Raw genomic sequence first — 56,983 nt, 5'->3', positions numbered from 1 at the left:
CTGCGGCACGACGTTCACCTGGGGCACCAAGGCGTTCGGCCCGTGGGTGGGCTGGATGGGCGGGTGGGGCGTCGCCGTCGCCGGCATGGTCGTGCTCGCGAACCTCGCGCAGATCGCCGGCATCTACTTCTGGGCGCTGATCGACGGGATCGTGCGCAGCCCCGAGGACGCCCTGCTCTCGGACAACGTTCCGCTCGTCACGGCGACCGGCGTCGTGTTCATCGCGGCGATGACCTGGGTGAGCTGGCGCGGGGTCGAGATCGGCGAGCGGATCCAGAACATCCTGCTCGGCATCCAGTACCTCGCCCTGGCGATCTTCGTCGTCGCCGCGCTGTGGCACTTCTTCGCGGGCACCGCCCCCGACCCGACCCCGTTCGACTGGTCCTGGTTCAACCCGTTCGCATTCACCGAGTGGGGCGGCTTCGTCGAGTCGATCCTGCTCGCCCTCTTCATCTACTGGGGCTGGGACACCTGCCTCGCGCTCAACGAGGAGACCAAGGACCCCAAGCGCATCCCCGGCCGGGCGGCGCTGCTGACCACCGTCATCCTGCTGATCACCTACGTCGGGGTCACCGTCGCGGCGATGATGTATGCAGGGCTCGGCAGTGACGGAACGGGCCTGGGCAACGAGGCGAACGCCGACGACTTCTTCCTCGCCATCAAGGACGGGCTTCTCGGCCCACTCGGCTGGGTGCTGGTGGTCGCGGTCATGATCTCGGCGATCTCGTCGACGCAGACGACGATCCTGCCGACCGCCCGCGGCACGCTGGCGATGGCGGCGTACAAGGCGCTGCCCCGACGGTTCGCCTCGGTGCACCCGCGCTACAAGACGCCGTCGTTCTCCACCCTCGTCATGGGCATCGTCGCGTCCGTCTACTACGTCGGGATGACGCTGATCAGCGACAACATCCTGCAGGACTCCATCCTCTCGCTCGGGCTCGCCATCGCGTTCTACTACGCGATCACCGGGTACGCCTGCGTCTGGTACTTCCGCCGTGAGCTGTTCACGTCGGCGCGGAACTTCTTCTACCGGTTCCTGTTCCCGCTGCTGGGCGCGCTCATGCTCACGTACGCGTTCGTGCAGTCGGCGATCGACATGTACGACGTCGACTACGGCTACACCGTCCTCCTCGGCATCGGCGGCACCTTCGTCCTGGGCATCGGCGCCCTCGCATTCGGCGTGCTGCTCATGCTCCTGTGGTTCGCGTTCCCGCGCTCGAAGCCGTTCTTCCGCGGCGAGAGCCTCAACCGCGACACCGAGGTGCTCGTGCCCGAGGACCCCGCCGACTACTCCCGGTCGATCGACGGCGGCCTCGCCTGAGCATCGGTGCGGCCCCGCGGTGCTGCGGGGCGTCGACCGGATAGGACGTCGTCACCGGCCGAGGTGCGCTCCGCAGCCCACCTCGTACGCCTCCCGCAGCCACGACGCGACGGTCTCGTCGAACTCGCTCTCGTCGGCGAGGTGGAACTGGTGCACGAACAGGCGGCGGCCGTACGGCGAGACACCGAGGATCCGCGGGTCGGGTGGCAGTTCGCGCATGAGGTCGAAGTAGCCGCGCACGCCTTGGCGCACCGGCCGCGCGCCGGCGAACCCTCGCCGTGGTCCGCGGAAGGTGATCGTCGTCTTCGCGACGGAATGCGTGACCGGGCCGAACGACGTGATGAGCTCGTCGATGCGGTGCCACAGACGCACGGCGTCGGGATCGGCGTCCCGCAGGTGGTCCGCCACCGTCCATTCGCGTTCGTCCGTCATGGCACCAGTGTCGCGTGGCGGACCGACATCCGCAGCCTCACGCGCATGCGGAAAGGCCCGGGTGCAAGGCACCCGGGCCTTCGATGGCCTGGTTCAGACCAGCGCGGCGTCCAGCGGTGCGAGCTCGAGATCGTGCGCGGTCGCGACGCCCGCGTTCACGATGCGCCCGCCCACCGTGTTGAGCCCCGCAGCGAGGGCAGGATCCGATCGGAGCGCCTGCTGCCAGCCGTGCCGGACGATCTGACGGATGTAGGGGAGCGTGGCGTTCGTGAGCGCCGAGGTCGACGTGTTCGGCACGGCCCCGGGCATATTCGCGACGCAGTAGAAGATACTCCCGTGGACTGGGAACGTCGGGTCGGCGTGCGTCGTCGGGTGCGTGTCCTCGAAGCAGCCGCCCTGGTCGACCGCGATGTCGACGAGCACCGAGCCGGGACGCATGCGCGCCACCATGTCGTTCGTGACGAGCTTCGGGGCTTTCGCGCCGGGAATCAGCACAGATCCGATGACGAGGTCCGACGAGACGACCGCGCGGTCGAGATCGAGCGGGTTGGACGCTGCCGTCTTCACGCGACCCTGGAAGTGGTCGTCGAGGTATCGGAGCCGCTGCACGTTGGTGTCGAAGACGGTGACGTCGGCACCCATGCCGACAGCGATCACTGCGGCGTTCGCGCCGGCGACACCGCCGCCGATCACGGTCACCGTCGCCGGTCGCGTGCCCGGCACGCCCGACATCAGCAGGCCCAGTCCACCCGCGGACCGCATCAGAGTGGCGGCGCCGACGGTCGGCGCGAGCCGGCCCGCGACCTCGCTCATGGGCGCGAGAAGCGGGAGCCCACCGCCCGGAAGCTGCACGGTCTCGTAGGCGATCGCCGTCACGCCGTCCGCCACCAGGCGCTCGGTCAGGGGGCGGTCGGCCGCCAGATGCAGGTACGTGAAGAGCACGAGGCCGTCGCGGAAGTAGCCGTACTCGCTCGCGATGGGTTCCTTCACCTTCAGGAGCAGCTCGGCGCGCGCCCACACCTCCGCAGCATCGTCGAGCAGCACCGCCCCGGCGGCCTCGTACTCGGCATCCGGCATCGACGAACCCTCGCCCGCGCCGCGCTGCACGAACACCTCATGGCCGGACGCCACGAGATCGTGCACTCCTGCAGGAGTGAGGGCGACCCGGTACTCGTTGTTCTTCACCTCGGTGGGGACGCTGATCCGCATCGTGTGATCCTTTCCGCTCCGCCATTGGAGCGCTCGGGCTCCTTGTGGGAGCGCCTCTAGAAGGCGGGGCGGATGACCCCGACATCCTGCCCGCCGCCGGTGACGGCGAGCGGAAGCTTCGACAGCGCGTCGGCGACGTCGGACGACGCGAGCGCGCCGTGGCGCTCCAGCAGTCGAAGTGCCACGGCGGTGGCGGCGCGGCCGCTGCCGTCGAGCATCTTGAGCGCCACCGTGGTGCCGTCGGGAGCGACCATGACCATGACTCCCTCAGCGCCGCCCTTGGCGAAGACGCCGAGTCGTTCGATGACGATCGTGTCAGCTCGGCCGGGACCGTCGATGGTCCACGGGTCGGCCCGCACCGCATCGACCAGCGCGCCGGCGCTGCGGTGCAGCGCGAAGGGCGAGGTCGTCGACGAATTGCCGATGCGATGGATCGCGCGTGCCAGCCCGAAGAGCGTCATGGCGTAGACGGGAGCGCCGCAGCCGTCGACAGCAGTGGCGGCGGTCTTCTCGCCGATGAGCCGCTCGATCGTCTCTCGGATGAGGATCTGCACCGGATGCTCGGGTGCGAGGTAGCCCTCCGTGTCCCAGCCGTTCACGACGCTCGTGAGGAGCATCGTCGCGTGCTTGCCCGAGCAGTTCATGCGGATGCGCGCGGGCTGGCCGAGTTCGCGCACCATCTCGTCGCGAGTCGTGGTGTCGCTCGGCCAGGCGGCCGGACACCCGAGGTCCTCCTCGCCGAGCTGGGCGAGCGCGAGGATGTCGCGGACGACCGCGATGTGGCGGTCGGTGCCGGCATGGCTCGCGGTCGCCAGCCCGAGCCGCTCGCCTTCGAGGGGCGCGCCGGCGGAGAGGCAAGCCAGCGCCTGGAGCGGCTTGAGACTGGAACGGGGGAGGATCAGCGACGACGGATCGCCCAGCTTCTGGGCGATCGTGCCGTCGGCGGCGAGCACGAGGGCGATGCCGGCGTGCCGCGACTCGACGAATCCGCTGCGTTCGACAACGGCGAGTTCGACGGCGTCGGCTGCGGCGAAGGTCTGCGGCACCCAGCCAGCCTACCGCCGGAGCGGGCGTCGCCTCGCATGACAGACTGTGCTCATGTGGGGCGAGCATCGATACTCCGTCCGGACGACATGGACGGGTGACCGCGGCACGGGCACCTCCGGGTACCGGGACTACGACCGGGCCGTGACGCTCGAGATCGACGGCAAGCCCGCGCTGCTGGCGTCGTCGGACAAGCCGTTCCGCGGAGATCCGTCGCGGTGGAATCCCGAGGACCTGCTGCTCTCAGCCCTCAGCGAGTGCCACCTGCTGTCGTACCTCCACGCGTGCGTGCAGGCGGGAGTCGTGGTCGTCGGCTACGAGGACGACGCCTCCGGGCTGATGGTCGAGGACGGGCGAGGCGGCGGTGCCTTCCGCGAGGTCGTGCTCCGGCCGCGCGTGACCGTCGCGGAAGCGTCGATGGCGGATGCCGCGACCGCCGCGCATGCGCAGGCGCGGGAGTGGTGCTTCATCGCGAACTCGGTGAATTTCCCGGTTCACCACGAGCCGACGATCGTCGTCGCCCCTGCCTGATTCCGCCGGCCCCGGCATCCACCTCAGCTCCGTGAGGGGACAGGGCACCGTGGCGGCGTCAGCGGCGCTCGTGGGGGAGGACTTGCTTGATGCGGTCGATCGGGTTCTGCGCGGGCACCTCGTTGTAGGCGTTCGCGAGCTCCTGTCCCGACAGCGCGTGGATCGCGGCCATGATCTCGTCGGTGGCGAGCCGGCGCGCCTTGCCCGATGACGCCGGACCGTGGTGCGCGAGATCAAGGGGCTCGCCGAACTTGACGGTGACACGGTGCGTGAGCGAGGGCATCTTCGCGCCGACGGGCATCACGTCGTCGGTGCCGATGAGACCCACGGGAACGACCGGCGCACCGGTCTGCAGCGCGAGGAACGCGACGCCCGTGCGGCCTTTGTACAGGCGGCCGTCGAGCGAGCGCGTGCCCTCGGGGTAGAGCGCGACAGTGCTTCCCTCCTCGAGCAGCGTGCGCTGCTGATCGAGGGCGTCGAGCGCTGCCTGTCCGGCGCCGCGCTGGACCGGGATGGCGCCGATCGCGGTGAAGAACCAGCGCGATGCCGGGCTGTCGAAGTAGCTCGCCTTGGCGAGGAAGTGAACGGGTCGAGGAGCCGCCACCGGGATCGCGATCGAGTCGATGAACGACAGGTGGTTGCTCGCGAAGATGACCGGCCCGGACTTCGGGACGTTGGCCTTGCCCTCCACGCGCGGGCGATAGATCACACGGGCGAGGGGCCGGATGATCTGGCGTCCCAACGCGTACGTGAAGCCCATGCGCCGAGCGGGCGCGGCCGGCGGGTCGGGAGTTTCGACGGTCTCGTCGGCGGTGTCGTCGGCGCCGGGCACGAGGTCGGAAGTCACCCGTCGAGGGTACTCCCGATTGCATTCCGGTATCGGCATAGCCCTTTCCCAGCGCGAACAGAGCAAAGATGCGAAAAGATGGAGGCTTCCCTTCCACGTCTCGAGGTTGTTCCGTGCGCATTCGCCCGCTCGCCGCCCTGTCCGTCGCCGCGATGTCGGCACTCCTGCTGGCCGGCTGCTCCGGCTCGGCCGAGCCCGACGCCAGCCCCACGCCGTCCTCCAGCGCCGCGTCGGATTGCGGCCTCGATCCGCAGCCTGGTGCCGATTCCGACGCGATCACCGTGTCGGGGGCTGCTCCCGAGCTCACCGCGGAGGTGCCCGCCGATCTCGAGTTCGCCGATCTGCAGCGCACGATCGCCGCGGACGCCGACGGTGACGACCTCGCGATCGGGCAGCTCGTCTCCGGGCAGTACCTCGTCATCGACCCCACCACCGGCGAGGTCCTGCTCGATTCGGCGACGACCACCCCGGACGATTCGGGTCTCATCCCGATCATCGTCGACGGCAGCAGCATCTTCGGCAGCAGCGTGCTCTGCACGCCGCTCGGTTCGGCCACGGCCTTCACCATTCCCGGCTCGATGCTGGGCGAGGGCGCTGCCAATGCCGTCGTCGTCGCGCAGTCGGTGGGCGAGCTGCCGACCGTCGCCACCGGCGCGGATCAGGACCCGGTGGCGGGGATGCCGGAGGTCGAACTCGACGATGACGGGGCGCCCGCCATCACCATTCCCGACCAGGACCCGCCGACCGAGGTGGAGATCGCGGAGCTCAAGCTCGGCGACGGCGCGACCGTCGAGTCGGGCGACACCGTGTTCGTGCAGTACAGCGGTGTGAAGTGGTCCGACGGCTCGGAGTTCGACTCCAGCTGGAGCCGGGGAGCCCCCTCGCAGTTCCAGACGACCGGCGTCGTCCAGGGCTTCCAGCAGGCGCTGGAGGGCCAGACGGTGGGCTCGCAGGTGCTCGTGGTGATCCCGCCCGCGTTCGGCTACGGCGAGGGCGAGATCAACGACGAGGACCTCACGGGCGAGACCCTCGTCTTCGTGGTCGACATCCTGGGCGTGCAGCGCGCCGCTGCCGCCGAGTAGCACGCGGCCGCAGCCGGCCCGCCGCTAGGCTGGCCGGATGCGGCGCGTCCTGATCCTCGGCTCGACCGGCTCCATCGGCACGCAGGCGCTCGACGTCGTGCGGGCCAACCCGCGGCGGTTCGAAGTGGTGGGGCTCGCGGCGGGCTCGGATCGCGCCGCCCTCGACGCGCAGGCCGCCGAGTTCGGCGTCGAGAGCACGGCGCTCGGCGCCGTCGAGGCCGAGCAGCTCGTCCGCGACGTCGAGGCCGACGTCGTGCTCAACGGCATCACCGGCTCCGTCGGCCTCGGTCCGACGCTCGCGGCCCTCGAGACGGGCCGCACGCTGGCGCTCGCGAACAAGGAGTCCCTGATCGTCGGGGGCGATCTGGTCACCGCGCTCGCGCGTCCGGGACAGATCGTGCCCGTGGACTCCGAGCATTCGGCGATCGCGCAGGCGCTCCGCTCGGGAGAGCGCAGCGAGGTCCGCCGGCTCGTGCTGACGGCATCCGGCGGCCCGTTCCGTGGGCGCAGCCGGGAGTCCCTTGAAAGGGTCACACCGGCCGAGGCGCTCGCGCATCCCACGTGGGATATGGGGCGAGTGGTCACCACCAACTCGGCGACGCTCGTCAACAAGGGCCTCGAGGTGATCGAGGCGCATCTGCTCTTCGGCGTGCCCTACGCCGAGATCGATGTCGTCGTGCACCCCCAGTCGATCGTCCACTCGATGGTCGAGTTCGTCGACGGGTCGACCATCGCGCAGGCATCGCCGCCCGACATGCGCCTTCCGATCTCGCTCGGGCTCGACTGGCCTAACCGCATCGCCGGCGTCGGGCGCCCGCTCGACTGGACGACGGCGACGTCCTGGACGTTCGAGCCGCTCGACGATGCAGCGTTCCCCGCGGTGCGGCTCGCCAAGCAGGTCGGCCGCGCAGCAGGCACCTACCCGGCGGTGTTCAACGCCGCGAACGAGCAGGCGGTGGACGCGTTCCACGAGCGCCGTCTGAGCTTCCTCGGGATCATCGACGTCATCGACCGCGTGGTCGATGCGCACGACGCGCCCGACCCGCTGACGCGCGCGGCGCTGGCCGACGCCGAGGACTGGGCGCGCCGCGCCGCCGACAAGGCGATCGCCGCGGCATCCTGATCCCACTCGCCGTCCTCTCGCGCAGCGCTGAATGGTTTCACTTGCGCTGAACGTACGCTGAAACCGCCGAAGGGCGTACATTCAGCGCAAGTGAACTGACCCCGCAGCGCACGAGGTGCCACAGCGGTGAGCGGGGCGCGGGCGAGCGACGTGGGCGAGCGCCGCGGGCGAGGGGCGCGGGCGAGGGGCGCGGGTGAGGGGCGCGGGCCAGAGCCGGCGAAGGCTCGGGGTGCTCAGGCCTCGGGATACACGGGCCGCAGCGGGTCGGATGCCGGAGTCTCGTGCTCCGGATACGGCACCGGCCAGTGCGGCTCGGGCACGGGCCAGCCAGCCTCGCGCAGGGCGCGACGGGCGAGCTCGCGCGCCGAGTACGGCGTGCGGACACCGCGGATGTCGCGATAGTCCTGGTGCCCGGGACCGGCCCAGAGGATGGCGTCGCCGTCGCCGACGAGCGCGACGGCCTCGATGATCGCGCGCTCGGGCGGGGAGAACTCGTGGATCTCGGCATCCGGCTGCGCCCGGCGCGCGCCCTCGACGAGGGTGGCCCGGATCGAGTCGGGATCCTCGTGGCGCGGGTGGTGGTCGGTGATGACGAGGATGTCGCTGCCCTCGACGCCGGTGCGGCCCATGTCGTGCCGCTTCGTGGCGTCGCGGTCGCCGTCGGCGCCGAACAGCATGACGACCTTGCCCGGTGTCACCCTGCGGACCGCGGACAGCGTCTTCTCGAAGGCGTCGGGGGAGTGACCGAAGTCCACGTAGACGGCCGGTCCCGTCTCGCCCGAGACGAGCTCGGTGCGCCCGGGGAGGTAGGCGTCGATGCGGCCGCCGTCGAGCGCGTCGACCAGGCGCTCCCACGTGTAGCCGCCCTCGAGGATCATGACGATCGCGAGGCCGGCGTTGGCCGCCATGTGCCGCCCGATCACGGGTACGAGGGTCGTCAGCGTGCGCCCGTCCCGGGCGGTGAGGCGGAACTCGGTACCGACCTGACGTTCGTCGAGGATGTCGACGACCCAGTCCGCGGCGGCTGCGGCATCCGCGTCCGAGGCGAGCGCGGGCGTGCCGACCGTGACGGTCGGCACCTCGCTGCGCGCCACGACCTCGGCGCCGGGCTCGGAGTCGATGCAGACGACGGCGCGGCGCGCGCGGTCGGGACGGAACAGCGGCAGCTTCGCCTCGAAGTACTCGCGCATGTCGGCGTAGTCGTCGAGGTGGTCGTGCGTGAGGTTGGTGAAGCCGGCGACGTCGAACACGATGCCGTCGACGCGGCGCCGGCTGAGCGCCTGCGCGCTCACCTCGACGGCGACGGCTTCGACGCCGCGTTCGCGCATCAGGGCGAGGAGCGCGTGCATCTCGTACGCCTCGGGCGTCGTCAGCCGCGACACGACGACCTGTCCGGCGATGTGCCGCTCGGCGGTGGATGACAGCCCCGTCGTCACGCCCAGCTGGCCGAGGATGCCCTCGAGCAGGTGCGACACGCTGGTCTTGCCGTTGGTGCCTGTGGTTCCGAAGAGCGTCGGGAGGTCATCGTCGCGACCGGTGCTGTACACCCACGCCGACAGCTCGCCGAGCAGCGCGCGCGGGTTCTCGACCAGCACGACGGGCAGCCCGCTCGCGGCGGCGACGTCGGCCCCGGCGGCATCCGTCACCACGGCGACGGCGCCCTTCTCGGCTGCCGTCGCGGCGAATTCGGCGCCGTGGCGGTTGACGCCCTGCACCGCGACGAACACGTCGCCCGGCCGCAGATCGGCGGTCGCGAGGGTGATGCCCGTGAGCGTGGCGCCGGCGACGTCGCCGCGGACGTCGACGGCGAAGCGCGCCGCGAGGTCCGCGAGGGAGTGGGTCGGCGGCGCGTCGGGGCGGAGTACCGGGGGCAGGTTCGAAGGCGCGTCGGTCGGCATGGCGCATCCATCTTCGCATGGCGCCCGTGCCCCCGCCCGCGAGCCTGTGCAAGGGCGCCGGCAGGCCCTGCAGCGGGCTCGTCACCGTGGCCGGACGCGCCCGGCACCCCGGTCGCCGAGCGGGATGTTCGCGCTCGGCGACCGGGGCACGGAGAGCGGCTCAGGCCCTGCGGCGTCCGCGCACGAGCACGACCGCGAGTGCGGCGATCCCCGCGACGAGTCCGCCCGCGGCGAGCCACCGTGCGACCGGGTCGGCGGACGTGCCGGATGCCGCCTCCTCGGTGTCGGCGGCCGCCTCGGCGCTCTCGTGGGTCGCGTGGTCCGCACCCTCGGCACCGGTCGCATGCCCGGCATCGGCGTCGTCCGCGGCGTCGCCCACCTCGACGAGCGGCGCGGGCGCGTCGAGGTCATGCGGATCCTCGCCGTCCTCGGCGATCTGCGTCCACGCCGTCTCTCCCTCCGCGCACGTCTGGGTGACGGGGAAGGCGAGAGTGGTGTCCGCGGTCGCCTCGGTGAAGAGCGCATCCATCGAGACGGTCGCCTTCAGCCCGTCCTCGACGGGGGTGTCGGGGGTGTAGACGACGCGCGTCGGCACGCCGTCGGCGCCGAGCTCGCGCGTGATGGTCCAGCCGCCCTGCACGACGGGTGTCGCGTTGCCGACGCCCTCGGGGATGTCGACGGCGAGGGCGGTCGTGGGCGAGCCGTCACAGCCGTGCGAGAACGAGAAGGTGAGGGGCTCGGTCCCGCCGGCTGAGGCGGTCTCAGGTGTCACGTGCACGTGGGCGGACGCGGCGAGCGGCGCGGCGAGGACGAGGGCCAGACCGGCGGTGGCGCCGATCACGAGGCGGCGGGTGGGGGACATGTTCGTGAGCGTGTTCATGGTGTGTGCTTTCGTCTGTCGTCGGGGGTGATCGGCGCGAACGGCCGACCGGCGGTACGCGGCGGGAGCGCGTACGCGAGAGGACCCGGCGCACGCATCGGGCGCGGCCGGCGACGGGCGCGGCGCTCGGTGCGCCGCTCAGACGAAGGCGGGCGGTCCGCGCCGGGAGGTGTCCGAGAGGACGACGCGCAGCGCGGCGCCGGACGGACGCGTCTGCGGCGTGACGAGCCGGGGCATCGGCGCACGCGGGGCGATGCCGCGGACGCGGGTGAACACCGAGCGGATGCCGCGGCCCAGGGCGCGCAGCATCCGCTCTGCGCTCTGCAGCGCGGCGACGGTCGCGAACGCGGCGAGCACATGGGCGGCGAGCATGGGGGCGTCGGGGAGCACGACGGTGCTGAGAGTGCCGCCCAGGTGCGTGACGTGGTGCCCGTGCAGTGCCGCAGGGTCGGCGTCGGCGGTCAGAGCGAACGCCACGTGGAACAGGGACTGGCTCGCAAGGACGGTGGCGCCCATCCGCCACGCGGAGAGGCGGCGCCCGATGAGGCCCACCGCGAAGGGCGACGAGAGGATGCCGACGGCGACGACCAGGGCGGGGGAGGGAGCCCCGCCGCCGGCGAGCGTGTGAGCCGTGGCGGCGACGACGGTCGCGACCCATGCCGCGGCGGTGCCGCGCAGCGCGCGCACGTGGCGTGGGGTCACGGCTCCTCCTCACGTCGAGCCTACGGGAGGGGCGAGGCATCGCCCGAACGCACCGTCACACCCAACTCAAAGCATCACGCGGGTACCGTGAGCGTGTGGAGATCCTCGCGTTCGTCATCGGTGTCGTGCTCATGGTCGTGGGCCTCGCCGTCTCGATCGCGCTGCACGAGCTCGGCCACCTGTGGCCCGCCAAGAAGTTCGGCGTGCGCGTCGGCCAGTACATGATCGGGTTCGGGCCGACGCTGTGGTCCCGGCGCATGCGCGGGACCGAGTACGGCGTCAAGGCGTTCCCGGTCGGCGGCTACATCTCGATGGCCGGCATGTATCCGCCGTCGCCCGGCGAGCGGGCGCGCGCTGCCGAGGCATCCGCAGCCACCCAGGCCTCGGGCTCCGGGTCACGATCCGGGCGTGCCGGCGGCGGGTTCTTCGCCACGATGGTCCAGGACGCGCGCGACGCCAACGACGAGACGCTGCACGGCGACGACGACGTGCACGTGTTCTACCGGCTGTCCATCTGGAAGCGCATCGTCGTGATGCTGGGCGGCCCGGTCATGAACCTCCTGTTCGCCATGGTGCTGTTCGCGATCCTCCTGACCGGCATCGGCCTGCAGACCGCCACGACGACGGTCGCCCGCCTGTCCGAGTGCGTCCCGACCACGAGCTCGACCGAGTGCGCCGAGTCCGCGCCTGCGGCCCCCGCCGAGGCGGCAGGCATCGAAGCCGGCGACACGATCGTCTCGATCGACGGGCAGCCGGTCGCCGACTTCGACGAGGCGACTGCCATCATCCGCTCGTCGCCCGGCGAGCAGCTGACGTTCGTGGTCGAGCGCGACGGCTCCGAGCAGAGCATCCAGGTCACGCCGGCGACGATCGAGACCGAGGTGACCGCCGCAGACGGCACGACGACGACCGAGGAGGTCGGCTTCGTCGGCATCGGCCCGTCGGTCGAGTACGTCACACAGCCGATCTGGGCGGGACCACAGATGGCCGTGCAGAACGTCGGCGCCGTCGCCGGCATCATCTGGCAGCTGCCGGCGAAGGTGTGGGACACGGCCGTCGACCTCGTCACCGGGCAGGACCGCGATCCGAACGGCCCGCTCAGCATCGTCGGCGCCGGGCGCCTGTCCGGCGAGGTGGCAGCGGCCGACTCTCCGATCCTCAACCGGGTCGCCGGCTTCCTCTCGCTGCTCGCCTCGCTCAACATCGCGCTCTTCGTCTTCAACCTCATCCCGCTGCTGCCGCTGGACGGCGGACACGTCGCGGTGGCTCTGTGGGAGGGACTCAAGCGCGCCTGGGCGAAGCTGTTCCGCCGCCCGCCGCCGAAGCCGGTGGATGCGACCAGGCTCGTGCCCGTGACGTTCGTCGTCGTGATCGCCCTCATCGTGATGGGGGCTGTGCTGATCCTCGCCGACCTCTTCAACCCGGTGACGCTCTTCTGAGCCGCCGACGGTCGCCGGACCACCGAGGATCCGTTCGCCGAGCCTGTCGAAAACGGCCTTGCCCGTTCGCTGTAGGGATGCAACGGTTCCACTGACGGAAGGACGACGACCGTGAAGTACGTGATCATGTTCACCTCGACACCCGAGCTCGACGACGCGGTGCCGGAGGAGCGCCGCCAGGAGGTCTACGGGCGGATCTACGAGTGGTTCGGCACGAACGCCGACAAGATCGACGACTCGGGGGCGGAGCTGCATCCGGTCAGCACCGCGACGACGGTGCGGGCGGGCGACGACGGGCCCGTCGTCGCCGACGGCCCCTTCTCGGAGGCGAAGGAGGTCGTCGGAGGATTCAGCGTGATCGACGTCCCCGACCTCGACGCGGCGATCGCGCTCGTGAAGACCTGGCCCTCGCTCGAATTCCCCGGAGTCGCCGTCGAGATCCGGCCGATGGTCGTCGACTACAGCCAGTTCGAGTAATGCCCGAGCCGGATGCCGCGGCCGGGCCGGGCGCGGACGACCCGCGTCCGTCGTACGCTCGCGCCGCGGCATCCGATCGCATCCTCGCCGCGGTCGTGCGTGAGGAGTCGTCACGCATCACCGCGGCGCTCACCGTGTCGTTCGGCAGCTTCGACGTGGCGGAAGAGGCCGTCGCGGAGGCGGTCGTGGAGGCGCTGCGCGAGTGGCGGGCGCGGGGGATGCCGCCGAAGCCCGGAGCCTGGCTGATGCAGGCGGCGCGGCACAACGCACTCGACCGGGTGCGCCGGGAACGCGTGCTGCGAGACAAGGTCGCGCTGCTCGCACCCGCTCCCGTGGTCGGAGGGCCACCGGCCGACGAGCGCCTGCCGCTGCTGTTCGGCTGCTGCCACCCGGCGCTCGCGCCCGATGCGCAGCTCGCGCTCACTCTCCGCGCGGTGTGCGGACTCACGACGGCGCAGATCGCCCGCGCCACGTTCACGGCCGAATCGACCACGGGGCAGCGCATCTCGCGCGCCAAGCGCAAGATCGCCGAGAGCGGCATCCCGCTGAGGGTCCCCGAAGGGGCGGATGCCGCCGCGCGGCTCGACCTCGTGCTGACCGTGGTCTCGGTGATGTACAGCGAGGCCCACTTCGTGGCGGGGTCGGATGCCGCGGCCGACCGTGACCTCGCCGACGACGCGCTCTGGCTCGCCCGAGTGGTCGCCGAGGCGCTGCCGCGCGCCGCGGAGGCGCAGGGACTCCTCGCGCTCCTGCAGTTCCACCGGGCCCGCGAGTCCGCGCGATCGGTGGGCGGCGAGCTGGTGCTGCTGGCCGACCAGGACAGGTCGCGGTGGGACGCCGCTCTTCTTGGCGAGGCCCGCGCGTCGCTGGAGGGCGCGGCCCGGCTGCGGCACCCGGGACGCTGGCAGCTGCACGCGGCGATCGCGGCGTGCCACGCGGATGCCGCGGACGAGGCGTCCACCGATTGGCTGCAGGTCCTGACGCTCTACGACATGCTGCTCGCGTACGACCGGTCGCCTGTGGTGCGACTGAACCGCGCCGTCGCGCTGGCGCGCGTGGCAGGCGCCGGCGTCGCGCTCGCCGAGGTCGACGGGCTCGCGGATCCGCTGGCCCGTTCGCACCTGTGGCACGCCGTCCGGGCGTCACTGCTGCGCGAGCTCGGCCGCGACGACGACGCGCTCGCCGCTGACCTGCGCGCACTCGAGCTCACGGCGAACGAGGCCGAGCGACGCCTGCTGGCTGCCCGCGCGGGCGCATCTTCGGCTCGCTGAAGGCGGACTATCCGGCAGATCGGGCCTCGACCGGCATCAGGGCCTGCTCCACCAGCCGCTGCAGCGTGGTCATGCCGTCCCGCGACAGGATGGACTCCAGGTGCCCCTGCACCGATGCGAAGCCCTGCCCGCGCAGCGCGTAGACGTCGCCCGAGGCGTCCGCTGCGATCTCGGCCTCGCCGGCGCGCGTCGTGCCCGCGGGTACGCGGGCGGTGAACGTGTTGTAGAAGCCGATGGATGCCGGCATCCCGAACACGTCGACCGACTTCTGCAGCCCCTGGTGCGGTGCGTCCAGCGGTGCCAGGTCGATGCCGAACGTGTCGGCGAGGATCTGGTGGCTGAGGCACACGGCGAGGATCGGCCGGCCGCTCTCGCGCCGCCGCCCGACCACCTCGCGCATGCGCCGGATGCGGGGGCTGGACACATCACGCGGATCGCCCGGCCCGGGGCCTGACACGAGCAGCTCGGCGTCGTCGATCTGGGCGTCGGTCACCTCGTCCCACGGCGCGATCCGCACGTCGAGCCCGAGATGGCGCAGCTGATGGGCGAGCATCGTGGTGAAGCGGTCCTCGGCGTCGACGACGAGCGCCGACCGGCCGGCGAACGGCGCAGGCCCGTCCGAGCCCTGCGGGTTGAGCCAGAACTCCGCCAGGCGTCCGTTGCGGGAGGCCAGCAGCTCGGCGATCGCCGGGTCGTCCGCGAGACGGCGCGGCGCGGGAGCGGGGGCGTCCTCGTCGATGACGTCGGCGTCGGGCACGGCGACGACGGCGGCCTCGGCCGCAGCGTCACGGGGCACGGCGCCGATGGCGCCGAGCACGCCGGCGGCCTTGCCGTGCGTCTCGCCGACCTCGCCGTAGGGGTCGGAGTGGCGCACCAGCGTCGCCCCGACGGGAACGCGCAACCGGCCGTCCTGCAGATATGCGGTGCGGATGAGGATGGGAGCGTCGAGGTCATGGGTCGCCTCGCCGGCCGCGAGCGTCAGGCGGGGGGTGAACAGGGCGGCCACGCCCGAGTAGTAGCCCCGCGGGGTGCTCTCGTGCCGGGTGATGACCGTGCACGCGTTCTGCATCGGCGAGCCGGTCACGGTCGGCGCGAACATGGTCTCGCGGAGGATGTCGCGGGGATCCAGCCGGCTGCGCCCGCGCAGCACGTACTCGGTGTGCGTGAGTCGCGACATCTCCTTGAGATGCGGACCGGTGATGCGGCCGCCGTCGGAGCAGACGGCGCTCATCATCTTGAGCTCCTCGTCGACGACCATGAACAGCTCCTCGGTCTCCTTGGTGGAGCGGAGGAACTCGGTGAGCGTCTCGGCGGTCGCGCCGCCGGCGGGGTGACGGAACGTGCCCGAGATCGGGTTCATCGTCACGACGCCGTCGCGTGCGCTGACGTGCGCCTCGGGGCTCGCGCCGACGGCGACATGGCCGGGTGTGACGACCGCGAACGTCCAGTACGCGCCGCGCTCGTGCTCGAGCAGGGCGCGGAACCACGTGAGGGCGGCGGTGGCGGCATCCGTGGACACACCAGCGGTGAAGTCGCGGCGGATGACGAAGTTCGCGCCTTCGCCGCGTCCGATCTCGTCGGCGATCACCCGCCGCACGATGTCGGCGTAGTCCTCGTCGGCGATGTCGAAGCCGGCGCCCTCGAGCGCGACGGGCTCGGTCGGCAGCAGCGCCATGGTCTCGTCGCGCGGGAGCGAGGCTCGGTCGCGCACGACGAGGCAGCGCAGCGGGGCTCCGTCGTCGTGGCACTCGAATCCGCGCTCGCGCACCTGCCGGAACGGCACGAGCGCCAGCACCTCCCGCGGCGAGCCCGAGGCGTCCGTCAGCGGGATGTCGGCCAGCAGCTCGACGTCGACGACATCGCCGGTCAGCACCTCGACGGTGCTGTCGTCGCGCGCGATGAGCGCGAAGGGGATGCCGCTGGCAGCGAGGTCGCGAGGGGACATGGGGGCAGGCCCGGTCATGGTGTGTCGTCTTTCGTCGTGGGGCGGTGTCCCGTACGAAAAAGAAGACCGCCCATGGGCGGTCTGTGGTCGCGCGAACACACCGCCTATGCGGTGAGCCACCAGGAGAGGTGCGCGGACATGCGCCGAACCTACCACACGCGCGAATCGGTCACCGCGACGCATCCCGGCCCACTGTCCCCGGATTCGGCACCATACTGGGGCCGACCCGTTTGCCCGCATCCCCGCGCCGCGGAGGTACGCCATGACCCACCTCACGATCACCGACCGATCAGCCGAACCGGAGCAGCCGGATCGGCGGCCCCGACGGCGTCCCTCGATCGCCGACCGCATCCGAAACATGGGGGAGCAGCGCACGGGCGCGCTCCTGCTGGTGCTCGCGACGCTCGTCGCGATCGTCTGGGCGAACGTCTCCGCGACGTCGTATCACGACTTCTGGGAGACGCAGCTGACGATCAGCTTCGGCGACATCCATCTCGCGTTCACGCTGCACGCGCTCGTCAACGACGCGCTCATGGCGATCTTCTTCTTCACAGTCGGCCTCGAGGTGCGGCGCGAGTTCGCGATCGGGGAGCTCACGAGCTGGTCCCGCGCCATGATCCCCGTGGTCGCCGCGGTGGCGGGACTGCTGGTGCCGGCCGGGCTCTACCTCGCGATCGCGAGGGGGTCGGGATTCGAGCACGCGTGGGGGGTCGTGATCTCGACCGACACCGCGTTCCTCGTCGGCGCACTCGCGCTGATCGGGCCGCGCGCCTCTGGCAGGCTCCGGGTGTTCCTGCTCGCCCTCGCGGTGGTGGACGACATCGGCGCGCTGAGCATCATCGCCCTCTTCTACACCGACAGCTTCACACCGCTGCCGCTTCTCGTCGCTGCCGTCGGCCTGGCCGGGATCTTCTTCACCCGCTACGTCCCGCGTGGCCGCGGCCCGATCTACGCCACACTGTCGATCATCGTGTGGCTCGCCTTCCTCGCGTCGGGCGTGCACCCGACGCTCGCGGGTGTGGCGATCGCGCTGCTGATCCCCGTCTACCGGCCGAATCGGCGCGACGTCGAGCAGGCGCTCGAGCTCGCGCGGATGTTCCGCCAGTCGCCGAACAGCGAGTACGCGCGGCAGGCCGCCAACAGCCTCCGAGAGTCGATCTCGATCAACGAGCGCCTGCAGTCGGCGTACGCGCCGTACGTCGCCTACGTCATCCTGCCGCTGTTCGCCCTCGCCAATGCCGGCGTCGAGATCTCGGGGCCGATCCTCGTGGCCGCCGCGCAGTCCCCGGTCACCTGGGCCATCGTCGTCGGTCTCGTCGTGGGCAAGTTCGTCGGCGTCTTCGGCGCCGCGGCCATCATGAAGGTGTTCAAGCTCGGCGATTTCGGACTGGGCCTGACGCTCGACCGCATCGCGGGCGGCGCGATGCTGTGCGGCATCGGGTTCACGATCTCGCTCTTCATCATCGACCTCGCGATCGAGGACCCCGACGTGCAGAACGAGGCGCGCGTCGGCGTGCTGGCGGCGTCCGTCCTCGCCTTCGTGCTCGCAGCGATCGTGTTCCGCATCTCGGACGCACGGCGGCCCGACGACGACGGGGGACGCGCTCTGGTGCGGCCGGTCGACCCCCAGCGCGATCACATCTACGGTGACGTGAACGCGCCGCTCACGATCGTGGAGTACGGCGACTTCCAGTGCCCCTTCTGCCTCAAGGCGTCGGGCTCGATCGAGGAGGTCCGCAAGGAGCTCGGCGACCGCCTGCGCTACGTGTGGCGACACGCGCCGCTGGAGCGCCAGCACCCGAACGCCCTGGCGGCGGCCGAGGCCGCGGAAGCCGCGAACCTGCAGGGGAAGCTGCCGGAGTTCTCGCGGAGCCTGTTCGCAGATCAGGACCACCAGCTCCCGTCCGACATCATCCGCCGCGCACGCGACCTCGGTCTCGACGTCGATCGCTTCGAAGACGACCTCAGCTCGCCGAAGGTCACCGCCCGCGTGCGCGACGACATGCTGGATGCCGAGGCGATGGACATCACGTCGGTGCCGACGTTCTTCATCAACGGCGTCCGTCACGTGGGCCCCTACGACGCGCAGACCTTGATCCGCGCGCTCACCGGCTCGGAGCCGGGGGCGCCCGCTGCACCGTCGCCGGCCGCGAGCGAATGAGCCCGGCGGGGGACGAGCGATCCCGTCCCGCCCCGCGCTCTCACGGTCCGGTCGCGGCCACTCAGCCGATGCCCTGCACCGACGCGTAGGCTGGAGCACGTGCCAGCCGTCAATCTCGGGATGCCCAAGGTCCCCGAAACGCTCGCCCCCCGTCGCAAGACCCGCCAGATCAAGGTGGGCAAGGTGCTGGTCGGCGGCGATGCGCCGGTGAGCGTGCAGTCGATGACCACGACGCCGACCACCAACATCAACGCCACGCTGCAGCAGATCGCCGAGCTCACCGCGTCGGGCTGCGAGATCGTGCGCGTCGCCGTGCCGTCGCAGGACGACGCCGACGTGCTGCACATCATCGCGGCGAAGAGTCAGATCCCGGTGATCGCCGACATCCACTTCCAGCCCAAGTACGTGTTCCAGGCCATCGATGCCGGCTGCGGCGCGGTGCGCGTGAACCCGGGCAACATCCGCAAGTTCGACGACCAGGTCGGCGCGATCGCCGCCGCCGCGAAGGCTGCCGGGGTGTCGCTCCGGATCGGCGTCAACGCCGGCTCGCTCGACCGGCGCCTGCTCGAGAAGTACGGCAAGGCGACTCCCGAGGCTCTCGTCGAGAGCGCTGTCTGGGAAGCGTCGCTCTTCGAGGAGCACGACTTCCACGACTTCAAGATCTCGGTCAAGCACAACGACCCGATCGTGATGGTCAAGGCCTACCGGCTCCTCGCCGAGCGCGGCGACTGGCCCCTCCACCTCGGTGTGACCGAGGCCGGACCCGCGTTCCAGGGCACGATCAAGTCGGCGACCGCCTTCGGCATCCTGCTCGCGGAGGGCATCGGCGACACGATCCGCGTGTCGCTGTCGGCCCCGCCCGCCGAGGAGGTCAAGGTCGGCCACCAGATCCTGCAGTCGCTGAACCTGCGCGAGCGCAAGCTCGAGATCGTGTCGTGCCCGTCCTGCGGCCGTGCCCAGGTCGACGTCTACACGCTCGCCGACAACGTCACCGAGGGCCTCAAGGACATGACGGTGCCGCTGCGCGTCGCGGTCATGGGCTGCGTCGTCAACGGACCCGGGGAGGCGCGCGAGGCCGACCTCGGCGTCGCCTCGGGCAACGGCAAGGGACAGATCTTCGTGAAGGGGCAGGTCATCAAGACCGTGCCCGAGGCCGACATCGTCGCCACCCTCATCGAGGAGGCCAACCGTCTCGCCGCCGAGATGGGCCCGGACGCCGCAGTCGGCACGGCGCAGGTCGTCACGTCCTGATGGGCTTCGGCCGGCTGTCGGCCGTGCAGCGGGATCGGGTCGACGAGTGGCTGCCCGGAGCCGAGGCCGTCGCCGACCTCAGCTGGAACCAGGTGGAGACGGTCGTGCTGCGGGTGCGGCACGCCGGTCGCGAGCTGATCGTCAAGGCGTCCGGCGACGGCGACCACCATCTCGGTCGCGAGCTCGATGCGCACGAGGGCGGCTTCGTCGCGGTCTGGCAGCAGAGGGGCCACGCGGCGCGCCTGGTGCACTCCGACCGTGCGGCGCGGGTGCTGGTGCTGGAGTGGGTGCCGGGTGAGCTCGCGTACCGGACGCCCGCGGGCGGGGACCCCGAGGTGCACCGCGGCGCGGGTGAGCTGCTGCGGCGGTTCCACGACCAGGCTTCCCGCCCGTCGGACGGAGCGGATGCCGCGGCCACGCGTCGCGCTCTGCTCTGGCTAGACACGTCCGACGCCATCACGCCGGAGGTGCAGGCACGGCTGCGACACGCGCTCGACGCTCTGCCGCCGATCGACGCGGACCTCGTTCCCACGCATGGCGACTGGCAGCCTCGCAACTGGCTGGTGGACGCCGGCGTGGTCCGGGTGATCGACTTCGGCAGGTTCGCGTTCCGCCCCGCCGCGACCGACTTCGTTCGGCTCGCGGCGCAGGAGTGGCGTGAGAACCCGGCGTGCGAGACCGCCTTCTTCAAGGGCTACGGTCATGATCCGCGGCTCGGATCCGGCACGTCCGAGCGAGCCTTCGGTCCGTCGCACTGGCTTCTGCTGCGGCTGCGCGAAGCCATCGGCACCGCCTGCTGGGCGCATCAGGTGGGGGACGAGGAGTTCGAGGCGCAGGGCCACCGCATGATCGCCGACGCGCTCGCCGAGTTCGAGCGCTGACGGCCGTGCTCGCTCCGAGAGGCGTGGCATGATCCGAAGATGGCTCTCGACCGGATCGCCCTCATCTCCGACGTCCACGGGAATCTGACCGCTCTCGAAGCGGTGCTCGACGACATCGCCGGCCGCGGCATCCGCCGGATCATCAACCTGGGCGACAACGTCGGCAAGGGCCCGCGGGGCGGCGCCGCCACCGAGCGCGTGCGCGACGTGTGCGAGGTGAACATCCGCGGCAACTGGGACGACTTCATCGGCACCGTCGGTGACGACCAGCCCGAGGAGATGCGGTGGTGGCGTGACGAGCTCTCCCCGGAGCAGCGGCGCTGGCTGGGCGGGCTGGCGCTCAGCCACGACCTCGTGATGAGCGGGCGGCGGATCCGGCTGTTCCACGCGTCCGCCGAGAGCCCACACGTGCGGGTGCGGTTCCGTCACACCGACGAGGAGTTCGACGGCATGTTCCGCGCCACGCAGATGACCGGGGACGGCCCCGAGCCGACCGTCGTGGGCTACGGCGACATCCACGACACGTATCTCGAGTCCCGCGACGGTCGCACCCTCTTCAACGCCGGCAGCGTCGGCAACCCGCTCGACGAGCCGACGCCGAGCTATGTGATCCTCGAGGGTGTGCTCGGCGCGTCCGAACGGGCGCCGTTCGAGGTGCGCTTCGTGCGGGTGCCGTACGACGTCGACGCCGAGGTCGCGGCGGCGCAGGCCGTCGGCATGCCTCGGCGCGACGTCTGGGAGGTCGAGCTCCGCACCGCCGTGTACCGCGGACGGCAGGGCGCGTGAGCGCCGCCGCAGGCCCCGCGCCGACCGAGCCCGCCGCGCCGCTCTCGCGGCCGATCGTCGCCGGGATCGTGACTGCGCTCGTCGGAGTCACGAGCTCGTTCGCCGTCGTGCTGACAGGTCTCGACGCCGTCGGGGCGACGCGCGCGCAGGCGGCGAGCGGCCTGCTGGTGCTGTGCCTGACGATGGGCGCCTCGGCGATCCTGCTCGCCTGGCGGTACCGGATGCCGATCACGGTGGCGTGGTCGACGCCGGGAGCCGCCGTGCTCGCCGCCACGGGCTCCGTCGAGGGCGGCTGGCCCGCGGCCGTCGGGGCATTCCTCGTGACGGCTGGCCTCATCCTGCTGACGGCGCTCTGGCCGCAACTAGGACGGCTGATCGCCCGGATCCCGCCGTCGATCGCCCAGGCGATGCTCGCGGGTGTGCTGCTGCCGCTGTGTCTCGCGCCGGTCACCGGAGTCGTGCAGAACCCGTGGGGCGTCATCCCCGTCCTCCTCACCTGGCTGGTGTTCGTGCGCGTGGCGCCGCGCTGGGCGGTGCCGCTGGCGTTCGTCGCGGCATCCGTCGTCATCGGCGTGCATGTCGCGGTCACCGGCGCGACGATCGACCCTGCCCTGCTGGTGCCGCGGCTCGAGTTCACGGCGCCCGTCTTCACCGTCGGAGCCGTCGTGGGTCTGGCGCTGCCGCTCTTCCTCGTGACGATGGCCTCGCAGAACGTCCCGGGCGTCGCCATCATGCGCAGCTTCGGCTACGAGGTGCCCTGGCGGCCGGCGATGCTCGTCACCGGCCTGGGCACCGCCCTCGGAGCGACCGCGGGCGGGCACGCGATCAACCTGGCGGCGATCAGCGCGGCGCTCGCCGCGGGGCCGGAGGCCGACCCCGATGCGAAGCGGCGCTGGGTCGCCGGGGTGTCGACGGGAGCCGGTGGCATCGTTCTCGGTGGCCTGTCGGCGGGGCTCGTCGCCCTCGTGGTGGTCTCTCCGGATGCCGTCATCCCGGCGGTCGCCGGCATCGCGCTGTTCGGCGCGTTCGGTTCGGCCGTGCAGCAGGCGATCGATGACCCGGGGGAGCGGCTGCCTGCCGTGGTGACGTTCCTGGTCGCGGCGTCGGGTGTGGCGATCGCGGGCGTCAGCGCGGCGTTCTGGGCGCTGGTCGCGGGACTCGTCGTGCGCGAGGTGCTCCACGCGGGACGCCGCTCGCGCTGACGGGCAGACAGCCGGCGTCAGTGGAGCGTGCCGCCGGGCATGCGCGCGTCGGCGGTCACGGCGAGGCTGGTGCGTACGGCGATCTCGAGCGCCCGGGCGATGTCGGCGAGCGGAAGAGCTGCGGAATCGGATGACGGGGCGTGCTCTGCCGACCAGGGAACGTGGACGAATCCCGCTCGGGTTCCGGATGCCGCCGCCTCGAGCGCCGTGAAGAAGACGTGGTTGCAGACGAACGTGCCCGCCGAGTACGACACCTCCGCGGGGATGCCGGCCGCGGCGATCCGCCGTGCGATCTCCTTCACCGGCAGCGTGGCGAAGTGCGCCGCCGCGGCCCCTGGCACGCTCGGCACGTCGACCGGCTGCTCTCCGACATTGTCGGGGATGCGGGCGTCCACGAGGTTCACGGCGACGCGCTCGACCCCGATCGCGGCGCGTCCACCCGCCAGGCCGGCCGCGATCACCACGTCCGGCCGGTGGTCGGCGAGCAGCTCTCGCAGGCGGCCTGCGGCGCCGGTGAACGTCACCGGCAGTACGGCCGAGACGAGCACCTCGGGTCCCTCCCAGCGGGAGGCGACACGGTGGACGGCCTCGCCCGACGGGTTGGCGGCGTCGCCTCCGAAGGGCTCGAACCCGGTCAGGAGCACGGTCGTCGTCACGACACCAGGCTAGGCGGTCGGCTCCAGAACGATGGATCCCGTCGCGATGGAGGCGCTCCTGAGACGCAGCCGCACCGTTGATCCCGGGGCTGCGTCGAGCCCGGCCACCTTGGCGGTCACCGGTGGATCCGTCAGCTGCACCCGTGCGCCGTCGTTGCGTCGGCCGAGCACCACGGCCTCGAAGGCCTGCCCTTCACGTCGCGACAGCAGTGCCGCCTCGACCCGGTCGAGGGCGGCGGCGTCCAGCCGGTTCGCCACTCCATCGCTGCGTGCCATGAGCGGGGGAAGCGTCGGCAGGCTCTCTCGCGCCCACGACGGCACCTCGCGCTGATTCGCCAGCGCTTCGCACACCACGAGCGACCACCGGTCGACCAGCCGGCGCAGGGGAGCGGTGGCGTGGGCGTAGGGCGCACCGATCGCCGCCTGCAGCGGATCGGCGGGCGCGCTGCCGTCGAAGGCCACGTAGCCGGCGCCCCGGAACAGACCGGCCGCGGCGTCCAGGATCGCGAGCGCGGCCGGGCGATCGCGATCCAGCGAGCGGAGGTAGTCGCCGTACGAGACGCCGGCTGTCCAGGGGATGCCGAGTGCCACGGTCTGCGCCCGGAACGCAGCGACGTCGTCCGGATCGGCGGCCGGCATGGTGCGGAGGATGCCGACTCCTCCGCGCAGCATGAGGTCGGCCGCGGCCGTGCCCGTCAGCAGCGACAGCTGTGCGTTCCAGTCCTCGACCGCGAGCGGGCCGTCCCGTTCGAGGCGGTAGCCGGAATCGTCGGCGACGATGCGGGTCTCGGGCACGTTGAGGCTCACGCCGCCGCGCTCCGCCTCGCGTTCCCGGCGCAGCGGCCCGAACCAGGCCAGCGCCTGCAGGGCATTCGGCGCGGTGCCCGCGTCGATCGCGGTCTGGGCATCCATGTAGGTCCACTGGGCGCGCGAGCGGATCACCGCGCGGCGCAGGGTCGTCTCGACCGGCCGTGCGCCGTCGTCGAGCACGAATCGCCACACGAACGCGCGCCGCTCGCGCCCGGGCAGCAGCGAGGCGGCGTCCTCGCTGAGGGCGACCGGATGCAGCGGAATCCGGCCGTCGGCCGCGTAGAGCGTCTGTCCCCGCAGGCGCGCCTCGCCGTCGACGGCGCCGCCCGGCGTCACGAACGCCGGCAGGTCGGCGATGGCGTAGTGGACCACCGCACCGGTGGGCGTGCGCTCGAGGTGGAGCGCCTGATCGAGATCCGTCGAGCCCGCCGGGTCGATCGTGAGGAACTCGATGTCGCGCAGGTCGTCGAGCTGCGCCGCTGCCGGATCGGCAGGGACGCTGCGCACCGCTGCTGTGCCTCGGCCTCCACCGCCGCCGGGAAGCCATCCGGAAGGTCGAGCTCGGTCCGCAGCTGCGAGAGCGACTCGGTCAGGTCGTCGTGGGCCCGCGCGGGGACCACTCGGGGGCGACGTGCGGGCACCCGCTCAGTGTAGGCAGACGCCGGTCCGAGCGCGCGGCGCGCGGAATGACGTCACGCCCCTTCGGAGCGCCACACGGTGGGATATGAACCATCTGCGGGAACGCGGACACTACAGGGTATGGACGATGATGACGCCTCCCTCTGGGAGCGGGTCCTGACCGGCGACGAGGCCGCGCTGGCAATGCTGTTCGACCGCCACGAGGCACGTCTCTTCCGTCATGCCCGCCGGCTGCTGACCGCGCGAGAGGATGCGAAGGATGCGGTGACCATCGGATTCTTCGAGCTCTGGCGCAAGCGCGAGTCGGTCCGCCTCGTGGACGGTTCGCCACTCCCGTGGCTGCTCAACACCGTCTCGAACTGCGCCCGCAATCTTGAGCGCTCCGGCCGCCGCTACCGGACGCTCCTCGCTCGGACGCCTGTCGCATCGAACCCGGGAGCACCGAAAGGCCCGGACGAGACCGGCGTGCTCGCCGCCCTGAAGAGGCTTCCCGCCCGCGAGCAGAGCGTCGTGGTGCTGACCGTCCTCGAGGGCTATCCCGACCGGGCGGCGGCCGAGACGCTCGGCATCCCCGTGGGCACCGTGAAGTCGCGGCTCGCCCGAGCCAAGGCCAAGCTGCGCGAAGAGATGGCTTCGATCGAGGGAGCATGGGCATGAACGACGACCTCACCCCGTACGAGCAGTCCGAGATGCGCGACCTCGTGCTCGCCGGCGCACAGCGCATCCGCCCGGCGGGGAGACACCGCATGCAGCTGGTGGCCGGTGCGGTGGCACTCGTCCTCATCGGCGTGGTGAGCGGCGGTGCCATCACGACCGCCGCGCTGCTCGGGTCCGACGCCCGGCCGGCGCCCGCGCCGACGACGAGCGAGACCCGGCCGGCGCCGTCTCCGTCGCCGACCCCCGAGACGACCCCCGCCCCCACCCCGACGCCGTCACCTCCCACTCCGGTCGTATCAGCAGCGGGCGTCACTCCCTTCGCCGGCGAATGCGCGAACGCGCTCGACGAAGCGAGCGTGGAGGCGGTCGCGAAGATCGACATGATGCTGTCGGACTACCGCTGGAAGACGGGCGCGAACGAGGTGCTCGGGGGAATCGACTGCGTCTGGGTGTCGGACGGCGTCTACCTGGCGGCCACCGCACACCTGATGGCCTATCCCGAGGCCGTGGTCGACGACGCTCTGCAGGCGGGCACCGCGACCGGGTGCGCGCCCGTCACTGAGGACGGAACCCAGGTCGAATGCACGGAGGCGGGCGTCGTGGGCGGCACATGGATGGTCGTCCGGGCGGCAGGCGAGAAGGATTCCGTGACGGCGCCGGGTGTTGCCGGACTCTTCGCCGAGGCATCGCGCCGCCTGGCCGATCACCCGGCCCCGACTCCCGCCGCCCGTACCGCCGAGTGGTGGGCGCTGCCCGACTGCGCCGCGATCGTCGCATCCATCGACCCGGCCGTGTACGGCTTCGAGCGGGTGGCACTGCTTGCCCAGAGCAGTCGCGGCGAGGCGACCGAGCGACTGGAGGGGGTCGCGCTGTTCGCGGGCGCCGCGAGCTGGTGCGAACTGCACTTCACATCGGGGAGCGGAGATACGACCTCAGGCGAGGTGGTCCGCGTCGACGTCGTCCCCGGCGGCGCGATCGCGTTCCAGACGGCGCTCGACGCGGCGGACGCGCAGCCGGTGACGGTCGACGGGGCAGAGGCCGCCGTCATCGCGCCGGGGCTCGACCGCTACGAGGGGTCCGGCTCCGTGGTCGTCGCGACCGATGGGGTCAACGTCCTCATGGTGACGCCCGATTTCATCCGGAGCACGACCGACGCGCTCCCGCTCACCGCGGCGGTGCTCGCGCTGATGCGTCCTTGACCCCGGCACCTCGGCAGGTCTACCTGACTCCATGACGCGGCCAGGGCCACCCCCGCGGCAGCGCGCCGGCGCTGTCGTGAGTGGGCGTGGGGACCGTGCGTCCTAGACTTGACCCTCGTGGTCACCCGTCTGTCGCACTTCTTCCTCCGCACGCTTCGTGAAGACCCCGCCGACGCGGAGGTGACGAGCCACCGGCTGCTCGTGCGCGCCGGCTATATCCGGCGTGCCGCGCCGGGCGTGTTCACCTGGCTGCCGCTCGGGCTCAAGGTCAAGGCGAAGATCGAGAAGATCATCCGCGACGAGATGACGAGCGCCGACGCGTACGAGGTGCACTTCCCGGCCCTGCTGCCGCGCGACCCGTATGAGGCGTCCGGCCGCTGGACCTCGTACGGCGACGGCATCTTCCGCCTGCAGGACCGCAAGGGCGCCGACTATCTGCTCGCACCGACGCACGAGGAGATGTTCACGCTCCTCGTCAAGGATCTGTATTCGTCGTACAAGGACCTTCCGCTGACGATCTATCAGATCCAGGACAAGTACCGCGATGAGGCCCGCCCGCGTGCCGGGCTCCTGCGCGGGCGCGAGTTCACGATGAAGGACGCGTACTCGTTCGACTACACCGACGAGGGGCAGGACGCCTCGTACCAGTCGCAGCGCGACGCGTACGAGCGGATCTTCCAGGCGCTCGGACTCGAGTACGTCATCGTCGCCGCCGACAACGGACTGATGGGCGGCGCCCGCTCCGAGGAGTTCCTGCACCCGACGGCCGTCGGCGAAGACACGTTCGTCCGGTCAGCGGGCGGCTACGCCGCGAACGTCGAGGCGTACACGACGACCGCGCCGGCGTCGATCCCCTTCGACGGCATCGGCGCACCGGTCATCTTCGACTCGCCGAACACCCCGACGATCCAGACGCTGGTCGACCACGCGAACGCGCACCTCGATGCTCCCGCGTCGGGGATCGCCGGCCCCGCAACGGACGGCGCCGCGGAGTGGACCGCGGCGCACACGCTCAAGAACGTCGTGCTCGCCCTGACCCATCTCGACGGCACCCGCGAGCTGGTCATCGTGGGCGTGCCCGGCGACCGCGACATCGACGACAAGCGCGTCGAGGTGGCCTTCGCCCCCGCGGCCGTGGAGCCCGCGACCGAGCAGGACTTCGAGAGGCACCCGCTGCTCGTCAAGGGCTACATCGGTCCGTGGTCCGAGACCGGGGCGGTGCTCGGCGAGGAGTCGGCGACCGGCATCCGCTACCTCCTCGATCCGCGTATCGCCGACGGCACGGCGTGGATCACCGGGGCCAACATCGACCAGAAGCACGTCCACACCCTCGTCGCCGGCCGGGACTTCGCCGGTGACGGCTTCGTCGAGGTCGCGAACGTCCGCGCCGGAGACCCGGCGCCCGACGGCTCCGGGCCCGTCGAGCTCGCTCGCGGCATGGAGATCGGGCACGTCTTCCAGCTCGGGCGCTTCTTCGCCGAGACGCTGGGTCTCAAGGTCCTCGACGAGAACGGCAAGCTCGTCACCGTGACGATGGGCTCGTACGGCATCGGCGTCACCCGCATCCTGGCGATCATCGCCGAGCTCAACAACGACGACAAGGGCCTCATCTGGCCGCCGTCGGTGGCGCCGTTCGACGTCCACGTCGTGGCGGCCGGGCGTGAGGCCGTCATGTTCGACGTGGCCGAGAAGCTGTCGGCCGATCTGGAGGCATCCGGCCTCGATGTGCTCTACGACGACCGGCCCAAGGTGTCTCCGGGCGTGAAGTTCGGCGACGCCGAGCTCGTCGGCGTGCCGAGGATCGTCATCGTCGGCCGTGGCGCCGCCGATGGCCAGGTCGAGGTCTGGGACCGCCGCACCGGCGAACGCGAGGTCGTGTCCAGCGCGGACGCGGTGGCGCGCCTGACGGCACGCTGAGCCTCGTCCGACCTTCGGGTCGGAACGGTTGATCCGGGCGCTCCGCTCGCGTCCGCCCGCACACGGACGGGACATGGCAACGTGGAGGCATGAACCACAGCGCCGCGGTGCCCCCTGAAGTGACCGAGGACATGCGGGGGATGCTCGCAGATGCCGGGATCACCGACAACGCCGATCTCGTCGCCCGCATCCTCGCGACCGGGATCGGGCTGGGCCTGGACCGCGCCGACCGGCTCGACCTGAAGATCGCGAGCGCGGCGCTCACCGAGATGCGCGCGGCGTTCCAGCTGTTCGCGCCGTACGAGGACCTGCCGAAGGCGACGATCTTCGGCTCGGCTCGCACCCTCCCCGACGACGCGCTCTACCGTCAGGCCTCGGAGGTCGCCGCCGCGCTGGCCGCGAGCGGGTGGATGGTCGTGACGGGCGCAGGCCCGGGGATCATGCAGGCGGCGGCGGAGGGAGCGGGTGCCCACAACTCGCTCGGCGTCTCGATCCGGCTGCCGTTCGAGGAGAAGCCGAACGCGATCGTCGGCGAGAACGCGCGGAACGTCACCATGAAGTACTTCTTCACGCGCAAGCTCATGCTCGTGAAGGAGTCGAAGGGCTTCGTGTGCGTGCCCGGCGGGTTCGGCACGCTGGATGAGATGTTCGAACTGCTGACCCTGCAGCAGACGGGAAAGGCCGACCCGACGCCGATCGTGCTCCTGGACGCCCCCGGTGGAAGGTTCTGGTCAGGACTGCGCAGCTTCGTCGACGATCACCTGCTGTCGTCGGGGGTCATCTCCGAGGGCGATTTCGATCGCGTCGTGGTGACCGACTCGGTCGAGTCCGCCGTGGCCGCATTGACCGGCTTCTACCGCAACTATGACTCGCTGCGGTGGGTCGGCAAGCGCCTGGTGCTGCGTCTGAAGAGCGAGCCGACGGATGCCGAGGTATCGGCGTTGAACGCCGAGTTCGGCGCCCTGCTCGCAGAGGGCCGCATCGAGCGCCGCGGCCCGCTCACGATCGAACGTGAGGACGACGACCGTGTGGAGCTGCCGCGCCTGGTGCTGCGGCTCAACCAGTTCCGCGTGGGTGAGCTGTACCGCCTGATCGCGGCGGTCAACGCGCTGGACTCTGCACCGCCGGCCTGATCCACGGCGGCTGAGGCCGCGGCATCCGTCCCGGGAATGAGGTCGTTCTCATGCGTCCGTCGTCGGCTGTTCACCTGCGGTTCCGGTGAGCGTCGCCGCACGGGGCGAGGCTGACGGCATCCCCGGCCGACGCCGCCATGCCTGCAGAGAGGACCCTCGTGAGCATCATCGAAGGATTCCGCCGTTCCCTTCCCCTCGCCGACCACGCGCGCGGCAAGCGCCTCGCGGCGACGTGCCAGTACAAATGCGCGAACGCGTGCCTCGGGCCGGAGTGCAACTCCTCGCACAACGAGACCTTCCAGGAGGTGGCCTCGGCTGCGCTGTCGCGCCGTGCGCTCCTCGGGCTCGGCGCGGCCGGGGCGCTCGCGATCGCCGTCGGCGGTCTCCGCTCGCAGACGCCGCTGTCGGCGCCCGGCTCGGCGGGCGTCGGGGGAGCGGGCGCGGCATTCGCTCGCCCCGCCGGCGGCAGCCTGCCGTTCGACCCCATCTCCCCGGTGAACCGGCTCGTCGACGAGTTCACGGTTCCGTCGGGCTACACCTGGCGGCCCGTCATCCGGTGGGGCGACCCCCTGTTCTCGAACGCTCCCGCCTTCGACATCGACGGCCAGTCGCCCGCGGCTCAGGCTCTGCAGTTCGGCTACAACTGCGACTACCTCGACATCGTCGCCGACCCGAGCGGCAAGACCGGCGTCCTGGTGACCAACCACGAGTACGTCAACCCCGCGATCATGTTCCCGCCGTCGTCCGACCCGGCTGAGCTCCAGCGCCGCGGCGACGTGTTCAAGGCCGCGCAGGGCATGTCGGTCGTCGAGATCCGCCGCAAGCGCACGGGTGAGCCCTGGTCGTATGTCGTCGGTGGCCCCCGCAACCGCCGGATCACGGTCGAGACCGTCTTCGAGCTGACGGGCCCTGCGGCCGGGAGCGACCTGGTGAAGACCGCGGCCGACCCCGAGGGTCGGTGGGTGCACGGCACGCTGGGCAACTGCGCAGGCGGAACGACCCCGTGGGGCACGATCCTGTCGGGCGAGGAGAACTTCAACGGGTACTTCGCGTGGGCAGCGGACACCCCGGCTCAGAAGCGGTACCAGGCGTCCGCCTCCACCTCGACGTCGACGGGATGGGAGAAGTACGACCCTCGCTTCGACGCGCACAACCCCGACTTCGTCAACGAGCCCAACCGGTTCGGCTACATCGTCGAGATCGACCCGCAGGATCCGACGTCGACGCCCCGCAAGCACACCGCGATGGGCCGGTTCAAGCACGAGGGCGCGAACGTCATCGTCGCGGAGGACGGCCACGTGGTCGCCTACATGGGCGACGACGAGCGCAACGACTACCTCTACAAGTTCGTGTCGAAGAACAGGATCTCGGGTTCGCGCAAGAAGAACCTGCAGCTGTTGAGCGAGGGCGACCTGTATGTCGCGAAGTTCTCGGGCAACTCCCCGGCCGGCGAGATCCTCGGCACCGGAGCGCTTCCCAGCGATGGGCTGTTCGACGGCTCCGGCAGCTGGCTCCCGCTGACGCAGAACGGGCAGAGCGCCGTGCCCGGCTTCACGACCGAGCAGGTCCTCGTCCACACGCGTCTCGCGGCGGATGCGGTCGGCGCGACGAAGATGGACCGTCCGGAGGACGTCGAGCCCAGCCCGAAGACCGGCAAGGTGTACCTGGCGCTGACCAACAACTCGGCTCGCTCGGCGGCGACGCTCGACGAGACCAACCCGGTCACCGGCAACCGCTACGGGCATGTGGTGGAGCTGACCGAGACGGCGGGGCAGTCCGGCACCACGTTCGGCTGGAGCATCCTGCTCCTCTGCGGCGACCCGGCGACGTTCGCCAACTCGTACTTCGCAGGCTTCCCCAAGGAGCTCGTGTCGCCGATCTCGTGCCCCGACAACGTCGCCTTCGACTCGTCGGGCAACCTCTGGATCTCCACCGATGGCGCGCCCAGCACGATCGGCTACAACGACGGACTCTTCCTCGTACCGCTCGAGGGCGCCGAGCGCGGCCACGTGCAGCAGTTCCTGTCGGTGCCGCGTGATGCCGAGACCTGCGGGCCGGTGATCCACGACAAGGAGGGCCTCGTCTTCGTCGCGGTGCAGCACCCCGGTGAGGACGGCACGTTCGCGGCGCCGACCTCGCTGTTCCCTGACTACGGCTCGACCCTGCCGGGCGCCGTGCCGACGGCGCCGCGCCCGTCGGTGGTCCAGGTCTACCGCGCCTGACCGGCCGCCGCCGAGAGCGCCGCGCCGCCTGACCTCAGGCGGCGCGGCGTCCGGCTCCGGTCAGCAGCTGACCTTGCCGTGCGACATCGTGTCGTCGGGCGTGTCCTTGGTCACCAGCGACTTGAGCATTCCCGCGGCGGTGACGAGCTTGCCGTGCCGCGGCTCCCAGAACTCGCACTCGACCGGCGTCACGCGCAGCAGCACGATGCCGGGGGTGTCCAGTCCGTCCTCGAACCAGATGTCGAGGTCGGGGGAGTAGAGCTCCTTCATCTTCGCGTCGTCGCGGACGACCTCGGCACGCCCTGCGACCGACACGTACCGGTGACCCTTCGGGTCGAGGTACGACAGTCCGACGTCGTGCTGCGGGTCGGCCTGCGCCTCGGCGACCTTGCCGGTCCCGGCGAGGGTGAAGAACCAGATGTCGCCGGCGTCGTCCATCTGCCGTGTGCTCATCGGCCGACTCACGAGATTGCCCGCGGCATCCCGGGTGGTGAGCATCGTGAAGTCGATGTCCTCGACCAGCTCCTTGACCCGGGCGATCGCCTCCGGGCCGGTGACGAGATCTTCTTCTGCGTGTGTCATGCCCTCAGACTCGACGATGTCGCGCATGTCCTCCAGGGCATTGACAGCACGGATGCCGCGCCTCAATGGATCCCCTGCCGCCCGGGTCGCCGCTGTCCGCGTTGTCACATCCGCGCGACGCGGGCCCGCACGACGGTGAAGATCCCATAGGCGATGAAGCCCACGCCGACGATCCAGGCGAGCCATGGGCCGAGCGGCAGGGCGAGCAGCGCGTCAACCGCGCCGTCCAGCCCACCGGCGGTCTCGGCGTCCGTCGCCACCGCGGCGATGACGAGCAGCACCCCGACGATCGTCAGGGCGACGCCCTTCGCGACGAAGCCGACGACCCCGAGCGTCGTGAGCGTGCGTCCGCGCTTGCCGTCCGGGATCCGCACGCGCGTGCGGAAGCTCCGCATGACGCCCATCACCACGAACGAGATCCCGCCGATTGCAATACCGAGGCCGATGAGTCCCAGCAGGATGGGTCCGCCAGGCACCTCCAGCAGTCCCCGGCTCGCGCCCTCTGCCGCCTCCTCGGCGTTGGGTCGCGCGCCCATCGCCACCGCCGCCGAGATGAGGCCCAGCGCGATGAAGACCGCCGCCTGCCCCCATTCGGCCATCCGTCGGCCCCACTTGCGCGCGGCGCCCTTGGCGTCGCCCGATCGGTCGCGCGCGAGGAGGCCTTCGGCCGCGTGCCACACGCCCAGCGCCCACAGTCCGACCGCGATGAGCCACAGGACGACGAAGCCGGCGGGGGCGCCTGCCACCGCCTTCATCGCGCCCGCCTGGTCGCCTTCGCCGCGCCCGCCCGCGGCGAGCACGATGACGATGACCCCGATGAGGATGTGGATCACGCCGTTGGCGACGTATCCGGCGCGGGCCATGGCCTCGAAGACGGCGCTGGACTCCGCCTCGCGCGCCAGCTGCTTCGCGTTGGCTTTCACGCCCTCACGCTAGACCCGTGATCGCGCGGAAGGCGGGGGTTGACGCGGGTCCGGCGGGATGCGATGCCGACCACGACGGTTCGCCGCGCGCGGTGCGGCCTCAGGGTGCCATCGGCGGGCGCACCTATCATGGGGCGGATGATCCGCGAGGGCCGTCGACAGCTCCCGTCCGGATGGAGCGTCGTGCCGCGACTCGTGCGCGGAGCTCCTCCGGCGGTGCTCGTCGTGGTGGGCGCGCTGTCGCTGCTGGTCGGACTCCTCATCGTGACGCGGCCGCTCACCTCGCTGGTCCTGCTCACCGTCTATGTGGGGCTGAGCGCCATCTTCTCCGGCGTGGCACGGATGTTCGCGGCGCCCGAGACGGCGCTGTGGTCCCGCGTCGGATTCGGCGTCGTGTGGATCGCGCTGGGCCTGGCGATCCTCCTCGGCCTCGGCCGTACCCTCGAGCTGCTCCCCGAGATCATCGCGGTGCTTCTCGTGCTCGGCGGTCTGGCGTCGATCTACGACGCGGTGCGGCGGGGGAGTGTCAGCCAGCGGGTGCTCGCCGGCGTCTGGGGCGGAGCGCAGATCGCGTTCGGCATCCTGTCGTATGCCTGGCCCGACGTGACGGTGCTCGTCGTCGCGCTGATCTTCGGCGTGCGGACGGTGATCTTCGGTGCGTCCATGCTCGTGCGTGCCGTGCGCGCGTTCGTCGAGGGCAGACGCTCGGTCCCCGCCACCGGTGAGCCCGCCGGGCCGGTCCCGGCGAAGACGCACGCGTCGGCGCGAGACGTACCCGACCTCACGGGCGCGGCTTCCGCCGCGGCAGAGTCGGCGCCTCCGGCCGCGGCATCCGTCTCGGCCGCAGCTGCGGGTGCCCCGAGGCGGCGTCGCGCCCGCGCGGCGTGGCTGGCCGCCGGCCGGTACGCCCTCTCGGCACTGCTCGTAGCGCTCGCCGCCGGTGGCTGGTGGGCGAACGCGTGGTTCGAGGACGGCGCGCAGGTCGTGGACGCCTTCTACGACCCGCCGGCCGTCGTGCCGTACGAGCACGGGCAGCTGATCCGCACGGACGACTTCTCGGGGCAGAAGCCCTCCGGCGCCGAGGTCATGCGCATCCTCTACACGACCCGCGACGCGAACGGGCAGCCCGCGGTGGCGAGCGCTCTCGTGATCGTGCCGCAGCAGGCGCCGCCGGGTCCGCGACCGGTCGTCGTCTGGAACCACGGGACGACCGGCGTTGCCCGTGGCTGCGCGCCCAGCCTGCGCGACGCGTCCGCGACGAAGTGGGCGATACCGGGCCTCGACCAGGCGCTCGCACGCGGGTGGGTCGTCGTGGCGTCCGACTACTCCGGCCAGGGCGCGCCGGGCGTCTTCCCCTATCTCATCGGGCGCGGCGAGGCGCGCTCGTCACTCGACGCGGTGCTCGCCGCAGGCGAGCTGGACGGCCTCACGCTGTCGAGCCGGACCGTCGTCTGGGGACACTCGCAGGGCGGACACGCGGCGCTGTGGACGTCGCAGATCGCCGGCGACTACGCCCCCGACCTCGACATCCGGGGCACGGCGCTGCTCGCACCGGCCGCCGAGCCTGTCGAGCTGGCCGAGGAGCTGACGAGGGGCGATGCCAATGCGCTGCTGTCCATCCTCATCTCGTGGGTGCTCGTGCCGTATGCCGACACCTACGACGACGTGGAACTCAGCGACTACATCGCCCCGGGCTCGGAGGCCATCGTCCGCGAGATGACGCAGCGGTGTCCCTCCGAACCCGGCGTCGTCGTGTCGGTGGCGACGGCGCTCGGCGTCTCCGAGGACCGCCCGCTGTTCGAGGGCGACCTCACCACCGGCGCCCTCGGCCGTCGTCTCGAGGACAACACGCCGACGGGGCCCTGGGAGCAACCGATCCTCATCGCCTGGGGCGACGAGGACGAGGTCATTCCACCCCACCTCCAGCACGAGTTCGTCGAGCGGCTGTGCGCGCAGGGCGATCAGGTCCGCAGCCTCGAATACCGTGGCTACGACCACCTGCGCACCCTGCTCCCGGGCTCGCATTTCGTGCCGGTGCTCATCGCCTGGACAGACGCGCGGTTCCGTCACGCCGACACGCACGTCGACGACTGCCCGACCGACTAGGCGTCTCAGAACCGGCCCCCGGGGCGACGTTGGCCGCGCCCTCCTTCGAGCACCCCCAGCCACGCGCAGCCGTGCATCGGACTCCCAGAACCGTGCGCCGCGGCATCGGGTAACGTTGTAGGGTTCCGGCGCGCGTCGACGTGCCGGTGAGAGCTGAATACGGAGGCCACTGTGGACATCGATCTCGGACTGCTGCGGACTGTCGAGCGCGAGAAGGAGATCCCCTTCGACGAGCTCGTGCGCATCATCGAACAGGCGATCCTGACCGCCTACGCCAAGCACACGTCGCCCACCGGCGAACTGCCTGAGGGCGCGCGCTCGGAACTGGACCGCAAGACCGGTCACGTCGCCGTGTTCATCCCCGTCCTCGACGACGAAGGCGCCGTCATCGGCGAGGAGGAGTCGACTCCCGAGGACTTCGGCCGCATCGCCGCGTTCGCCGCGAAGCAGGTCATCAGCCAGCGTCTGCGCGACATCGCCGACGACGCCGTGCTGGGCGAGTTCCGGGGCAAGGAGGGCGACATCGTCGCCGGCATCGTGCAGCAGGGCCCGAACCCCCGCATGGTGCACGTGGATCTCGGCTCGGTCGAGGCCATCCTGCCGCCCGAGGAGCAGGTGCCCAGCGAGGACTACGCGCACGGTGCCCGCCTGCGCGTCTACGTCACGTCGGTCGCCAAGGGCACGAAGGGGCCGCAGATCACGGTCTCCCGCACCCACCCGGGCCTTGTCCGCAAGCTGTTCGCGCTCGAGGTGCCCGAGATCCCCGCCGGACTCGTGGAGATCGTCTCGCTGGCGCGCGAAGCCGGCCACCGCACGAAGATCGCCGTCAAGGCGAACGACCCGTCCATCAATGCCAAGGGCGCCTGCATCGGCGAGCTCGGCCGCCGTGTACGCGCGGTGACCGAGGAGCTCGGCGGCGAGAAGATCGACATCGTCGACTACGACCCGGAGCTGGCGAAGTTCGTCGCGAACGCACTGTCGCCCGCGAAGGTGACCTCGAGCTTCGTCCTGGATGCCTCGAACAAGGCCGTACGAGCCCTCGTGCCGGACTACCAGCTGTCGCTCGCGATCGGCAAGGAGGGGCAGAACGCCCGCCTGGCCGCCAAGCTCACCGGTGCCAAGATCGACATCCAACCCGACAGCATCCTCGAGGAGGGCTGAGCGCCGCGTGCGGCGCGTGCTCCCAGACGCGAGGTGTACGATGGAACCTGTACGAACGTGCGTCGGATGCCGCACGCGTGCTCCCCGGTCCACTCTCCTCAGGGTGGTCTCCATCGATTCCGTCCTCGTCCTCGACGAGCGCGCATCGATGCCCGGACGAGGCGCGTGGGTGCACAAGACGCCGGAGTGCATGGATGCCGCCCTTCGGCGCCGTGCCTTCGTACGCGCATTGCGTGTGTCAGGCCCGCTTGACACGCAGACCATCGACCAGTACCTACAGCGAACAAAAGGCTGAACGGCTATGGAAACAAAGTGAACGGCTCGAAATGAGACCCGTCCGCGATTAACGGTCTGCCCTGCCTGGGTGGACCCAGACAGGAGAATTTGTGGCTGCCAAACCACGCGTGCACGAGATCGCTTCCGAGCTCGGCGTCGACAGCAAGGTCGCGCTCGAGAAGCTGAAGGCGCTCGGCGAATACGTCAAGAGCCCCTCGTCCACCATCGAACCCCCCGTGGCGCGCAAGCTGCGCGCCGCGCTCGAGGCCGACGGCGTCGGCAAGTCGACGGATGGCGCGCCTGCGGCGAAGCCTGCCGCCGCGTCGCCCGCCCCCGCGGCGGCGAAGCCCGGTGCGTCCGCGGTCAAGCCCGGTCCGGCCGTGAAGCCCGGCCCGGCGCGTCCGGCTGCCGCCCCGACGGCTCCCGCCGCTCCGGCTGAGCCCGCGGCTCCCGCGGCCAAGGCTCCCGCGGCCAAGGCTCCGGCAGCGCCGGCGGCTCCCGCGGCCCCGGCTGCGGACGCCCCTGCGGCTCCGGCTGCGCCGGCCGCACCCGGTGCCCCCAAGCCCGGCCCCGCTGCAGCGACGCCGCAGCCGCCGCGCCCGGGTGGCTCGTCGCGCCCCGGCAACAACCCCTTCGCATCGTCGCAGGGCATGGGTCAGCGTCCTGCCGGCCCCCGTCCGGGCAACAACCCCTTCGCGTCGGCACAGGGCATGGGCCAGCGCCCGAGCCCCGGCAACATCCCGCGTCCGCAGGCCCCGCGTCCGGGTGCTCCTCGCCCCGGCGCTCCGCGTCCCGGTGGCGCAGGTCGCCCCGGTGGCGGCGGTCGTCCCGGTGCGCCGTTCCAGCAGCGTCCCGGCGGTGCCGGTCGTCCCGGTGGCGGCGGTGGCGGTGGCTTCCAGCGTCCTGGCGGCGCTCCCGGTGGAGCGCCCGCGGGCGGCTTCGCGGGTCGTCCCGGCGGTGGCGGCGGTCGTGGCCGTGGCCCCGGCGGTGGCACCGCGGGCGCCTTCGGCAAGGGCGGCGGCAAGTCGAAGCAGCGCAAGTCGCGTCGGGCGAAGCGCCAAGAGTTCGAGATGCGGTCGGCGCCGGTCGTCGGTGGCGTCAACGTCTCGAAGGGCAACGGCGAGATCATCCGCCTGCGCCGCGGCGCATCGATCGCGGACTTCGCGGACAAGCTCGAGGCGCTGCGCGGGTACACCGTGCAGCCCGGCACGCTCGTCACCATCCTGTTCAACCTGGGTGAGATGGCGACCGCGACCGAGTCGCTCGACGAGGCCACCTTCGAGGTGCTCGGCGCCGAGCTCGGCTACAAGATCCAGATGGTCTCGCCCGAGGACGAGGACAAGGAGCTCCTCGAGGGCTTCGGTCTCGATCTCGAGGCCGAGCTGGAGGCGGAAAACGAGGAAGACCTCGAGATCCGGCCTCCGGTCGTGACCGTCATGGGTCACGTCGACCACGGTAAGACGCGACTGCTCGACGCCATCCGCCAGACCAACGTGGTCGCGGGCGAGGCCGGCGGCATCACGCAGCACATCGGTGCGTACCAGGTCTGGACCGAGCACGAGGGCATCGAGCGTGCGATCACCTTCATCGACACCCCGGGTCATGAGGCGTTCACCGCCATGCGTGCCCGCGGTGCGCAGGTGACCGACCTCGCGATCCTCGTGGTCGCCGCCGACGACGGCATCATGCCGCAGACGGTGGAGGCGCTCAACCACGCCCAGGCGGCCAACGTGCCGATCGTGGTCGCGGTGAACAAGGTCGACAAGCCCGACGCCAACCCGGCCAAGGTGCGCCAGCAGCTCACCGAGTACGGGCTCGTGGCCGAGGAGTACGGCGGCGACGTCATGTTCGTGGATGTCTCCGCTCGTCAGAACACCGGCATCCAGGAGCTCCTCGACGCGGTCCTGCTGACCGCGGACGCGGGTCTGGACCTCACGGCGAACCCGAACAAGGACGCGCGCGGTGTCGCGATCGAAGCGAAGCTCGACAAGGGTCGCGGTTCGGTCGCCACGGTGCTCATCCAGTCCGGAACGCTGCGGGTCGGCGACGCGATCGTCGCCGGCACGGCCTACGGTCGTGTGCGTGCGATGGCCGACGAGAACGGCGACGCCGTCGAAGAGGCCTTCCCGTCGCGTCCCGTGCAGGTGCAGGGTCTGAACTCGGTGCCGCGCGCCGGCGACACGTTCATCGTGACCGAGGAGGACCGCACGGCCCGCCAGATCGCCGAGAAGCGTGAAGCGGCCGAGCGCAACGCCCAGCTCGCTAAGGCCCGCAAGCGCATCTCGCTCGAGGACTTCACCCGTGCTCTCGAAGAGGGCAAGGTCGAGTCGCTCAACCTCATCATCAAGGGTGACGTCTCGGGTGCCGTGGAGGCGCTCGAGGAGTCGCTCCTCAAGATCGAGGTCGACGACTCCGTCCAGCTGCGGATCATCCACCGCGGTGTGGGTGCGATCACCGAGTCCGACATCAACCTCGCGACGATCGACAACGCGATCGTCATCGGCTTCAACGTCCGTCCCGACACGAAGGCGCGCGAGCGCGCCGCTCGTGAGGGTGTGGATGTCCGGTTCTACTCGGTCATCTACAACGCGATCGACGATGTCGAGCAGTCGCTCAAGGGCCTGCTCAAGCCGGAGTACGAAGAGGTCCAGTCGGGCGTCGCCGAGATCCGCGAGGTGTTCCGCTCCTCGAAGTTCGGCAACATCGCCGGTGTCATCGTCCGCTCGGGCACGATCACGCGCAACGCCAAGGCGCGCGTCATCCGCGACGGCGTGGTCCTGGCCGACGGCCTGGCCATCGAGTCGCTGCGCCGGTTCAAGGACGACGTCACCGAGGTCCGCACGGACTTCGAAGCCGGTATCGGCCTCGGCAAGTACAACGACATCCAGGTGGGCGACGAGATCGAGACCACCGAGATGGTCGAGAAGCCCCGCGGCTGAGTCCGCGTGACGTGATTCCGGATGCCTCGAATCGAGGCATCCGGAATCATCCCCTTAAGGAGCAATCATGGCCAGCGAACGTCAGGCCCGGCTGGGCGACCGTATTCGTGTGATCCTCGCTGAACGGCTCGAGAAGGGCCTGCGCGACCCGCGGCTCGGATTCGTGACCATCACCGATGTGAAGGTGACCGGCGACCTCCAGCACGCCTCCGTGTTCTACACGGTGCTCGGCTCGCCCGAGGAGCGCGAAGGATCCGCTGCGGCGCTGAAGTCCGCGACCGGGATGCTGCGCTCGGAGGTGGGCAAGCACCTCAACGTGCGTCTCACCCCCTCGCTCGAGTTCATCCCCGACGCGATCCCCGAGAACGCCGGCCACATCGCCGATCTGCTGCGCGAGGCGCAGGAGCGGGATGCCGCCGTGGCGGGTCTCGCCTCGTCGGCGACGTACGCCGGCGAAGCCGACCCGTACGTCAAGCCGCGCGAGCTCGACGGCGAGGACTGACTCCTCGCCGCCATCGACACGCCGTGACCGGTCCGCCGGTCGCGGCGTCTGTCGTTGCGGCGGCTCGATGCCCAGGCCCAGTGCTCTGAGCCGCCTGCCCGGTACGAGTGCTCAGAGCGGCAGACGCAAGAGACCGTCGGACGCCTCGGCGAGCCCGTCGGCGATGAGCGAGTCGATGGCACGGTCGCGCTGGAGCGGGTCCGGCCAGTCGGGCAGCATCTCGGCGAGCGGGATCGCGTGGGCTGCGGCATCCCGCAGCGTCTTGAGCACCGCCCCGCGCGCCTGCCGGTCGCTGCCTTCGTAGCGTGCCTGCTTGCGGCGGTCGTCGCCGGTGTCGGGATACCCTGCCGCGCGCCATGTGCAGCGGTCTCGTAACGGGCATGCGTCGCAGCGCGGAGTTCGGGCGGTGCAGATCACCGCTCCGAGCTCCATCGCCGCCGCGTTGACGACGGCCGCGGTGTCGAGCTCGTCGGGCAGGATCGCCGCCATGGTCTCGAGGTCGCGCCGCGAGGGCGGGCCGGGTTGCGACCTGCCCTCGATCGCGCGTGCCAGCACCCGCCGGGTGTTGGTGTCGACGACGGGATGCCGGTCGCCGTATGCGAAGACGGCGACGGCACGTGCGGTGTAGTCGCCGATGCCGGTCAACGCCAGAAGCTCGTCGACGTCACGCGGCACGATTCCGCCGTGGCGGTCGCGGATCTCGACGGCCGCGCGATGCAGCCACAGGGCGCGCCGCGGATAGCCGAGGTTCGCCCACTGCCGCACCGCGTCGGCGGGAGCGGCGGCCGCCAGGTCCGCCGGCGCCGGCCAGCGCTGGAGCCAAGCCTCCAGATGGGGGATGACCCGCGTGACCGGCGTCTGCTGCAGCATGAACTCACTCACCAGCACGCCCCAGGCCCCGAATCCCGGCCGCCGCCACGGCAGATCGCGCGCGTTAGCCGAGTACCACTCCACGAGCGGGGGAGCGAGATCGGGCATGCGCTCCAGCGTAAGCGCGCGGCGGGACCGGCGGCGTCGCCGCCGTAGGCTGGGACCATGCGCCTTCCCGTCACGCCGACCACGACGCTGTGGCGCGAACTGCGCGACCGCGTCCGGCGCCGCAACGCCGGCGGCCGCATCATCGTCGCGGTCGACGGGCTGGACGGCGCCGGCAAGACGGTGTTCGCCGACGGGCTCGCAGAGGTGTTCGCCGAGACCGGCGACGCGGTGTTCCGAGCCGGTATCGACGGTTTCCACCGGCCCCGGAGCGAGCGCTACCTGCGCGGCCGCCGCAGCCCCGAGGGCTTCTACCGCGACTCCTTCGACTATGCGACCTTCCGGCGCGTCCTGATCGACCCGTTCCGCGACGGCGCGCAGACCGCCGGCACGACCGGCTTCCAGCTGGCGGCGTTCGACGTCGTCCGCGATGCTCCCGTCGAGTCGCAGTGGGTCACCGCGCCCCTGGATGCGGTGCTCGTGGTGGACGGCGTCTTCCTGCACCGGCCCGAGCTTCGAGACCTGTGGGACTGGTCGATCTGGCTCGACGTGCCGTTCGACGTGTCCTACGCGCGCATGGCGTTGCGAGACGGCTGCGACCCCGACCCCGATGCGCCCTCGAACGCCCGCTACCGGCAGGGGCAGGAGATCTACCTCCGCGAGGCGCGGCCGCGGGAGGCGGCATCGGTCATCGTCGACAACGTCGATCTCGCGCACCCCCGGATCGTCGGGCCCAGCTGATGGCGGCACCCGGAATCCTGCTCGTCGACAAGCCCGGTGGCATCACCTCGCACGACGTCGTCGCACGGGCGCGCCGCGCACGGGGCACGCGCAAGATCGGCCACGCCGGAACGCTCGACCCGATGGCGACGGGCCTGCTCGTCCTCGGCGTCGAAGGCGCGACGCGGCTGCTCACGTTCATCGTCGGACTCGACAAGACCTACGAAGCCACGATCCGGCTGGGCGTCGCGACCGACACCGACGACGCGGAGGGGACGGTCGTCTCGGTGACGGATGCCGCATCCCTCGACTCCCAGGCCATCACGGCCGGCGTCGCGGCTCTCACCGGCCGGATCTCCCAGGTTCCCAGCACGTATTCGGCGATCAAGGTCGACGGGCGCCGTGCCTACGACCTCGCGCGCGCGGGAGAGGATGTGCAGCTCAAGGCGCGCGAGGTCACGGTGTCGCGGTTCGAGGTCCTCGCCGAGCGGCGCCGCTCGACAGGCTCGCAGGCCGCGATCACGGACGGAGGAACCGCGAGCGTGGACTCGGCGATGTCGGGCGTCATCGACCTCGACGTCGTCGTCGACTGCTCGAGCGGCACGTACATCCGCTCGCTCGCGCGTGACCTCGGCTCGGCGCTCGGCGTGGGCGGGCACCTCACGGCGCTGCGGCGCACGCGCATCGGCCCGTTCGACGTGGCCGGGGCGCCCGGCGTCGAGGACCTCGCCGACGCGACGATGGTCGACCCGGCGACCGCGGCAGGTGCGGTGCTCGGCCGGTTCGAGGTGACCGCCGACGAGGCGCGCGACCTCCGCCACGGCAAGCGGCTGATCGGGGCTGCCGGACGCCTTCACGCGACACCGGCGGCGGCGATCGACCCCGACGGCGCCCTCGTCGGTGTCGTCGAGCGCCGGGGCGACGATGTCAAGAGCGCGATGAACATGCCCGAGGAGGCCGCCCGATGATCCTGTGGTTCACGATCGCGCAGGTCGTCGTCGCGGTCGCGGCAGGTCTCTTCTGCGTCATCGCCGGGCTCGCCGGCCGGCGGCCGAGCGACTGGACGGTCGGCGCTCTCGCCCTGGTCGAGCTCCTGCTCCTCGCGCAGGTCGTCATCGCGATCATCGCGCCGTTCGCGGGCAATCCGCCGTCGGGGAGCCTCCTGGAGTTCTGGGTCTACCTCATCTCCGCCGTGCTGCTGCCCGTCGCCGCCGTCGCGTGGGCGCTGCTCGAGCGCAGCCGTTGGAGCACGGTGATCATGGGCATCGCGGCGCTGTCCATCGCGGTCATGGTCTGGCGTATGCAGGTGATCTGGACCGTCCAGCTCGCCTGACGGCCGTCGCGCGTCGCCGCGGCCGCCGGCGCCCAGCCCCCGGAATGCCGTCGCGCGTCGTCGTGGCGGAACCGGTGCCCGCGGCACGAACTAAACTCGTCTGGTTATGTCGTCTTCCGCCCGCCCCCGCATGACCGGCATCGGCCGCGTGCTCGTGATCGTCTACGCGATCATGGCCCTCGGCGCCACCGGTCGGTCCTTCGTGCAGATCGTCGAGCGCTTCGACGAGGCGCCGCTCGCCTACACGCTCTCGGCGCTCTCGGCGCTCGTGTACATCGTCGCCACGCTGGCTCTGGTCTTCGCCGGCCGACGCGGGTGGTACGTGGTGGCGTGGGTCGCGATCGTGTTCGAGCTCGTCGGCGTGCTGATCGTCGGCACGCTGAGCTTCGTGATGCCGGAGCTGTTCGCCCACCCGACCGTCTGGTCCTGGTTCGGCTCGGGCTACCTCTTCGTGCCTCTCGTGCTGCCGTTCCTCGGTCTCTGGTGGCTGGCTACGCATCGTCCTGTCGCGCAGCGCACTGCGGCAGCGCCTGCGGCGGTCGCGTCGTGATCGTCTTCCGGGACCCCCGCGACGTGCCTGCGGGCTTCGGGCCGTCCGTCGTCGCGATCGGCAAGTTCGACGGCGTGCACTCGGGCCATCGAGCCGTCATCGATCGGGCACAGGTGGATGCCGAAGCCTCAGGTTCGCGCGTCGTCGCCGTGACGTTCGACCGCAATCCGCTCGCGCTGCTGCGCCCCGAGCTGTGTCCTGACAGCCTGGTCGGCGTCGACCAGAAGCTGCGTCTCCTCGCCGATGCGGGAGTGGATGCGACGCTGATGCTCACGTTCGATCGCGCTCTCGCCGACCTCGGTGCCCGGGAGTTCGTCGAGCATGTGCTCGTCGGAGCGCTGGGCGTGCGGATCGTGATGGTCGGCGCCGACTTCCGCTTCGGTCGCGGCGGCGCGGGCAACCCCGAGCTGCTGCGCGAGCTCGGCGCCGAGTTCGGCTTCGAGGTGGACGTCGTCGACGACGTGCGTGCGATCGACGCCGGGCGGCGCGTCTCGTCGACGTGGGTGCGCGAGCTCCTGGACGCCGGAGACGTCGCCGGCGCGACCCGCCTGCTCGGACGCCCTCACGCCGCCCGCGGCGAGGTCGTGCACGGGCTCAAGCGCGGACGTCAGCTCGGCTTCCCGACGGCGAATCTGTCGCCGGGCCTCGAGGGGTTCGTCCCCGCCGAGGGCGTGTACGCCGGCTGGCTGGTCGACGAGGGGATGCCGCAGGACGGCGCATCCGCGCCGCGCAGCAGCGTGCGCTATCCGGCGGCGATCAGCATCGGCACGAACCCGACGTTCGACGACATCGACGTGCGTCAGGTCGAGGCATATGTGCTCGACGAGACGGACCTCGACCTCTACGGACACGTCGTCGAGATCGAGTTCGTCTCGCGGATCCGCGGTATGGTCGCGTTCGAGGGGGTCGACGCCCTCATCGCCCAGATGTCCGACGACATCGTTCGGGTTCGGGGGGAGCTCAGCTGACCCGCTGGGTGGCGGCATCCTTCGCCCGTTGCGGCCAGCCATAGACCGGCGTACGTGGTCGGCCTACGATCGAGGCGTGCACGCGCTGGTCCTCATGGCCGCCGACGCAGCGGCCTCCGACTCCCCGAACCTGTGGGGTGCCCTCGGGTGCGCGGTCGCGTTCTCGGCCTCGCTGCTGGCGACGCTCGACGCGTTCGCCGACCTGATCCTCGCGCGTGGCGGCTCACCCGCCGGCCGGCTCACCCCGGGTATCGGGATGAAGTTCGCCTCCAAGCTGATCGCCGCGGCGATCGCGGTCGTGTCGTCGGCGATCGTCCTCGTGCTCGACGACAACTGGTTCGCGTTCACGACTCTGTCCATCGCCTTCGTCGTGGTCGTCGGCATCGGGGTGGTCGTGCTGCTGCGGCAGGCGAAGACCAGCGTCGCCGACCCGGCGCGGCCGGGACCCGGCGGCTGAGATCGCCACCACGGCACAGATGCTCGCGACGTCCGGGCGAGCAGCGGTCGTGACGGTTTGCTCATCTGAGCAAACTCTGTGCAGATGTTGGTGACGGCCGCGCGGGTGTGTCAGCCTGGAGGGGACGACGAAGGGAGGATCGTGGACGCCGTCGACGAACTTCTCTCGATCCGAGCCGCCGAGCTCTACTACGAGGAGAACCTCACGCAGGAGGAGATCGGCCGGAGCCTGCAGATCACCCGGTGGAAAGTGGGCCGCCTCCTGACGCAGGCAAAGGAGGAGGGGTTCGTCCGCATCGAGATCCTTCACTCGCGCGCACGGCGTCCGCAGCTCGAGCGTCGGCTCCGCGACGAGCGCGGCGTCTCAGCGGTCGTCGTCTCGCGCGCCGGCGTGCGCAACGAGGACGAGCTCCAGCAGCGCGTGGCACAGGCTGCCGCCGACTATCTCACCGCCCTGCGACCCAGCCCCCGTGTGCTCGGCGTCAGCTGGGGGCGCACGCTGTCCGACATCGCGCACCACCTCCGCGACGGCTGGTCCTCCGGCACCGACGTCGTGCAGATCAACGGCGGCGTCAGCATGAGCCAGCGGCCGGGCACAGCAGCCGCCACTGCGGTCAGCATCGCCCAGAAGGGCGGCGGTGCCGCGGCCCTGCTGCCCAGCCCCGCGATCCTCGAGCACCGCGCGACCAAGGAGGCCATCGAAGCGGACCGCATGGTCGCCCGCGTCCTCGAGACGGCGCGCTCCGCCGCCGCGTACCTCTTCAGCGCCGGTGCGGCAGATCACCGCTCGGTCCACGTCGACAGCGGGTATCTCACTCCGGCCGACATCGACCGCCTCGTCGCGGCCGGCGCCGTCGGCGATGTGCTCGGGCGCTACATCGGCGCGGACGGCCGCGTCGTCGACCACGACCTGGACGCCCGCACGGTGGGTATCTCCCTCGACGAGCTCCGCGGCGCCGACGTCGCGATCGCCGTCATCGCGGGCGAATCCAAACGAGAGGTCGCCGCCGCAGTGGTCGCCTCAGGCCTGTGCTCGGTACTGGTCACCGACGAATCCACCGCACGCCACCTGCTCGATTCATGAGCAGCGCAGCGCGACTTCACTCCCATCCCACAGACGAAAGCCAGGTCAGGACATGTCAGGCACCTCCATCGTGACGCTCCCCGAGCGGGCCGTCGAGCTGCTCGGCGGGCAGCCGGACGACACCACCCTGCGGCGATATCTGCACGGCCTTCCCGGCGTCGACGCGGTCGGTCTCGAACAGCGTGCCGCCGGGCTGGGCACGCGATCCATCAAGACCACGTCGAAGGCGTGGGCGCTCGACAAGATCATCGAGCTGATCGACCTCACGACCCTCGAAGGCGCCGACACTCCCGGCAAGGTGCGCTCGCTGGTGGCGAAGGCACTGAATCCGGATGCCTCGGATCCGACGTGCCCGCGCGTGGCCGCGGTCTGCGTGTACGGCGACATGGTGCCGCATGCCGTAGAGGCGCTCGGGTCGGCCCACGGCGACCCCGACGAGGGCGGAGTGAGCGTCGCCGCCGTAGCCACCGCGTTCCCGAGCGGTCGGGCATCTCTCGACATCAAGCTCGCCGACACCGCCGAGGCGGTGGCGCACGGCGCCGACGAGATCGACATGGTGATCGACCGCGGTGCCTTCCTCGCCGGCCGCTACGGTCTCGTGTTCGACCAGATCGCGCGGGTGAAGCAGGCGTGCCGCCGCGAGGACGGCAGCTACGCGTCGCTCAAGGTGATCCTCGAGACGGGCGAGCTCAACACCTACGACAACATCAAGCGCGCCTCGTGGCTCGCGATCCTCGCGGGCGGCGACTTCATCAAGACGTCGACGGGCAAGGTGCAGCCCGCGGCGACGCTGCCGGTGACGCTGCTCATGCTCGAGGTCGTGCGCGACTGGCATCGGGCCACCGGTGAGAAGGTCGGCGTCAAGCCGGCCGGCGGCATCCGCACGTCCAAGGACGCCATCAAGTACCTCGTCACGGTCGCCGAGACCGTCGGCGAGGAGTGGCTGCAGCCGCACCTGTTCCGCTTCGGAGCGTCCAGCCTCCTCAACGACGTGCTGCTGCAGCGCCAGAAGCTGAAGACCGGCCACTACTCCGGTGCCGACTACGTGACCATCGACTGAGCCGGGAAGAAGACATGAGTTTCCTCGAATACGCGCCCGCCCCCGAGTCGCGGGCGATCCTGTCCCTCAAGCCCGAGTACGGGCTGTTCATCGACGGCGACTTCCGCGCCGGGTCCGGCGAGCCGTTCGCCACCATCTCGCCCGCCGACGAGAAGCACATCGCCACGATCGCCTCGGCGAGCGACGCGGATGTCGACGCCGCCGTCGCGGCCGCGCGCCGCGCCTACGACCGGACGTGGTCGAGGATGAGCGGGCGCGACCGCGGCAAGTACCTGTTCCGGATCGCCCGGCTCGTGCAGGAGCGCGCGCGGGAGCTCGCCGTCGCCGAGAGCCTCGACAACGGCAAGCCGATCAAGGAGAGCCGCGACGTCGATGTGCCGCTCGTCGCGGCGTGGTTCTTCTACTACGCCGGGTGGGCCGACAAGCTCGACTACGCGGGCCTCGGCGCCGACCCGCGATCCCTCGGTGTCGCCGGTCAGATCATCCCGTGGAACTTCCCGCTGCTCATGCTGGCGTGGAAGATCGCCCCGGCGCTCGCTGCCGGCAACACCGTGGTCCTGAAGCCCGCCGAGACCACGCCGCTGTCGGCGCTCATCTTCGCGGAGATCCTGCAGCAGGCCGATCTGCCGCCCGGCGTCGTGAACATCGTGACCGGCGCCGGCGCCACGGGTGCGGCGCTGGTGCGGCATCCCGACGTGAACAAGGTCGCCTTCACCGGTTCGACCCCCGTCGGGCGCGAGATCGCGAAGGCCGTCGCCGGCACCGACAAGAAGCTCACGCTCGAGCTCGGCGGCAAAGCGGCGAACATCGTGTTCGAGGACGCCCCCATCGACCAGGCGATCGAGGGCATCGTCAACGGCATCTTCTTCAATCAGGGACACGTCTGCTGCGCCGGCAGCCGCCTGCTGGTGCAGGAGTCGATCCACGACGAGGTCGTCGACCGGCTGAAGTCCCGCCTGTCGACGCTCCGCCTCGGCGACCCGCTCGACAAGAACACCGACATCGGAGCGATCAACTCGCGCGAGCAGCTCGACCGCATCCGCGAGCTCAGCAAGATCGGCGAGGACGAGGGCGCCGAGCGCTGGAGCGCGCCCTGCGTCATCCCCGAGAACGGGTTCTGGTTCGCGCCGACGATCTTCACGAACGTGCAGGCCAGCCATCGCATCGCCCGTGACGAGATCTTCGGACCGGTGCTGTCGGTGCTGACGTTCCGCACGCCCGCCGAGGCGATCGAGAAGGCCAACAACACCCCGTACGGTCTCTCGGCCGGGATCTGGACCGACAAGGGCTCGCGCATCCTCGCCGTCGCCGACCGCCTGCGGGCAGGCGTGGTGTGGGCGAACACCTTCAACCGGTTCGACCCGTCGTCGCCCTTCGGCGGCTACAAGGAGTCCGGCTACGGCCGCGAGGGGGGCCGTCACGGCCTCGCCGCCTACCTGAAGGGCGCGGCGAGCGTCGGCCCCCGGTCGTTGAGCGAGCCTGGGAGTCGAAACGCAGAGACGAAACGCGTACCCGCCCGTTCCAAGAAGGAGGTCTCCGCATGAGCAAGCGACTGACCGTGCCGAAGACGTACAAGCTCTACATCGGCGGCGCCTTCCCCCGCAGCGAGTCCGGCCGCACCTACGAGGTCGCGACGCCGAAGGGCGAGTTCCTCGCGAACGCGGCACTCGCGTCGCGCAAGGACGCGCGCGATGCCGTGGTCTCGGCCCGCGGCGCCGTCAAGGGATGGTCGGGGGCGACCGCCTACAACCGCGGCCAGGTGCTCTACCGGGTCGCCGAGATCCTCGAGGGCCGGCGCGCGCAGTTCGTGGACGAGATCGTGCAGCAGACGGGTGTCTCGGCATCCGTGGCCGCCGCCGAAGTCGACGAGTCGATCGACCGCTGGGTCTGGTACGCCGGCTGGTGCGACAAGTTCGCCCAGGTCGCCGGCAACGGCAACCCCGTGGCCGGACCGTACTTCAACATCTCGGTGCCCGAGCCGACCGGGGTCGTGGGCGTCGTCGCCCCGCAGGACACGGCGCTCGTGGGTCTCGTCTCGGCGATCGCGCCGGCGCTCGTGACGGGCAACGCGGTGGTCGTCGTCGCGTCGCAGCGGTATCCGCTGTCGGCGATCTCGCTGGCCGAGGTGCTGGCGACGAGCGACGTGCCCGGGGGAGTGGTCAACGTGCTGACCGGCTCGCCGGCCGAGATCGCACCGTGGCTGGCATCCCACCCCGACGTGCACGCGCTCGACCTCGTCGGCGCCGGCGACCTGGACTGGGTCGACCTGCAGATCGCGGCCGCCGACACCCTCACACGCGTGCTCCCTCCCGAGAACGGGACGGATGCCGCGGCCCCGAGCCTCGCGCGCATCACCGCGTTCACCGAGACGAAGACGGTGTGGCACCCGAAGAGCCTGGTCTGACACGAGCGTGAGAGCCTGACGGAGCGCCTCGAACCCACCGCGTGCGGAAGTTCGGGGCGTCTCGTCTCGCTCGTTCCTCGCTCGCTCAACGACCGGGGCATGGGCAACCGGTCGTTGAGCGAGGGAGCGCCAGCGACCGAGACGAAACGCCTCGGGGACGCAGCGCAGACCTCGGCTCGTCGCGCCGCTCCCTATTCGAGCGCGAGCCCGCCCCACTCGCCCGGGTGCGTGAGCTCGCCGTAGTGCACGTCCACGTCGTGCGCCGACACCGACGCGACGCACGCGAGCAGCGACAGCGTGGGGTAGCCGTACGGACGGTTGTCGCGGATGATCGCATCGTCGTCGGTCGGTGCGAGCTCGGCGGACCGCTCGAGCACCTCGACCCACGGCATCCACCAGCGTCCTTCGCCCGTGGGCTCCGCCGAGCGGAACTCGTCCAGCCACCGGGCGATGCGCGGCGTTGCGCCGTCGTCGACGTCGTCGTGGGCGATCATGTGCGTGCCGGGCGGGAGGTCGACCGTGCGCAGGGCCACGCCGTCCCACGTGAGCACGCGTGCGTGCGCGCCGTCGACCTCGACGAGATTGAAGCCGTGCGTCGCCGGTTCGCCCGCCGGCGCGCGGCCCGCGACGGAGTCCAGCACGATGCCGCCCCGCGACACCAGCTCGGACTCGGGGCGCTTCGACTCGTCCGCGCGGTTGAGGAGCACGGCGAGCCGGCCGGCTGCCGGGTCGGCCGCCAGCCACGCGCCGCCGGCGCGGACGTCGCGCACCCCGACGACGCCGTCGTGAGGCTCTGGCCACCACCGGCCGAGCGGGTTCCACGGCCGATCCGGGTCCTCGTCGCGGATCGCGAGCACGCGTGTGGGCTCGTCGGCCGACGCCGGGACGCGGATCACAACGGTGCACATGCAGAGGGCTCCTCGGGGGTGTCGTCCGGCTGTGGGGCCGGGGAGTCGGGCGGGCGTGCCAAGATCGGAGGGTGTTCGTCGTAGTCGGGGTCACCGGTGGCATCGCCGCCTACAAGACCGTCCAGCTCGTGCGCCTGCTGGTCAAGGCGGGGCACGAGGTGCATGTCGTCCCCACGGACGACGCCCTCCGGTTCGTCGGGCTGCCGACATGGGAGGCGATCAGCCGTCACCCCGTGACGACCTCCGTCCACGATGATGTCGCGCGGGTCCGTCACGTCTCGCTCGGCCAGGCGGCCGACCTCGTGATCGTGGCGCCCGCGACGGCGAACACCCTGGCGAAGATGACCGCGGGACTCGCGGACGACCTCCTGGGGACGACCCTACTCGCCACCACGGCACCGGTCGTCGTGGCGCCGGCGATGCACACCGAGATGTGGCGCCACCCCTCGACCGTCCACAACATGGCGACGCTGCGCGAGCGCGGGGTCATCGTGGTCGGCCCCGAGAGCGGCGAGCTGACCGGCGGCGACAGCGGGCCGGGACGGATGTCGGAGCCCGAGGCGATCCTCGACGCCGCGCTCGCCGCGGCCGGCGGCCGGCCCGCCGACCTCGACGGGCTCCGCGTCGTCGTGAGCGCCGGCGGCACCCGCGAGCCCATCGATCCGGTGCGCTACATCGGCAACCGCTCGAGCGGCCGCCAGGGCGTGGCCGTCGCGTTGGCCGCCGCCGACCGCGGCGCCGACGTGGTGCTCGTCGCCGCCCATGTCGACGACGGCGTGCTGGCCACGGCATCCGCTGTCCCGCGTGTGCGGGTGGTGCGCGCCGGAACCGCGGCAGAGCTCGGTGCCGCCGTCGACGCCGAGGCCGGCGCTGCCGACGTCATCGTGATGGCGGCGGCCGTCGCCGACTACCGCGTGGCCGAGGTGTCGCCGCTCAAGCGATCCAAGGACTCCGCGCCCGCGGGCGGGATCACGCTCGACCTCATCGAGAACGACGACATCCTCGCCGGGCTGGTCCGCCGCCGTCGCGGCGGCCAGACGATCGTCGGGTTCGCCGCCGAGACGCCGGGCGATGGCGAGACCCTCCTCGACCGCGGACGCCGCAAGGCCGCGCGCAAGGGCACCGATCTGCTGGCCGTGAACGAGGTCGGCTGGGCGAAGGGGTTCGAGGCCGCCGACAACGCGGTCACGGTGATCGACGCGGACGGCGAGGTCGTCGCGGCGCGCCGGGGGAGCAAGGGCGACGTCGCCGAGGCGCTGTGGGACGCCGTCATCGCCGTGAGGCGAACCAGCGCGAATCCTAAGTAACGAAACAGTAACGGCGCATGTAGAGTGATCCGCACCACGTCGACGGTGACGTGTGAACGAACCTCGGAGGACATGCCCGATGCCCTACTCCGCGGCTTCCGATCGCGCTCGCGACCGGATCCACGCCCTGTCCGTCATGTGTGTGCTCGCCATCGCGAGCGTCGTCATCGCCGTCCTCGGCGCGACCCCCGCACGTGTCAGCTCGCGCGAGTTGATGGGGGATGAGAGGACGCCCGGCGAGGCCGCGTTCATCGCCAGCCATCGCGGCGGCGCCGCCACCGCCCCCGAGAACACGCTCCCCGCGATCACCGCCGCGCTCGCCGCCGGATTCGATTACGTCGAGGTCGACGTCGCGCTCACCGCCGACCGCCATCCGGTGCTCATGCACGACAAGACGGTCGACCGCACCACGGACGGCCACGGCCGGCTGTCGTCGCTCGCGCTGGCGGAGGTGCTCGCGCTGGATGCGGGCTCGTGGTTCGATCCCGCCTACGCCGGAACGCCCGTTCCGACGCTGGCCGAGTTCCTCGACGCGCTCGTCGCCGCCGACGGCCGCGCGATCGTCGAGCTGAAGGGCGGATGGGATGCCGCCGCCGTCGACGCGGCCGTGGCCGAAGTCGCCGCGCGCGGCCTCGAGCGGCGAGTGGTCTTCGCCAGCTTCGACGCCCGGACCCTGGCGCTCGCCGCGACGGAGTCGGAGGTGCTGTCGCGGCTGCTCATCCTCAAGCATCTGCCCTCCGATGTCGTCAGCGCCGTGGCCGAGTCCGGCGCACGGGGCGTGGTGGTCAGCCGCAAAGCGGTGCTGGCGCGCCCCGGCATCGTCGACGAGCTGCACGCGGCCGGCGCGCGCGTGGTCGTGTACACGCTGAACAACGACACGCAGTGGGATGCCGTCACCGCGCTCGGCGTCGACGGCATCGTGACCGACGACCCCCACACGCTCTCGGAGTGGCAGAGCGCGTACGCCGGACCCTGAGTCCGTCCCGCGTCGGGTGGCCGGGCGGCGTGGCCGGCGGCATCCGTCCGTCCTCGTCGTTAGGGTCGATATCGCGGCGCCCTCCGGTGGCGCGAGAGGACGGGTGACGTGGGAACGGTCGAGCAGAGCCGGTGGAAGCGGGTCGTGGTCGGGTGCGTGGCGCTCGCTGCGCTCGCCGTCGTCGTCGCGGGCTGTCGCCCCGAGCCGGCTGCCACGCCGTCGAGCAGCCCTTCGATCACCGTGGAGGAACCGACCCCGGCCCCTTCGGTGTCACCGGTCGAGACCGAGGAGCCGCAGGCGGGCTTCCAGCTGCCGGCCGCGTGCGAGGAGATCTACTCCGCCGAAATGCTCGCCGGCCTGCAGTCGGCCAATCCGCCGCTCAACGACCCCGGCGTCACGATGCTGTCGACCGAGAACGCCGATCTTCTCGAGATCATCCACAGCGGCGCTCCGACGCTGCGATGCTCGTGGGGCCAGCCGAGCGAGTACGGTCTGGCGACGAACGTCACCGTGATCGACGGCGACCAGGCAGATGCGGTCCTCGCGGCGCTGCCCGCGGCCGGCTTCGGCTGCGAGGCGCTCGGCGACGGCACCGTGTGCCGGATCGAGCAGAAGGGCGTGACGCTCGACGACAACGAGTACACCCGCGGCGAGACGCACTACGTCGGCGACGGCGGCCTGGTGACGACGGCGTGGATCAACTTCGCGCCCGACGGGTACACCGAGGACGTGGTCGCGACGCTCTGGGGCTGATCCCGCGGCGCCCGCATCTCGAATCTGCATCCCTTCGGCGGGCCTGCTTCCCTCGACCCGGCCCCCGTCCCGTAGAATGGCACGAGGGAAGAACCGCTGACGATGTCGCAGCTCGCAGAAGCGAGTGCCCGCGACCGCCGACGCAACATCCCCGATCCCGCGTTCGCGACGGCGCTTGCGCCGCCCGCGGGAGCACGCAGAACCATCGGTGTCATCCGATCCTCGCCGGTCCCGAGCCGGCACTCACGCTCAGGAGGAGCATGCCGACCACGGCACCCGCCCAGACGGCGCAGCGTCGCCGCAAGACCTCGTCCGCACGTCGCGACGACGAGGCCCCGATCATCCCGATCCTCGCCCGCAAGGTGCGAGAGGTCGAGGCCAAGGCCCAGCGCGGAAAGCTGGGCCCGACCAACCGCGTCAAGTTCCAGGTCATCGCGTTTCTGGTGCGCGAGGAGCGCGCCCGTGTGAAGGGCGACACCGAGCTGACGGATGCCGCGCGCGCCGAGCTGCTGAAGCGGCTCGACGGCGTCGCGACCATCCTCGCGAAGACCGCCGCCCGCGACACCTCGCTCATCCAGCTGCTCGAGGTCGACCAGGCCACCTCGCCGGTCGCGCGCCGCATGCGCCGGGACTGGCTGCTCGAGTCGGGCGCCGAGCTCGCACCCGACGAGCTCATCATCACCGACGTCGCGCCGGTCGCGACGCCCGTCGTGCCGGCCGCGCTGGTCGAGCGCCAGGTCGTGCCGCAGCAGGTCGTGGCGCGGCGCGAGGCGAACCCGTTCCTGGCGCCCGACCTGTCGGCGCGAGGCCCCAAGCAGACGCCGCGCCGCCGCCTGGACAGCTGGGAGCTCATGGGCCCGCTGTACAAGGCGTTCGAGATCGGTGCCGGTGGCGGCAGCGCCACGATGGAGCTCCCGCCCGTGCCCGAGTTCGACCGTCTGTCGCCCAGGGGCCTCGAGGTCATGCCGCACCAGTCGCGGTTCCTCGAGTCCGTGCGCGCCGGGCACCGCACGTTCCTCCTCGCCGATGAGCCGGGCCTGGGCAAGACGGCGGAGTCGGTGCTCGCGGCATCCGTCGCGAACGCGTACCCGCTCCTGGCCGTCGTCCCCAACGTGGTGAAGATGAACTGGGCGCGCGAGGTCGAGCGCTGGACGCCGCACCGTCGCGCGACGGTGATCCAGGGCGACGGCGAAGACATCGACGCGTTCGCCGACGTCTTCATCGTCAACTACGAGATCCTCGACCGGCACCTGTCGTGGCTCAGCTCGATCGGGCTGAAGGGCATGGTCGTCGACGAGGCGCACTTCATCAAGAACCTGACGTCGCAGCGGTCGCAGAACGTGCTGGCCCTCGCGACGCGCATCCGTGAGCAGGTGCGCGATCCGCTCCTGCTGGCCCTCACGGGCACGCCGCTCATCAACGACGTCGAGGACTTCGACGCGATCTGGCGCTTCCTGGGCTGGACCACCGGCGAGAAGCCCGGTCCAGAGCTCATGGAGAAGCTCGACGAGACGGGGCTGACGCCCGCCGACAAGTCGTTCTACCCGGAAGCGCGCGACGCCGTCATCTCGATGGGCATCGTCCGGCGCAAGAAGAAGGATGTCGCCGCCGACCTGCCCGACAAGCTCATCGCCGACCTGCCCGTTCAGCTGGACGATGAGTTCGGGCGCTCCATCCGTCAGGCCGAGCGCGAGCTCGGTGAGCGCCTCGCCGCGCGTTACCGCCGCATCATCGACGCCCGCGGAGACCGCGGCCACGGCCCCGGCCACATCGACGAAGACATCGTGCGCCTGGTCGCGCAGAACGAGCTCGAGGAGTCGAAGGCCGCCGGCACCGGCTCGGAGAACGTCTTCACGATGGTGCGCAAGATCGGTCAGGCCAAGGCCGTGCTCGCGGCGGACTATGCGGTGCAGCTGCAGCGTTCGGTCGGCAAGGTCGTGTTCTTCGCCAAGCACATCGACGTCATGGACGCCGCCGAGGCGCACTTCGCCGCGGCCGGTCTGAAGACGGTGTCGCTGCGAGGCGATCAGGCGACGGTCGCCCGCCAGCAGGCGATCGACGCGTTCAACACGGACCCCGACGTCGGCATCGCCGTCTGCTCGCTCACTGCTGCGGGCGTCGGCGTGAACATGCAGGCATCGTCGAACGTCGTGCTCGCTGAGCTGTCATGGACGGCCGCCGAGCAGACGCAGGCCATCGACCGTGTGCACCGCATCGGCCAGGACGAGCCGGTCACCGCGTGGCGCATCATCGCGGCGCACACGATCGACACCAAGATCGCCGAGCTGATCGACTCCAAGCAGGGGCTGGCAGCGCGGGCGCTCGACGGCGAGGCCGTCGACCCGCAGTCGAGCGACTCGGTGCAGCTGTCCGCGCTCATGCATGTGCTGCGGCAGGCGCTCGGCGCGGCGTAGTCCGTAGAGCGAGGAAGGGCGGCGCGGATTCGCGCCGCCCTTCGTCGTCGGCGCAGGGCAAGGCGGTTCGTGTGGCAGGGCGGCGCGTCCGGCACTAATGTCGGGGGAGGCAGCGTCGCCGACTCTCTTCACCCGACAGCGAGGATCACAGCTATGAAGATCGGCATCCTGACGAGCGGCGGCGATTGCCCCGGACTCAACGCGGTCATCCGCGGCGTCGTGCTCAAGGGGACGACGACATACGACCTCGAGTTCGTCGGCATCCGCGACGGCTGGCGTGGTGTCGTCGACGGCGACTTCTTCCCGCTGACCCGGCACGAGGTGAAGGGCCTGTCGAAGGTCGGCGGCACGATCCTCGGCACGAGCCGCACGAACCCGTACGAGGGCCCGCGCGGCGGCGCCGAGAACATCGCGAAGACGATGTACGGCCACCGCCTGGACGGCATCATCGCGATCGGCGGCGAGGGCACCCTCGCCGCGGCGAACCGCCTCGCGAACGACGGCATCAACGTGCTGGGCGTCCCCAAGACGATCGACAACGACCTGCGCGCGACCGACTACTCCTTCGGCTTCGACACCGCCGTCAACATCGCGACCGACGCGATGGACCGCCTGCGCACCACCGGCGACTCGCACCAGCGCTGCATGGTCGCCGAGGTCATGGGCCGCCACGTCGGCTGGATCGCCCTGCATGCCGGCATGGCCGCCGGTGCCCACGCCATCTGCATCCCCGAGGTGCCGATGTCGATCGACGAGATCTGCGCGCAGGTGACGAAGGCCCACGACCGCGGACGTGCGCCGCTCGTCGTGGTCTCGGAGGGGTTCACCCTCACCGGCATGGACGAGGCGTTCAGCGACAAGGGCCTCGACG

The 56,983-nt window shown here is 71.2% G+C and carries 51 protein-coding genes (2 of these 51 cut by a window edge); 37 read left to right on the top strand and 14 right to left on the bottom strand.

Annotated features, from left to right (window positions below):
• On the top strand, positions 1-1,321 hold the 3' portion of the coding sequence (locus tag MRBLMI12_RS18885; protein ID WP_349426953.1) for an APC family permease. Its footprint begins 245 nt before the window's first position; only the last 1,321 of its 1,566 coding nucleotides appear in the window; the start codon falls outside the window, past its left edge; its stop codon occupies positions 1,319-1,321.
• 51 nt (positions 1,322-1,372) lie between these two features.
• On the opposite strand, the gene MRBLMI12_RS18880 is transcribed toward MRBLMI12_RS18885, so the two are convergent.
• The 3 genes from MRBLMI12_RS18880 to MRBLMI12_RS18870 all read right to left on the bottom strand — a co-directional run bounded on the left by MRBLMI12_RS18880 (position 1,373) and on the right by MRBLMI12_RS18870 (position 4,008).
• On the bottom strand, positions 1,373-1,753 hold the full coding sequence (locus MRBLMI12_RS18880) for a DUF5655 domain-containing protein (protein ID WP_363357771.1): 381 nt from the start codon (positions 1,751-1,753) through the stop codon (positions 1,373-1,375).
• A 93-nt stretch (positions 1,754-1,846) separates the two neighbouring features.
• Positions 1,847-2,962, bottom strand: a complete 1,116-nt coding sequence (ald, locus tag MRBLMI12_RS18875) for an alanine dehydrogenase (protein WP_363357770.1) — start codon at positions 2,960-2,962, stop codon at positions 1,847-1,849.
• 56 nt (positions 2,963-3,018) lie between these two features.
• Positions 3,019-4,008 (bottom strand): asparaginase, encoded by a 990-nt coding sequence (locus MRBLMI12_RS18870; RefSeq protein WP_363357769.1) that lies wholly within the window; start codon positions 4,006-4,008, stop codon positions 3,019-3,021.
• Between the two features lie 52 nt (positions 4,009-4,060).
• On the opposite strand from MRBLMI12_RS18870, the gene MRBLMI12_RS18865 reads away from it, so the two are divergent.
• The gene (locus MRBLMI12_RS18865; protein ID WP_363357768.1) at positions 4,061-4,537 is read left to right on the top strand and encodes an OsmC family protein; all 477 of its coding nucleotides are present in this window, start codon (positions 4,061-4,063) and stop codon (positions 4,535-4,537) included.
• A 58-nt stretch (positions 4,538-4,595) separates the two neighbouring features.
• On the opposite strand, the gene MRBLMI12_RS18860 is transcribed toward MRBLMI12_RS18865, so the two are convergent.
• Positions 4,596-5,423: a lysophospholipid acyltransferase family protein gene (locus tag MRBLMI12_RS18860; RefSeq protein WP_404910311.1), complete on the bottom strand. Its 828-nt coding sequence runs from the start codon at positions 5,421-5,423 to the stop codon at positions 4,596-4,598.
• A gap of 74 nt (positions 5,424-5,497) precedes the next feature.
• On the opposite strand from MRBLMI12_RS18860, the gene MRBLMI12_RS18855 reads away from it, so the two are divergent.
• Together MRBLMI12_RS18855 and dxr are read left to right on the top strand one after the other, a co-directional pair.
• The gene (locus MRBLMI12_RS18855; RefSeq protein WP_363357767.1) at positions 5,498-6,466 is read left to right on the top strand and encodes an FKBP-type peptidyl-prolyl cis-trans isomerase; all 969 of its coding nucleotides are present in this window, start codon (positions 5,498-5,500) and stop codon (positions 6,464-6,466) included.
• Between the two features lie 37 nt (positions 6,467-6,503).
• Entirely contained in the window at positions 6,504-7,589 is a 1,086-nt protein-coding gene (dxr, locus tag MRBLMI12_RS18850) for a 1-deoxy-D-xylulose-5-phosphate reductoisomerase (RefSeq protein ID WP_363357766.1), read from the top strand.
• 233 nt (positions 7,590-7,822) lie between these two features.
• Here dxr and MRBLMI12_RS18845 read toward each other — a convergent pair whose 3' ends face one another.
• The 3 genes from MRBLMI12_RS18845 to MRBLMI12_RS18835 all read right to left on the bottom strand — a co-directional run bounded on the left by MRBLMI12_RS18845 (position 7,823) and on the right by MRBLMI12_RS18835 (position 11,069).
• Entirely contained in the window at positions 7,823-9,487 is a 1,665-nt protein-coding gene (locus MRBLMI12_RS18845; RefSeq protein WP_363357765.1) for a Mur ligase family protein, read from the bottom strand.
• Positions 9,488-9,647: 160 nt separating this feature from the next.
• Complete coding sequence (locus MRBLMI12_RS18840) at positions 9,648-10,367, bottom strand: YcnI family protein (protein ID WP_363357764.1); 720 nt, start codon at positions 10,365-10,367, stop codon at positions 9,648-9,650.
• Between the two features lie 138 nt (positions 10,368-10,505).
• On the bottom strand, positions 10,506-11,069 hold the full coding sequence (locus tag MRBLMI12_RS18835; RefSeq protein ID WP_363357763.1) for a hypothetical protein: 564 nt from the start codon (positions 11,067-11,069) through the stop codon (positions 10,506-10,508).
• A gap of 95 nt (positions 11,070-11,164) precedes the next feature.
• Here MRBLMI12_RS18835 and MRBLMI12_RS18830 point away from each other — a divergent pair, with 95 nt between their 5' ends.
• The 3 genes from MRBLMI12_RS18830 to MRBLMI12_RS18820 all read left to right on the top strand — a co-directional run bounded on the left by MRBLMI12_RS18830 (position 11,165) and on the right by MRBLMI12_RS18820 (position 14,256).
• Entirely contained in the window at positions 11,165-12,508 is a 1,344-nt protein-coding gene (locus MRBLMI12_RS18830) for a M50 family metallopeptidase (RefSeq protein WP_363357762.1), read from the top strand.
• Positions 12,509-12,619: 111 nt separating this feature from the next.
• Positions 12,620-12,985: a YciI family protein gene (locus MRBLMI12_RS18825; protein ID WP_349426964.1), complete on the top strand. Its 366-nt coding sequence runs from the start codon at positions 12,620-12,622 to the stop codon at positions 12,983-12,985.
• Entirely contained in the window at positions 12,985-14,256 is a 1,272-nt protein-coding gene (locus MRBLMI12_RS18820) for an RNA polymerase sigma factor (protein ID WP_363357761.1), read from the top strand. Before MRBLMI12_RS18825 ends, MRBLMI12_RS18820 begins: the two co-directional genes overlap by 1 nt.
• Positions 14,257-14,263: 7 nt before the next feature.
• On the opposite strand, the gene MRBLMI12_RS18815 is transcribed toward MRBLMI12_RS18820, so the two are convergent.
• Positions 14,264-16,219 (bottom strand): anthranilate synthase family protein, encoded by a 1,956-nt coding sequence (locus MRBLMI12_RS18815; RefSeq protein ID WP_363357760.1) that lies wholly within the window; start codon positions 16,217-16,219, stop codon positions 14,264-14,266.
• Positions 16,220-16,463: 244 nt separating this feature from the next.
• On the opposite strand from MRBLMI12_RS18815, the gene nhaA reads away from it, so the two are divergent.
• The 5 genes from nhaA to MRBLMI12_RS18790 all read left to right on the top strand — a co-directional run bounded on the left by nhaA (position 16,464) and on the right by MRBLMI12_RS18790 (position 22,482).
• A complete protein-coding gene (gene nhaA / locus MRBLMI12_RS18810; RefSeq protein ID WP_363357759.1) occupies positions 16,464-18,362 on the top strand; it encodes a Na+/H+ antiporter NhaA in 1,899 nt (632 codons plus the stop codon).
• A 99-nt stretch (positions 18,363-18,461) separates the two neighbouring features.
• Positions 18,462-19,613, top strand: coding sequence for a flavodoxin-dependent (E)-4-hydroxy-3-methylbut-2-enyl-diphosphate synthase (ispG, locus tag MRBLMI12_RS18805; RefSeq protein ID WP_204260065.1), 1,152 nt, complete (start codon positions 18,462-18,464; stop codon positions 19,611-19,613).
• On the top strand, positions 19,613-20,494 hold the full coding sequence (locus MRBLMI12_RS18800; protein ID WP_363357758.1) for an aminoglycoside phosphotransferase family protein: 882 nt from the start codon (positions 19,613-19,615) through the stop codon (positions 20,492-20,494). Before ispG ends, MRBLMI12_RS18800 begins: the two co-directional genes overlap by 1 nt.
• A gap of 39 nt (positions 20,495-20,533) precedes the next feature.
• The gene (locus MRBLMI12_RS18795) at positions 20,534-21,280 is read left to right on the top strand and encodes a metallophosphoesterase family protein (protein ID WP_363357757.1); all 747 of its coding nucleotides are present in this window, start codon (positions 20,534-20,536) and stop codon (positions 21,278-21,280) included.
• Positions 21,277-22,482: a benzoate/H(+) symporter BenE family transporter gene (locus MRBLMI12_RS18790; protein ID WP_363357756.1), complete on the top strand. Its 1,206-nt coding sequence runs from the start codon at positions 21,277-21,279 to the stop codon at positions 22,480-22,482. The genes MRBLMI12_RS18795 and MRBLMI12_RS18790 overlap by 4 nt, the downstream gene beginning before the upstream one ends.
• A 17-nt stretch (positions 22,483-22,499) precedes the next feature.
• Here the strand turns inward: MRBLMI12_RS18790 and pcp are convergent, their stop codons facing one another.
• Both pcp and MRBLMI12_RS18780 read right to left on the bottom strand, forming a co-directional pair.
• Complete coding sequence (pcp, locus tag MRBLMI12_RS18785) at positions 22,500-23,138, bottom strand: pyroglutamyl-peptidase I (protein ID WP_363357755.1); 639 nt, start codon at positions 23,136-23,138, stop codon at positions 22,500-22,502.
• A 9-nt stretch (positions 23,139-23,147) separates the two neighbouring features.
• Entirely contained in the window at positions 23,148-24,455 is a 1,308-nt protein-coding gene (locus MRBLMI12_RS18780) for an RNB domain-containing ribonuclease (protein ID WP_363357754.1), read from the bottom strand.
• A gap of 252 nt (positions 24,456-24,707) precedes the next feature.
• Here MRBLMI12_RS18780 and MRBLMI12_RS18775 point away from each other — a divergent pair, with 252 nt between their 5' ends.
• From MRBLMI12_RS18775 to MRBLMI12_RS18755, 5 genes are all read left to right on the top strand, one after another.
• Entirely contained in the window at positions 24,708-25,244 is a 537-nt protein-coding gene (locus MRBLMI12_RS18775; RefSeq protein WP_363357753.1) for an RNA polymerase sigma factor, read from the top strand.
• Positions 25,241-26,443, top strand: coding sequence for a hypothetical protein (locus MRBLMI12_RS18770; RefSeq protein ID WP_363357752.1), 1,203 nt, complete (start codon positions 25,241-25,243; stop codon positions 26,441-26,443). The genes MRBLMI12_RS18775 and MRBLMI12_RS18770 overlap by 4 nt, the downstream gene beginning before the upstream one ends.
• A 117-nt stretch (positions 26,444-26,560) precedes the next feature.
• On the top strand, positions 26,561-28,360 hold the full coding sequence (locus MRBLMI12_RS18765) for a proline--tRNA ligase (protein ID WP_363357751.1): 1,800 nt from the start codon (positions 26,561-26,563) through the stop codon (positions 28,358-28,360).
• Positions 28,361-28,449: 89 nt separating this feature from the next.
• The gene (locus MRBLMI12_RS18760) at positions 28,450-29,493 is read left to right on the top strand and encodes a TIGR00730 family Rossman fold protein (RefSeq protein WP_349426977.1); all 1,044 of its coding nucleotides are present in this window, start codon (positions 28,450-28,452) and stop codon (positions 29,491-29,493) included.
• A 137-nt stretch (positions 29,494-29,630) separates the two neighbouring features.
• A complete protein-coding gene (locus MRBLMI12_RS18755) occupies positions 29,631-31,715 on the top strand; it encodes a PhoX family protein (RefSeq protein WP_349426978.1) in 2,085 nt (694 codons plus the stop codon).
• A gap of 60 nt (positions 31,716-31,775) precedes the next feature.
• On the opposite strand, the gene MRBLMI12_RS18750 is transcribed toward MRBLMI12_RS18755, so the two are convergent.
• Together MRBLMI12_RS18750 and MRBLMI12_RS18745 are read right to left on the bottom strand one after the other, a co-directional pair.
• The gene (locus MRBLMI12_RS18750; protein WP_363357749.1) at positions 31,776-32,297 is read right to left on the bottom strand and encodes a pyridoxamine 5'-phosphate oxidase family protein; all 522 of its coding nucleotides are present in this window, start codon (positions 32,295-32,297) and stop codon (positions 31,776-31,778) included.
• A gap of 104 nt (positions 32,298-32,401) precedes the next feature.
• Positions 32,402-33,220 carry a DUF1206 domain-containing protein gene (locus tag MRBLMI12_RS18745; protein WP_363357748.1) on the bottom strand — a complete coding sequence of 273 codons (819 nt, stop codon included), beginning with the start codon at positions 33,218-33,220 and terminating at the stop codon, positions 32,402-32,404.
• Between the two features lie 138 nt (positions 33,221-33,358).
• Between MRBLMI12_RS18745 and MRBLMI12_RS18740 the strand changes: the two genes are divergently transcribed.
• The 5 genes from MRBLMI12_RS18740 (at position 33,359) to rbfA (ending at position 40,204) form a co-directional block, all read left to right on the top strand.
• Positions 33,359-35,326, top strand: coding sequence for a lipase family protein (locus tag MRBLMI12_RS18740; RefSeq protein WP_363357747.1), 1,968 nt, complete (start codon positions 33,359-33,361; stop codon positions 35,324-35,326).
• A gap of 171 nt (positions 35,327-35,497) precedes the next feature.
• Entirely contained in the window at positions 35,498-36,487 is a 990-nt protein-coding gene (gene nusA, locus MRBLMI12_RS18735; protein ID WP_349426982.1) for a transcription termination factor NusA, read from the top strand.
• A 40-nt stretch (positions 36,488-36,527) separates the two neighbouring features.
• Positions 36,528-36,782: a YlxR family protein gene (locus MRBLMI12_RS18730; RefSeq protein ID WP_331911325.1), complete on the top strand. Its 255-nt coding sequence runs from the start codon at positions 36,528-36,530 to the stop codon at positions 36,780-36,782.
• A gap of 91 nt (positions 36,783-36,873) precedes the next feature.
• Complete coding sequence (infB, locus tag MRBLMI12_RS18725) at positions 36,874-39,702, top strand: translation initiation factor IF-2 (protein ID WP_363357746.1); 2,829 nt, start codon at positions 36,874-36,876, stop codon at positions 39,700-39,702.
• Between the two features lie 67 nt (positions 39,703-39,769).
• Positions 39,770-40,204 carry a 30S ribosome-binding factor RbfA gene (rbfA, locus tag MRBLMI12_RS18720; RefSeq protein ID WP_349426984.1) on the top strand — a complete coding sequence of 145 codons (435 nt, stop codon included), beginning with the start codon at positions 39,770-39,772 and terminating at the stop codon, positions 40,202-40,204.
• A 111-nt stretch (positions 40,205-40,315) separates the two neighbouring features.
• Here rbfA and MRBLMI12_RS18715 read toward each other — a convergent pair whose 3' ends face one another.
• A complete protein-coding gene (locus MRBLMI12_RS18715; RefSeq protein ID WP_363357745.1) occupies positions 40,316-41,182 on the bottom strand; it encodes an A/G-specific adenine glycosylase in 867 nt (288 codons plus the stop codon).
• A 57-nt stretch (positions 41,183-41,239) separates the two neighbouring features.
• Here MRBLMI12_RS18715 and MRBLMI12_RS18710 point away from each other — a divergent pair, with 57 nt between their 5' ends.
• From MRBLMI12_RS18710 to MRBLMI12_RS18665, 10 genes are all read left to right on the top strand, one after another.
• On the top strand, positions 41,240-41,920 hold the full coding sequence (locus MRBLMI12_RS18710) for a uridine kinase (protein WP_349426987.1): 681 nt from the start codon (positions 41,240-41,242) through the stop codon (positions 41,918-41,920).
• On the top strand, positions 41,920-42,867 hold the full coding sequence (truB, locus tag MRBLMI12_RS18705; RefSeq protein WP_363357744.1) for a tRNA pseudouridine(55) synthase TruB: 948 nt from the start codon (positions 41,920-41,922) through the stop codon (positions 42,865-42,867). The genes MRBLMI12_RS18710 and truB overlap by 1 nt, the downstream gene beginning before the upstream one ends.
• The gene (locus MRBLMI12_RS18700) at positions 42,864-43,232 is read left to right on the top strand and encodes a hypothetical protein (RefSeq protein WP_349426989.1); all 369 of its coding nucleotides are present in this window, start codon (positions 42,864-42,866) and stop codon (positions 43,230-43,232) included. Before truB ends, MRBLMI12_RS18700 begins: the two co-directional genes overlap by 4 nt.
• A gap of 106 nt (positions 43,233-43,338) precedes the next feature.
• Positions 43,339-43,782, top strand: a complete 444-nt coding sequence (locus MRBLMI12_RS18695; RefSeq protein WP_363357743.1) for a hypothetical protein — start codon at positions 43,339-43,341, stop codon at positions 43,780-43,782.
• The gene (locus MRBLMI12_RS18690) at positions 43,779-44,750 is read left to right on the top strand and encodes a bifunctional riboflavin kinase/FAD synthetase (protein WP_363357742.1); all 972 of its coding nucleotides are present in this window, start codon (positions 43,779-43,781) and stop codon (positions 44,748-44,750) included. Before MRBLMI12_RS18695 ends, MRBLMI12_RS18690 begins: the two co-directional genes overlap by 4 nt.
• Before the next feature lie 76 nt (positions 44,751-44,826).
• Positions 44,827-45,207 (top strand): hypothetical protein, encoded by a 381-nt coding sequence (locus MRBLMI12_RS18685; RefSeq protein WP_363357741.1) that lies wholly within the window; start codon positions 44,827-44,829, stop codon positions 45,205-45,207.
• Positions 45,208-45,348: 141 nt separating this feature from the next.
• Positions 45,349-46,290 carry a sugar-binding transcriptional regulator gene (locus MRBLMI12_RS18680; RefSeq protein ID WP_363357740.1) on the top strand — a complete coding sequence of 314 codons (942 nt, stop codon included), beginning with the start codon at positions 45,349-45,351 and terminating at the stop codon, positions 46,288-46,290.
• A 52-nt stretch (positions 46,291-46,342) separates the two neighbouring features.
• Positions 46,343-47,350 (top strand): deoxyribose-phosphate aldolase, encoded by a 1,008-nt coding sequence (gene deoC / locus MRBLMI12_RS18675; RefSeq protein WP_349426994.1) that lies wholly within the window; start codon positions 46,343-46,345, stop codon positions 47,348-47,350.
• 14 nt (positions 47,351-47,364) lie between these two features.
• The gene (locus MRBLMI12_RS18670; protein WP_363357739.1) at positions 47,365-48,894 is read left to right on the top strand and encodes an aldehyde dehydrogenase family protein; all 1,530 of its coding nucleotides are present in this window, start codon (positions 47,365-47,367) and stop codon (positions 48,892-48,894) included.
• Positions 48,891-49,754, top strand: a complete 864-nt coding sequence (locus MRBLMI12_RS18665) for an aldehyde dehydrogenase family protein (RefSeq protein WP_363357738.1) — start codon at positions 48,891-48,893, stop codon at positions 49,752-49,754. Before MRBLMI12_RS18670 ends, MRBLMI12_RS18665 begins: the two co-directional genes overlap by 4 nt.
• A 191-nt stretch (positions 49,755-49,945) precedes the next feature.
• On the opposite strand, the gene MRBLMI12_RS18660 is transcribed toward MRBLMI12_RS18665, so the two are convergent.
• Complete coding sequence (locus MRBLMI12_RS18660; protein WP_363357737.1) at positions 49,946-50,662, bottom strand: NRDE family protein; 717 nt, start codon at positions 50,660-50,662, stop codon at positions 49,946-49,948.
• A gap of 71 nt (positions 50,663-50,733) precedes the next feature.
• Here MRBLMI12_RS18660 and coaBC point away from each other — a divergent pair, with 71 nt between their 5' ends.
• The 5 genes from coaBC to MRBLMI12_RS18635 form a co-directional block, all read left to right on the top strand.
• Entirely contained in the window at positions 50,734-51,969 is a 1,236-nt protein-coding gene (coaBC, locus tag MRBLMI12_RS18655) for a bifunctional phosphopantothenoylcysteine decarboxylase/phosphopantothenate--cysteine ligase CoaBC (RefSeq protein WP_363357736.1), read from the top strand.
• 79 nt (positions 51,970-52,048) lie between these two features.
• The gene (locus tag MRBLMI12_RS18650; RefSeq protein WP_363357735.1) at positions 52,049-52,945 is read left to right on the top strand and encodes a glycerophosphodiester phosphodiesterase; all 897 of its coding nucleotides are present in this window, start codon (positions 52,049-52,051) and stop codon (positions 52,943-52,945) included.
• Between the two features lie 108 nt (positions 52,946-53,053).
• Positions 53,054-53,698, top strand: a complete 645-nt coding sequence (locus tag MRBLMI12_RS18645; protein WP_363357734.1) for a hypothetical protein — start codon at positions 53,054-53,056, stop codon at positions 53,696-53,698.
• A gap of 260 nt (positions 53,699-53,958) precedes the next feature.
• On the top strand, positions 53,959-56,112 hold the full coding sequence (locus tag MRBLMI12_RS18640; RefSeq protein ID WP_363357733.1) for a DEAD/DEAH box helicase: 2,154 nt from the start codon (positions 53,959-53,961) through the stop codon (positions 56,110-56,112).
• Between the two features lie 153 nt (positions 56,113-56,265).
• Positions 56,266-56,983 carry the 5' portion of an ATP-dependent 6-phosphofructokinase gene (locus tag MRBLMI12_RS18635; RefSeq protein WP_363357732.1) on the top strand. Its footprint extends 311 nt past the window's final position, so 718 of the gene's 1,029 nt are visible here — the first part of the coding sequence; the start codon lies at positions 56,266-56,268; its stop codon lies beyond the right edge, outside the window.

This window comes from Microbacterium sp. LMI12-1-1.1, assembly GCF_040676455.1.
Classification (GTDB): domain Bacteria; phylum Actinomycetota; class Actinomycetes; order Actinomycetales; family Microbacteriaceae; genus Microbacterium.
The sequence above is the reverse complement of the archived record's forward strand: the minus strand, read 5'-3'. Positions and strand labels throughout refer to the sequence as shown.

Excerpts from the sequence above, each read along its gene's own strand:
- MRBLMI12_RS18880 (WP_363357771.1), bottom strand. The coding sequence starts at position 1,753 with ATGACGGACGAACGCGAATGGACGGTGGCGGACCACCTGCGGGACGCC.
- ald (WP_363357770.1), bottom strand. The coding sequence starts at position 2,962 with ATGCGGATCAGCGTCCCCACCGAGGTGAAGAACAACGAGTACCGGGTC.
- MRBLMI12_RS18865 (WP_363357768.1), top strand. The coding sequence starts at position 4,061 with ATGTGGGGCGAGCATCGATACTCCGTCCGGACGACATGGACGGGTGAC.
- MRBLMI12_RS18860 (WP_404910311.1), bottom strand. The coding sequence starts at position 5,423 with ATGCCGATACCGGAATGCAATCGGGAGTACCCTCGACGGGTGACTTCC.
- dxr (WP_363357766.1), top strand. The coding sequence starts at position 6,504 with ATGCGGCGCGTCCTGATCCTCGGCTCGACCGGCTCCATCGGCACGCAG.
- MRBLMI12_RS18845 (WP_363357765.1), bottom strand. The coding sequence starts at position 9,487 with ATGCCGACCGACGCGCCTTCGAACCTGCCCCCGGTACTCCGCCCCGAC.
- MRBLMI12_RS18840 (WP_363357764.1), bottom strand. The coding sequence starts at position 10,367 with ATGAACACGCTCACGAACATGTCCCCCACCCGCCGCCTCGTGATCGGC.
- MRBLMI12_RS18820 (WP_363357761.1), top strand. The coding sequence starts at position 12,985 with ATGCCCGAGCCGGATGCCGCGGCCGGGCCGGGCGCGGACGACCCGCGT.
- MRBLMI12_RS18815 (WP_363357760.1), bottom strand. The coding sequence starts at position 16,219 with ATGACCGGGCCTGCCCCCATGTCCCCTCGCGACCTCGCTGCCAGCGGC.
- nhaA (WP_363357759.1), top strand. The coding sequence starts at position 16,464 with ATGACCCACCTCACGATCACCGACCGATCAGCCGAACCGGAGCAGCCG.
- MRBLMI12_RS18800 (WP_363357758.1), top strand. The coding sequence starts at position 19,613 with ATGGGCTTCGGCCGGCTGTCGGCCGTGCAGCGGGATCGGGTCGACGAG.
- MRBLMI12_RS18795 (WP_363357757.1), top strand. The coding sequence starts at position 20,534 with ATGGCTCTCGACCGGATCGCCCTCATCTCCGACGTCCACGGGAATCTG.
- MRBLMI12_RS18775 (WP_363357753.1), top strand. The coding sequence starts at position 24,708 with ATGGACGATGATGACGCCTCCCTCTGGGAGCGGGTCCTGACCGGCGAC.
- MRBLMI12_RS18770 (WP_363357752.1), top strand. The coding sequence starts at position 25,241 with ATGAACGACGACCTCACCCCGTACGAGCAGTCCGAGATGCGCGACCTC.
- MRBLMI12_RS18760 (WP_349426977.1), top strand. The coding sequence starts at position 28,450 with ATGAACCACAGCGCCGCGGTGCCCCCTGAAGTGACCGAGGACATGCGG.
- MRBLMI12_RS18755 (WP_349426978.1), top strand. The coding sequence starts at position 29,631 with ATGCCTGCAGAGAGGACCCTCGTGAGCATCATCGAAGGATTCCGCCGT.
- MRBLMI12_RS18750 (WP_363357749.1), bottom strand. The coding sequence starts at position 32,297 with ATGACACACGCAGAAGAAGATCTCGTCACCGGCCCGGAGGCGATCGCC.
- MRBLMI12_RS18740 (WP_363357747.1), top strand. The coding sequence starts at position 33,359 with ATGATCCGCGAGGGCCGTCGACAGCTCCCGTCCGGATGGAGCGTCGTG.
- MRBLMI12_RS18730 (WP_331911325.1), top strand. The coding sequence starts at position 36,528 with ATGGAACCTGTACGAACGTGCGTCGGATGCCGCACGCGTGCTCCCCGG.
- rbfA (WP_349426984.1), top strand. The coding sequence starts at position 39,770 with ATGGCCAGCGAACGTCAGGCCCGGCTGGGCGACCGTATTCGTGTGATC.
- MRBLMI12_RS18715 (WP_363357745.1), bottom strand. The coding sequence starts at position 41,182 with ATGCCCGATCTCGCTCCCCCGCTCGTGGAGTGGTACTCGGCTAACGCG.
- MRBLMI12_RS18710 (WP_349426987.1), top strand. The coding sequence starts at position 41,240 with ATGCGCCTTCCCGTCACGCCGACCACGACGCTGTGGCGCGAACTGCGC.
- truB (WP_363357744.1), top strand. The coding sequence starts at position 41,920 with ATGGCGGCACCCGGAATCCTGCTCGTCGACAAGCCCGGTGGCATCACC.
- MRBLMI12_RS18700 (WP_349426989.1), top strand. The coding sequence starts at position 42,864 with ATGATCCTGTGGTTCACGATCGCGCAGGTCGTCGTCGCGGTCGCGGCA.
- MRBLMI12_RS18695 (WP_363357743.1), top strand. The coding sequence starts at position 43,339 with ATGTCGTCTTCCGCCCGCCCCCGCATGACCGGCATCGGCCGCGTGCTC.
- deoC (WP_349426994.1), top strand. The coding sequence starts at position 46,343 with ATGTCAGGCACCTCCATCGTGACGCTCCCCGAGCGGGCCGTCGAGCTG.
- MRBLMI12_RS18670 (WP_363357739.1), top strand. The coding sequence starts at position 47,365 with ATGAGTTTCCTCGAATACGCGCCCGCCCCCGAGTCGCGGGCGATCCTG.
- MRBLMI12_RS18665 (WP_363357738.1), top strand. The coding sequence starts at position 48,891 with ATGAGCAAGCGACTGACCGTGCCGAAGACGTACAAGCTCTACATCGGC.
- MRBLMI12_RS18660 (WP_363357737.1), bottom strand. The coding sequence starts at position 50,662 with ATGTGCACCGTTGTGATCCGCGTCCCGGCGTCGGCCGACGAGCCCACA.
- MRBLMI12_RS18650 (WP_363357735.1), top strand. The coding sequence starts at position 52,049 with ATGCCCTACTCCGCGGCTTCCGATCGCGCTCGCGACCGGATCCACGCC.
- MRBLMI12_RS18640 (WP_363357733.1), top strand. The coding sequence starts at position 53,959 with ATGCCGACCACGGCACCCGCCCAGACGGCGCAGCGTCGCCGCAAGACC.